General features: G+C 65.2%; 59 protein-coding genes and 1 pseudogene (1 of these 60 only partly in view). 33 read left to right on the forward strand and 27 right to left on the reverse strand.

Going from position 1 to position 54,789, the window contains the following annotated elements:
- The 4 genes from XI04_RS22895 to XI04_RS22910 form a co-directional block, all read right to left on the reverse strand.
- Positions 1-111, reverse strand: the 5' portion of a protein-coding gene (locus XI04_RS22895; RefSeq protein ID WP_018321091.1) for a hypothetical protein. 102 nt of this gene lie to the left of the window's left edge; the window shows 111 of its 213 coding nt (coding positions 1-111); the start codon lies at positions 109-111; its stop codon lies off the left edge, out of view.
- Positions 112-129: 18 nt separating this feature from the next.
- Positions 130-417, reverse strand: a complete 288-nt coding sequence (gatC, locus tag XI04_RS22900) for an Asp-tRNA(Asn)/Glu-tRNA(Gln) amidotransferase subunit GatC (RefSeq protein WP_028143922.1) — start codon at positions 415-417, stop codon at positions 130-132.
- 75 nt (positions 418-492) lie between these two features.
- Positions 493-1,569 carry an NAD(P)H-dependent flavin oxidoreductase gene (locus XI04_RS22905; RefSeq protein WP_038972462.1) on the reverse strand — a complete coding sequence of 359 codons (1,077 nt, stop codon included), beginning with the start codon at positions 1,567-1,569 and terminating at the stop codon, positions 493-495.
- A gap of 17 nt (positions 1,570-1,586) precedes the next feature.
- Positions 1,587-2,564, reverse strand: a complete 978-nt coding sequence (locus XI04_RS22910; RefSeq protein ID WP_271609618.1) for an NAD(P)H-dependent flavin oxidoreductase — start codon at positions 2,562-2,564, stop codon at positions 1,587-1,589.
- A 95-nt stretch (positions 2,565-2,659) separates the two neighbouring features.
- On the opposite strand from XI04_RS22910, the gene XI04_RS22915 reads away from it, so the two are divergent.
- Positions 2,660-3,550, forward strand: a complete 891-nt coding sequence (locus tag XI04_RS22915; RefSeq protein WP_271609617.1) for a LysR family transcriptional regulator — start codon at positions 2,660-2,662, stop codon at positions 3,548-3,550.
- Positions 3,551-3,580: 30 nt separating this feature from the next.
- On the opposite strand, the gene XI04_RS22920 is transcribed toward XI04_RS22915, so the two are convergent.
- Both XI04_RS22920 and XI04_RS22925 read right to left on the reverse strand, forming a co-directional pair.
- Positions 3,581-5,800 carry a DNA/RNA non-specific endonuclease gene (locus tag XI04_RS22920; protein WP_271609616.1) on the reverse strand — a complete coding sequence of 740 codons (2,220 nt, stop codon included), beginning with the start codon at positions 5,798-5,800 and terminating at the stop codon, positions 3,581-3,583.
- Positions 5,801-6,069: 269 nt separating this feature from the next.
- Entirely contained in the window at positions 6,070-6,318 is a 249-nt protein-coding gene (locus XI04_RS22925; RefSeq protein WP_271609615.1) for a hypothetical protein, read from the reverse strand.
- Between the two features lie 46 nt (positions 6,319-6,364).
- Here XI04_RS22925 and ruvX point away from each other — a divergent pair, with 46 nt between their 5' ends.
- The gene (gene ruvX / locus XI04_RS22930) at positions 6,365-6,850 is read left to right on the forward strand and encodes a Holliday junction resolvase RuvX (RefSeq protein WP_028143927.1); all 486 of its coding nucleotides are present in this window, start codon (positions 6,365-6,367) and stop codon (positions 6,848-6,850) included.
- 3 nt (positions 6,851-6,853) lie between these two features.
- Positions 6,854-7,777, forward strand: a complete 924-nt coding sequence (locus XI04_RS22935; protein WP_271609614.1) for an AEC family transporter — start codon at positions 6,854-6,856, stop codon at positions 7,775-7,777.
- On the opposite strand, the gene XI04_RS22940 is transcribed toward XI04_RS22935, so the two are convergent.
- The 3 genes from XI04_RS22940 to XI04_RS22950 are packed head-to-tail and all read right to left on the reverse strand — an operon-like array spanning position 7,774 to position 10,985.
- Positions 7,774-8,538, reverse strand: coding sequence for a CPBP family intramembrane glutamic endopeptidase (locus XI04_RS22940; RefSeq protein ID WP_028143929.1), 765 nt, complete (start codon positions 8,536-8,538; stop codon positions 7,774-7,776). The genes XI04_RS22935 and XI04_RS22940 overlap by 4 nt on opposite strands.
- 23 nt (positions 8,539-8,561) lie before the next feature.
- Positions 8,562-10,205, reverse strand: coding sequence for an acyl-CoA dehydrogenase family protein (locus XI04_RS22945; protein WP_271609613.1), 1,644 nt, complete (start codon positions 10,203-10,205; stop codon positions 8,562-8,564).
- A 21-nt stretch (positions 10,206-10,226) separates the two neighbouring features.
- Positions 10,227-10,985 (reverse strand): M15 family metallopeptidase, encoded by a 759-nt coding sequence (locus XI04_RS22950; RefSeq protein WP_271609612.1) that lies wholly within the window; start codon positions 10,983-10,985, stop codon positions 10,227-10,229.
- Between the two features lie 180 nt (positions 10,986-11,165).
- Between XI04_RS22950 and XI04_RS22955 the strand changes: the two genes are divergently transcribed.
- The 4 genes from XI04_RS22955 (at position 11,166) to XI04_RS22970 (ending at position 15,418) form a co-directional block, all read left to right on the forward strand.
- Positions 11,166-12,113 carry an aspartate carbamoyltransferase catalytic subunit gene (locus XI04_RS22955; protein ID WP_018321103.1) on the forward strand — a complete coding sequence of 316 codons (948 nt, stop codon included), beginning with the start codon at positions 11,166-11,168 and terminating at the stop codon, positions 12,111-12,113.
- A 5-nt stretch (positions 12,114-12,118) separates the two neighbouring features.
- Positions 12,119-13,420: a dihydroorotase gene (locus XI04_RS22960; RefSeq protein ID WP_271609627.1), complete on the forward strand. Its 1,302-nt coding sequence runs from the start codon at positions 12,119-12,121 to the stop codon at positions 13,418-13,420.
- A gap of 29 nt (positions 13,421-13,449) precedes the next feature.
- Positions 13,450-14,046, forward strand: coding sequence for a glycerol-3-phosphate 1-O-acyltransferase PlsY (plsY, locus tag XI04_RS22965; protein WP_028143933.1), 597 nt, complete (start codon positions 13,450-13,452; stop codon positions 14,044-14,046).
- A 172-nt stretch (positions 14,047-14,218) separates the two neighbouring features.
- Positions 14,219-15,418 (forward strand): patatin-like phospholipase family protein, encoded by a 1,200-nt coding sequence (locus XI04_RS22970; RefSeq protein ID WP_271623770.1) that lies wholly within the window; start codon positions 14,219-14,221, stop codon positions 15,416-15,418.
- On the opposite strand, the gene XI04_RS22975 is transcribed toward XI04_RS22970, so the two are convergent.
- Positions 15,410-16,654, reverse strand: a complete 1,245-nt coding sequence (locus tag XI04_RS22975) for an amidase (protein ID WP_095426308.1) — start codon at positions 16,652-16,654, stop codon at positions 15,410-15,412. The genes XI04_RS22970 and XI04_RS22975 overlap by 9 nt on opposite strands.
- Positions 16,655-16,769: 115 nt before the next feature.
- On the opposite strand from XI04_RS22975, the gene dprA reads away from it, so the two are divergent.
- Positions 16,770-17,888 carry a DNA-processing protein DprA gene (gene dprA, locus XI04_RS22980; protein ID WP_095426307.1) on the forward strand — a complete coding sequence of 373 codons (1,119 nt, stop codon included), beginning with the start codon at positions 16,770-16,772 and terminating at the stop codon, positions 17,886-17,888.
- On the opposite strand, the gene XI04_RS22985 is transcribed toward dprA, so the two are convergent.
- Entirely contained in the window at positions 17,885-18,307 is a 423-nt protein-coding gene (locus tag XI04_RS22985; RefSeq protein ID WP_028143937.1) for a winged helix-turn-helix transcriptional regulator, read from the reverse strand. The two genes, dprA and XI04_RS22985, sit on opposite strands and share 4 nt — an antisense overlap.
- Before the next feature lie 83 nt (positions 18,308-18,390).
- Here XI04_RS22985 and XI04_RS22990 point away from each other — a divergent pair, with 83 nt between their 5' ends.
- Positions 18,391-18,999: an FMN-dependent NADH-azoreductase gene (locus tag XI04_RS22990; protein ID WP_271609611.1), complete on the forward strand. Its 609-nt coding sequence runs from the start codon at positions 18,391-18,393 to the stop codon at positions 18,997-18,999.
- Between the two features lie 71 nt (positions 19,000-19,070).
- On the opposite strand, the gene XI04_RS22995 is transcribed toward XI04_RS22990, so the two are convergent.
- Both XI04_RS22995 and XI04_RS23000 read right to left on the reverse strand, forming a co-directional pair.
- Positions 19,071-19,253, reverse strand: coding sequence for a hypothetical protein (locus tag XI04_RS22995; protein ID WP_028143939.1), 183 nt, complete (start codon positions 19,251-19,253; stop codon positions 19,071-19,073).
- A gap of 175 nt (positions 19,254-19,428) precedes the next feature.
- A complete protein-coding gene (locus tag XI04_RS23000; RefSeq protein ID WP_271609610.1) occupies positions 19,429-20,202 on the reverse strand; it encodes an SDR family oxidoreductase in 774 nt (257 codons plus the stop codon).
- A 120-nt stretch (positions 20,203-20,322) separates the two neighbouring features.
- Between XI04_RS23000 and XI04_RS23005 the strand changes: the two genes are divergently transcribed.
- Both XI04_RS23005 and XI04_RS23010 read left to right on the forward strand, forming a co-directional pair.
- Positions 20,323-20,787, forward strand: a complete 465-nt coding sequence (locus tag XI04_RS23005; protein WP_028143940.1) for a winged helix-turn-helix transcriptional regulator — start codon at positions 20,323-20,325, stop codon at positions 20,785-20,787.
- A 166-nt stretch (positions 20,788-20,953) separates the two neighbouring features.
- Positions 20,954-21,508, forward strand: a complete 555-nt coding sequence (locus XI04_RS23010; RefSeq protein ID WP_271609609.1) for a flavodoxin family protein — start codon at positions 20,954-20,956, stop codon at positions 21,506-21,508.
- A gap of 210 nt (positions 21,509-21,718) precedes the next feature.
- On the opposite strand, the gene XI04_RS23015 is transcribed toward XI04_RS23010, so the two are convergent.
- The gene (locus XI04_RS23015; protein ID WP_240536454.1) at positions 21,719-21,874 is read right to left on the reverse strand and encodes a hypothetical protein; all 156 of its coding nucleotides are present in this window, start codon (positions 21,872-21,874) and stop codon (positions 21,719-21,721) included.
- A 311-nt stretch (positions 21,875-22,185) separates the two neighbouring features.
- Here XI04_RS23015 and topA point away from each other — a divergent pair, with 311 nt between their 5' ends.
- The 4 genes from topA to XI04_RS23035 are packed head-to-tail and all read left to right on the forward strand — an operon-like array spanning position 22,186 to position 28,533.
- Complete coding sequence (topA, locus tag XI04_RS23020; RefSeq protein WP_038950308.1) at positions 22,186-24,927, forward strand: type I DNA topoisomerase; 2,742 nt, start codon at positions 22,186-22,188, stop codon at positions 24,925-24,927.
- A 20-nt stretch (positions 24,928-24,947) separates the two neighbouring features.
- Positions 24,948-27,317 carry a ribonuclease R gene (gene rnr / locus XI04_RS23025; protein ID WP_271609608.1) on the forward strand — a complete coding sequence of 790 codons (2,370 nt, stop codon included), beginning with the start codon at positions 24,948-24,950 and terminating at the stop codon, positions 27,315-27,317.
- Positions 27,311-27,751, forward strand: coding sequence for a DUF983 domain-containing protein (locus tag XI04_RS23030; protein ID WP_091967049.1), 441 nt, complete (start codon positions 27,311-27,313; stop codon positions 27,749-27,751). Before rnr ends, XI04_RS23030 begins: the two co-directional genes overlap by 7 nt.
- Before the next feature lie 29 nt (positions 27,752-27,780).
- Positions 27,781-28,533 (forward strand): NUDIX hydrolase, encoded by a 753-nt coding sequence (locus XI04_RS23035; protein ID WP_028143946.1) that lies wholly within the window; start codon positions 27,781-27,783, stop codon positions 28,531-28,533.
- Here XI04_RS23035 and XI04_RS23040 read toward each other — a convergent pair whose 3' ends face one another.
- Complete coding sequence (locus tag XI04_RS23040; protein WP_028143947.1) at positions 28,534-29,076, reverse strand: hypothetical protein; 543 nt, start codon at positions 29,074-29,076, stop codon at positions 28,534-28,536. It abuts the gene before it with no gap.
- A 67-nt stretch (positions 29,077-29,143) separates the two neighbouring features.
- On the opposite strand from XI04_RS23040, the pseudogene XI04_RS23045 reads away from it, so the two are divergent.
- From XI04_RS23045 to rpmG, 4 genes and pseudogenes are all read left to right on the forward strand, one after another.
- Positions 29,144-29,316: pseudogene (locus XI04_RS23045) on the forward strand (NUDIX hydrolase); the annotation flags it as partial.
- A 30-nt stretch (positions 29,317-29,346) separates the two neighbouring features.
- Positions 29,347-30,684, forward strand: coding sequence for an amidohydrolase (locus XI04_RS23050; RefSeq protein ID WP_028143949.1), 1,338 nt, complete (start codon positions 29,347-29,349; stop codon positions 30,682-30,684).
- 202 nt (positions 30,685-30,886) lie between these two features.
- Positions 30,887-32,212: an LLM class flavin-dependent oxidoreductase gene (locus XI04_RS23055; RefSeq protein ID WP_028143950.1), complete on the forward strand. Its 1,326-nt coding sequence runs from the start codon at positions 30,887-30,889 to the stop codon at positions 32,210-32,212.
- Positions 32,213-32,336: 124 nt separating this feature from the next.
- Complete coding sequence (gene rpmG / locus XI04_RS23060) at positions 32,337-32,504, forward strand: 50S ribosomal protein L33 (RefSeq protein WP_008139339.1); 168 nt, start codon at positions 32,337-32,339, stop codon at positions 32,502-32,504.
- A gap of 1,009 nt (positions 32,505-33,513) precedes the next feature.
- Here rpmG and XI04_RS23065 read toward each other — a convergent pair.
- Positions 33,514-34,752, reverse strand: a complete 1,239-nt coding sequence (locus XI04_RS23065; protein ID WP_271609607.1) for an MFS transporter — start codon at positions 34,750-34,752, stop codon at positions 33,514-33,516.
- Between the two features lie 129 nt (positions 34,753-34,881).
- Here XI04_RS23065 and XI04_RS23070 point away from each other — a divergent pair, with 129 nt between their 5' ends.
- Together XI04_RS23070 and XI04_RS23075 are read left to right on the forward strand one after the other, a co-directional pair.
- Complete coding sequence (locus tag XI04_RS23070; RefSeq protein WP_152102840.1) at positions 34,882-35,496, forward strand: TetR/AcrR family transcriptional regulator; 615 nt, start codon at positions 34,882-34,884, stop codon at positions 35,494-35,496.
- 149 nt (positions 35,497-35,645) lie between these two features.
- A complete protein-coding gene (locus XI04_RS23075; protein WP_038972441.1) occupies positions 35,646-35,849 on the forward strand; it encodes a hypothetical protein in 204 nt (67 codons plus the stop codon).
- 1,123 nt (positions 35,850-36,972) lie between these two features.
- Here the strand turns inward: XI04_RS23075 and XI04_RS23080 are convergent.
- Together XI04_RS23080 and XI04_RS23085 are read right to left on the reverse strand one after the other, a co-directional pair.
- Complete coding sequence (locus XI04_RS23080; RefSeq protein WP_028143954.1) at positions 36,973-38,346, reverse strand: PleD family two-component system response regulator; 1,374 nt, start codon at positions 38,344-38,346, stop codon at positions 36,973-36,975.
- Between the two features lie 14 nt (positions 38,347-38,360).
- Complete coding sequence (locus tag XI04_RS23085; protein WP_008130064.1) at positions 38,361-38,726, reverse strand: response regulator; 366 nt, start codon at positions 38,724-38,726, stop codon at positions 38,361-38,363.
- Between the two features lie 241 nt (positions 38,727-38,967).
- Between XI04_RS23085 and XI04_RS23090 the strand changes: the two genes are divergently transcribed.
- Together XI04_RS23090 and XI04_RS23095 are read left to right on the forward strand one after the other, a co-directional pair.
- On the forward strand, positions 38,968-39,279 hold the full coding sequence (locus XI04_RS23090; RefSeq protein ID WP_271609606.1) for a DUF3572 domain-containing protein: 312 nt from the start codon (positions 38,968-38,970) through the stop codon (positions 39,277-39,279).
- Complete coding sequence (locus tag XI04_RS23095) at positions 39,276-40,568, forward strand: DNA polymerase IV (protein ID WP_271609605.1); 1,293 nt, start codon at positions 39,276-39,278, stop codon at positions 40,566-40,568. Before XI04_RS23090 ends, XI04_RS23095 begins: the two co-directional genes overlap by 4 nt.
- A gap of 16 nt (positions 40,569-40,584) precedes the next feature.
- On the opposite strand, the gene XI04_RS23100 is transcribed toward XI04_RS23095, so the two are convergent.
- Positions 40,585-40,740 (reverse strand): hypothetical protein, encoded by a 156-nt coding sequence (locus XI04_RS23100; protein ID WP_162832276.1) that lies wholly within the window; start codon positions 40,738-40,740, stop codon positions 40,585-40,587.
- 192 nt (positions 40,741-40,932) lie between these two features.
- On the opposite strand from XI04_RS23100, the gene XI04_RS23105 reads away from it, so the two are divergent.
- Positions 40,933-41,340 carry an ACT domain-containing protein gene (locus XI04_RS23105; RefSeq protein WP_038972439.1) on the forward strand — a complete coding sequence of 136 codons (408 nt, stop codon included), beginning with the start codon at positions 40,933-40,935 and terminating at the stop codon, positions 41,338-41,340.
- 51 nt (positions 41,341-41,391) lie between these two features.
- Here the strand turns inward: XI04_RS23105 and XI04_RS23110 are convergent, their stop codons facing one another.
- Together XI04_RS23110 and XI04_RS23115 are read right to left on the reverse strand one after the other, a co-directional pair.
- Complete coding sequence (locus XI04_RS23110; protein WP_038950322.1) at positions 41,392-41,793, reverse strand: RidA family protein; 402 nt, start codon at positions 41,791-41,793, stop codon at positions 41,392-41,394.
- 174 nt (positions 41,794-41,967) lie between these two features.
- The gene (locus XI04_RS23115; RefSeq protein ID WP_028143959.1) at positions 41,968-42,813 is read right to left on the reverse strand and encodes a cell envelope integrity EipB family protein; all 846 of its coding nucleotides are present in this window, start codon (positions 42,811-42,813) and stop codon (positions 41,968-41,970) included.
- 244 nt (positions 42,814-43,057) lie between these two features.
- Here XI04_RS23115 and XI04_RS23120 point away from each other — a divergent pair, with 244 nt between their 5' ends.
- The 4 genes from XI04_RS23120 (at position 43,058) to XI04_RS23135 (ending at position 46,223) form a co-directional block, all read left to right on the forward strand.
- A complete protein-coding gene (locus XI04_RS23120; RefSeq protein WP_014494672.1) occupies positions 43,058-43,525 on the forward strand; it encodes a RidA family protein in 468 nt (155 codons plus the stop codon).
- A gap of 6 nt (positions 43,526-43,531) precedes the next feature.
- The gene (locus XI04_RS23125; protein WP_028143960.1) at positions 43,532-44,278 is read left to right on the forward strand and encodes a glycerophosphodiester phosphodiesterase; all 747 of its coding nucleotides are present in this window, start codon (positions 43,532-43,534) and stop codon (positions 44,276-44,278) included.
- Positions 44,279-44,476: 198 nt separating this feature from the next.
- Positions 44,477-45,733, forward strand: coding sequence for a GNAT family N-acetyltransferase (locus tag XI04_RS23130; RefSeq protein WP_028143961.1), 1,257 nt, complete (start codon positions 44,477-44,479; stop codon positions 45,731-45,733).
- A 64-nt stretch (positions 45,734-45,797) separates the two neighbouring features.
- Positions 45,798-46,223, forward strand: coding sequence for an HIT family protein (locus tag XI04_RS23135; RefSeq protein ID WP_028143962.1), 426 nt, complete (start codon positions 45,798-45,800; stop codon positions 46,221-46,223).
- 132 nt (positions 46,224-46,355) lie between these two features.
- Here XI04_RS23135 and tsaA read toward each other — a convergent pair whose 3' ends face one another.
- From tsaA to XI04_RS23155, 4 genes are all read right to left on the reverse strand, one after another.
- On the reverse strand, positions 46,356-46,847 hold the full coding sequence (gene tsaA, locus XI04_RS23140; RefSeq protein ID WP_028143963.1) for a tRNA (N6-threonylcarbamoyladenosine(37)-N6)-methyltransferase TrmO: 492 nt from the start codon (positions 46,845-46,847) through the stop codon (positions 46,356-46,358).
- A 32-nt stretch (positions 46,848-46,879) separates the two neighbouring features.
- Positions 46,880-47,230: an AzlD domain-containing protein gene (locus tag XI04_RS23145; RefSeq protein WP_028143964.1), complete on the reverse strand. Its 351-nt coding sequence runs from the start codon at positions 47,228-47,230 to the stop codon at positions 46,880-46,882.
- Positions 47,227-47,967 carry an AzlC family ABC transporter permease gene (locus XI04_RS23150; RefSeq protein ID WP_152102836.1) on the reverse strand — a complete coding sequence of 247 codons (741 nt, stop codon included), beginning with the start codon at positions 47,965-47,967 and terminating at the stop codon, positions 47,227-47,229. Before XI04_RS23150 ends, XI04_RS23145 begins: the two co-directional genes overlap by 4 nt.
- A 212-nt stretch (positions 47,968-48,179) precedes the next feature.
- Positions 48,180-49,145 (reverse strand): lytic transglycosylase domain-containing protein, encoded by a 966-nt coding sequence (locus XI04_RS23155; RefSeq protein WP_038950331.1) that lies wholly within the window; start codon positions 49,143-49,145, stop codon positions 48,180-48,182.
- A 76-nt stretch (positions 49,146-49,221) separates the two neighbouring features.
- On the opposite strand from XI04_RS23155, the gene XI04_RS23160 reads away from it, so the two are divergent.
- Positions 49,222-49,860, forward strand: coding sequence for an HAD family hydrolase (locus tag XI04_RS23160; RefSeq protein ID WP_038950332.1), 639 nt, complete (start codon positions 49,222-49,224; stop codon positions 49,858-49,860).
- Here XI04_RS23160 and XI04_RS23165 read toward each other — a convergent pair.
- Positions 49,857-50,897 (reverse strand): phenylacetaldoxime dehydratase family protein, encoded by a 1,041-nt coding sequence (locus XI04_RS23165; RefSeq protein WP_038950334.1) that lies wholly within the window; start codon positions 50,895-50,897, stop codon positions 49,857-49,859. The genes XI04_RS23160 and XI04_RS23165 overlap by 4 nt on opposite strands.
- A gap of 28 nt (positions 50,898-50,925) precedes the next feature.
- On the reverse strand, positions 50,926-51,942 hold the full coding sequence (locus XI04_RS23170) for a carbon-nitrogen hydrolase family protein (protein WP_028143968.1): 1,017 nt from the start codon (positions 51,940-51,942) through the stop codon (positions 50,926-50,928).
- A 196-nt stretch (positions 51,943-52,138) separates the two neighbouring features.
- Here XI04_RS23170 and XI04_RS23175 point away from each other — a divergent pair, with 196 nt between their 5' ends.
- The 4 genes from XI04_RS23175 to XI04_RS23190 all read left to right on the forward strand — a co-directional run bounded on the left by XI04_RS23175 (position 52,139) and on the right by XI04_RS23190 (position 54,788).
- Positions 52,139-53,095, forward strand: coding sequence for a helix-turn-helix domain-containing protein (locus XI04_RS23175; protein WP_028143969.1), 957 nt, complete (start codon positions 52,139-52,141; stop codon positions 53,093-53,095).
- 128 nt (positions 53,096-53,223) lie between these two features.
- Positions 53,224-53,424, forward strand: a complete 201-nt coding sequence (locus XI04_RS23180; protein ID WP_244429199.1) for a hypothetical protein — start codon at positions 53,224-53,226, stop codon at positions 53,422-53,424.
- Positions 53,425-53,536: 112 nt separating this feature from the next.
- Entirely contained in the window at positions 53,537-54,562 is a 1,026-nt protein-coding gene (locus tag XI04_RS23185; RefSeq protein ID WP_038950336.1) for an aldo/keto reductase, read from the forward strand.
- 64 nt (positions 54,563-54,626) lie between these two features.
- The gene (locus tag XI04_RS23190) at positions 54,627-54,788 is read left to right on the forward strand and encodes a hypothetical protein (protein WP_167456567.1); all 162 of its coding nucleotides are present in this window, start codon (positions 54,627-54,629) and stop codon (positions 54,786-54,788) included.
- Position 54,789: the final 1 nt, after the last annotated feature.

Here is a 54,789-nt window from a genome sequence, read left to right on the forward strand (position 1 = left end):
CACGGCATTGACGGCGACGTTGGGATCGGCAGCCTTGCCCTGCCGCTCCATCTTGTCGAGATAGTTCATGTAGGCCTGATAGGCCTTCTCATCGTCGCAAAGCAGACACATCGGACCACGTCCTAAAAATTACTCGACGACCTTGGGCACCAGGAAGAAGTGACCTTCGGTCGCGGGCGCATTGGCAACGATATCGTCGGCGATCTCGCCGTCATCGACCACGTCCTGCCGCTTCTTCATCTGCATCGGGGTGACCGAGGTCATGGGCTCCACGCCCTCGACATTGACCTCCGAGAGCTGCTCGACGAAGGCGAGCATGGCGTTAAGCTCGCCCTGCAGATGCGGAACCTCGCCCTCGGAAACCGCGATGCGCGCCAGATGCGCGATGCGGCGGACGGTAGCGGCGTCGACGGACATTATATAAGGCCTCTCACGGCAAAACCTATGTGCCGTATAGCAGAGGCCGGTTTTGCGCCGCAACCGGGGCCGGAGCTACCCAGCCAGCGCTTTCATGCGGGCCAGCGCCGATTTGGCGAGATCCCGGGTCAATTCGGCGGCGGGGAGGTCCCGCCCCATGGCGATCGCCTGCCCCGCCCAAAGATTGGTGAAGTCCGCGCGGCCCTGCTTCTCCGCCGCCGCCTTCAACGGCACCAGCGCCGTTGCCGCATGGGGAAATGGCGGCGCATCCGGGCAGATTGGACCGGCTTCGCGCATCAGCCTGTTCTGGACGCCGCGGGCCGGCCGCCCGGTCATGACGTTGGTGATGACGGTGGAATCATCGCGTCCTTCCGCCAGTGCCGCGCGCCCCGCCGCGGTCACTTTGGATTCAGGACAGCGCAGGTAAGCGCTTCCGATCTGCACACCGGAGGCGCCCAGCGCGAAAGCTGCCGCGATGCCGCGCCCGTCCCCAATGCCGCCGGCCACGATCACCGGCACCTTCACGGCATCGACAATCTGCGGCACCAACGCAAGATTGCCGGGCTGCTCGCTTATCTTCTCGGTCAGGAACATGCCGCGATGGCCGCCGGCCTCCGCGCCTTGCGCGATCACCGCGTCGACACCGCGCTGGTCGAGCCAGACGGCTTCCTTCACGGTGGTCGCCGAGGCGATCACGAGACACCCGGCTGCCCTGATGCGGTCGAGGAAGGCCTGCTCCGGGAGCCCGAAATGGAAGCTCACGACCTCCGGCTTCAGCTCCTCCACGAGCGCGCAGGTCGCCGCATCGAACGGGGCCCGGTTGGCGGCATTGACCGGCGCCGCCGGATCGAGGCCATGTTCCCTGTAATAGCCCGCGAGGCGTTGCTTCCAGCGCGCCTCGGCCTCCGCCGTGAGCTCGACCGGCGTGTGGCAGAAGAAGTTCAGATTGACCGGCGCTGTGACGCCGTTGCGGATGATCCTGACCTGCTCGCGTATCTTGTCCGGCGACAGCATCGCGCACGGCAGCGACCCCAGCGCTCCGCCTTGCGCCGCGGCGATCACCAGCTCCGCATCCATCACACCGGCCATCGGCGCCAGCACGATCGGAAATTCGGTCTTGAAGAGGTCGATCAGTCGACGGTCAGGCCACATGGTTGTTCTCTCTAGGTTCAGGCGACTGACGCAATGGAGTTGCGCCGTCCGGCAAGGAGCTGTTCGGCTTCAATCGCAATCCGCTCGACGAGTTCGGCTGCGGGCGGAATATCATGAATCAGGCCAACCGCCTCGCCGGCAAAGACCGCGGCGACCTCGAAATCGCCCGCGGCCTTCGCCGCAGCATACTCGACGGCGACCTCGCTCGCGCGCTGCATCAGCTCGATCTCGCGGCCGGTCCAGCGCCTGATGTGATCATTGACCAGGGTTCGCGCGGTGAACGGGGCCGGCCAGAACAGGCTGCGCGACCAGTCGGCAATGACGCCGCGCACGGTGTCATTGCCGTCAGCTCTGCGAATACGCTCCTTGGCCTCCTGCGCCCCGTTGGCCTCCGCGCTCGCATAGAAACGGGTGCCGATCAGCACACCGGCTGCGCCCAGCATCATCATTGCGGCAAGGCCCCGGCCGTCGGCGATCCCGCCGGCCGCGACGACCGGCACGCGTCCGGCCGCGAGATCGACGATCGCCGGCACGATATCGACGGTGGTGCGCGATGCGCCATGGCCGCCGGCTTCGGTGCCTTGCGCGATCAGGATATCCGCGCCGGCATCGAGCGCCTGCCTGGCGATGTCCTCGCTCTGCACCTGGCAGATCAGTCGCACGCCGCACGCCTTGATGCGCGGCGCGAATGGCGCGGGATCGCCGAACGACAGCATCACGGCCTGCGGGCGAGCGTCGAGCGCGATGTCGAGCAGCTCGGGCTGTTTCGCCAGGCTCCAGGTGATGAAGCCGATGCCGAACGGCGCAAAGCCCTTCAGCTCTGCGGCCTCCATCTGAAGTCGGACACGGTCACCGTATCCACCACCCAGGATGCCGAATCCGCCGGCCTCGCTGACAGCGCGCGTCAGCCGGCTGCCCGCGATCGTATCCATGGGAGCCGACAAGATCGGATGCCTGATCCCCAGCAACTCCGTCAGCGGCGTGGCAATCGGCATGAGTCCTCCTGCTCTGGACAGGAAGATTAGGCGCGAATATCATTCTTCAAAATTGAATTCTACAGAACGCTGCCATCTCAAAAGAGAAACGGGCCATGGAACTCAGCGATCTCAACACCTTTGCCGCAGTCGCCCGCGCCGGCGGCATCACTCGCGCCGCGGAAGAGCTGAACACCGTGCAATCCAACGTCACCCAGCGCGTGAAGGCGCTGGAGGCGGAGATCGGCACGCCGCTGTTCGAACGCCACAGCCGGGGCATGACGCTGACCGGCGCCGGCAAGCGCCTCCTGCCCTACGCTCAAAAGGTGGCGGCGCTGTCGCGCGAGGCCGTGCTGGCCGCGCGCGACGATGGCGAGCCCAAGGGACCGCTTGCGATCGGCTCAATGGAAACGACCGCGGCGGTGCGGCTGCCGCCGCTGCTCGCCGATTTCCACCGCCGCTTTCCTGCCGTGCGCCTTTCCTTGCGTACCGCGCCGACCGCCGACCTCGTCGCCGGCGTGCTCGAAGGTGCGCTCGATGGTGCCTTCGTCGCAGGTCCGATCGCGCATGACGACCTCGCTGCGACGAGCGCCTTCCGCGAGGAGCTGGTGCTGGTCAGCGCGCGTCGCTGGGCCTCGCTTGCCGAGCTGCGCGCCGGCACGCCGGAGTCCGGCCCGACCGCGCTGGTATTCCGCACCGGCTGTACCTACCGCCAGCGGCTCGAGCAGATCTTCGTCGAGTTCGGCTGGCCTTCCGCCGCACGCTTCGAGCTCGGCACGCTCGACGGCATGATCGGCTGCGTCGCCGCCGACATGGGCGTGACGTTGCTGCCGCGCGCGGTCGTCGAACGTAGCGCAATGAATGGCACCGTCTCGATCCACACCCTGAGCCCGTCGCAAGCGCGGGTCGAGACACTGTTCATCCAGCGTCGCGCCGGCCATCAAACGAGCGCGCTCTGCAGTTTTGCCGCTTGCCTGAAGACTGACGAGGACGTCATCGCGGCCTGACGCGGTGACGCCGCGTCAGGCGGCGCTGTTCTAGAGTCGAATGTCCTCATAGGACTCGATCCGCCGCGGACCGACCGAGGTCGCCTCGTGCGAATCCGCGTCGGCGAGATTGCCGAAGTCGAGCTTGGTCAATTTCGCCAGGTCCGCGATCGAGACCTGGAAGACGCTGACATCCTCCTCCGACATCTTTTCGCGCAGGTCCACCTCCTGGATGCGATCGATTTCCATGACCAGCTTTCGCTGGCTCATCAGGAATGCTGCCGCCTTGAGAGCGTCGTCATCCTCGTTGCGTCGGATCAGGATCTTCCAGAAATATTTCGGGATTTGAACGCCGCCGAAGCTCGGATCCTTGTGCGGCCGGCCGGCCGGATTGGGCAGATCGGATCCGTCGGCGTCCGGCCCGTCGAACACCGGACCGTTCATGACGATGCCCTTCTCCTCCCCTTCGAGCAGGACATCGCGCGTGTAATCCTCGAGGCCCGCCCAGAGCTGCTTGCCCTGGTTGAACGAGAAGAACTGCGGCGAGCAATTGGTGAAGTGGAAGGAATCGTCGCCGTGCTGCTTGGCCGCGGCGACGGTGTCGCCCCAGGTCGCATCGAGGCGGCGCACGAGATGACCGCGATCGAACGGGTTCTTGCTGCGGTCCGCCTCGAAGGTGGCCTGCTTGCGGTAGAACTCGTCGCCGGTCTGGGCATCGTCGTCGATGCGCGGATCGCGCAACCAGGAATCGCCTTCGCGCTTGCCGACGTCCTGTTGCTGTCCGCCGTCGATATTGACACAGCTGAAGAAGGCGAGCCGGCGCTCCTTGTTCATGACGACGCTGTAGTTGAAGTATTTCAGCTCGGACTGCCTGGAGCTTCCCTTCAGCGTCGCGATCCGGGACTTGAGAGCGGCCGGAATCTTCGGCAGGGCCACCGAAAATTTACCGGTGCCGAGAAAATTCGCTTTGTATCCGGGACGCGATTTCAGCGTGCTCTGATCGATATGCACGGCCTCCATGGGCAGGCCGTTCGCACTGATGCGAGGCAGGAGGCCGGCCGGCGGAGCGATCAACGGCTTGCTACCGTTCGGCATACCGCCGTTCTGCGTCCCTCCGTTACCCCCAGCCGGACCCGGCACGGGTGCCAGCGGAGCGAACGGAATGTCCTTCCTGAACATCGGCAGCGGCACCCGGATCGGGACCACCAGCGCGGCGCCGTCGAGCGACTGCTCGACCCAGATGTTGGCGCCGTAAGCGGGCGCGGCGACCGGCGCGCGGACCTTCTCGATCTCCTGCCGGTTCGGCGGCTCCTCCTCGTCCAGCACCGGCTTGATCAGGGGATGGGAGCCGACGGCCACTTTGAGATCGGCGACGATCGCGCTGATCCGGATGCCTTCATTGGCGATCCAGTCGATCGAGGATTCGTCCATCGACGACTTCCACACCTTGCCGTCCTTGGTCAGGGTGCGGCCCTGCGCATCCTTCCGGGGAACGCCGCTGTGATGCAGCGCGACCACTTGCCAGAAGCGATTGAATGCCGGCGAGCCCGACGATCCCGCCGTCGTATCGGTGTTGTACCAGAGGAAGTCGCCGACATATTTGAGCAGCTTGTTCTCGCGGACACAGACCTGCTTCATCTGCCCGCTGGGATGCTGGACGATGGTGAGGTACTCGCCGGGGTCCGCCTTGCCGGGCGCGCCGCTGAGCGGCAGCCATCCCCAATCCTCGAGCTCCTCCCCGCCCGACAGCGAGGTCGGCGCCACCGCGACGATCGAAAAATCCAGCCTGTCATTGGTGTAGAAGAATTTGCCCGGCTCGAAGCCGAACCGCACCGGCACGCGCTCCTGTCCAGAGACGTCGAGCTCGTAGTTGAAATCGGCGATCGAATTGGCGGCCTCGGCCGGCTTGCCGAAGACATGATGGTTGGTCAGCAACAGGCCCGGCCCGATCAGAAAGCCCGAGCCGTAGCCGAGCAGATTCGACTTGAGATCCCTGAGCTGAATGCGGCAGATCGAGCGCGAGGCCGCGGTCCCCTTGGCGAGATAATTGATGCTGTCGAGATCATTGCCCTGGATGATCCGCTCCAGGCCGATCTCGGCCTTCTCCACGTCCTGCGTCTCCGCCAGCAGCTGGCGCTGGCGCAGGCGCATCTTCTCGACGGTCATCTCGATCGGACCGTCGCCCAGTTTCCGGTTCAGGGCTTCGGGTGAGAACTCGGCTTGTTTGAATCGCCTTTCTGAGCCCGCGATCAGGCTTGGCTTGATGAGCATCGTGACCTCTCAAATGATTGGGCGAATATGGGACGTGGTCGGGGCGCATTAAAAATTTGCGCCAAGGTTGCAGCACGGGCGGGACTGCCGGTCGCTGCCGATCGTTCTGGAAATCGGGGCACGTGCCCCACACTACTTTAGATCTACATTTCTACCGCTTCACAACCATAGCGTCAATCGATGCGCGCTGCCGGAGACGCGACATCATGCCATGGCCCGCGACGTCACCCGTGTGAGATTTGCCACAAATGATCGATGCACTTTGTGCATCACGATTTCCCGCGCATGTTGCGGCCGCCGATAATCTGCGGCTTCAGCTGCCACCGCCGCAGCGCCACGACGGCCCAGACCGCTTCGACCAGACCGAACGGCCAGGCGCCCTGGAGAAAGCCGTAAGCCGAGCCGAGCGCGCAGGATGCGGCGAACCACAGCACGAACCAATGGCTGCGATCTTCCAGGGCGTAACTGACCAGCATCGCCGTGACGGCGAACAGACCGAATAATGTCAGCGCATCCATTGTTCCGGGTTCACTCCGCGGCGTAACGCGTGATATGCGCTACGCCATGCCGGCTCTTATCCTGCCTCTCGTCGATGCTGCAACCCACTGGCCCGCCCGCGGCGCGCTGGTCGGGCTCGACCTCGGCACCAAGACCATCGGCGTTGCCGTATCCGACCCGGACCGGCGGCTTGCGACCGGCGTCGAGACGATCCAGCGCAAGCAGTTCAAGCAGGACGCCGCCCGGCTGCTCGCGATTGCGGCCGAGCGCAGGGTGGTCGGCTTCGTGCTCGGCCTGCCCATCAACATGGACGGCAGCGAGGGTCCGCGCGCGCAATCCACCCGCGCCTTCGCCCGCAATCTCGCCGGCCTGACCGCCCTCCCCATCGGCCTGTGGGACGAGCGCCTCTCGACCGCGGCCGTCGAGCGCGAGCTGATCGGCATGGATGTCAGCCGCGCCAAGCGCGCCGAGGTCATCGACGAGCACGCCGCGATCTTCATCCTGCAAGGCGCGCTCGACCGCCTCGCCAATCTCCGTTCAGGGACCACCTGACCGATGGCCGTCGTGATTGCGGCGCTGCTGCCGGTCTTCATCCTCATCGTGCTCGGCATCGTGCTGAAGCGCAGCCTGATGCGGCTGGACACGCAGTGGCACGGGCTGGAGCGGCTGACCTATTTCGTGCTGTTTCCGATGCTGCTGATCCAGACGCTGGTGAAGGCCGACCTCTCCAAGGTGCCGGTCGCGGGTGTCGGCGGCGCGCTGCTGCTGTCGGCGCTGGTGATGTCGCTGCTCTGCCTCGCGCTGCGCCCTGCCCTGGCCCGGCTCGATATCGACGGCCCCGCCTTCACCTCGATCTTCCAGGGCGCGACGCGCTGGCAGACCTTCGTCGGGCTATCGGTCGCCGCCAACATGTTCGGCGATGTCGGGCTGGCGCTCGCCTCCGTGGCGATGGTCGCGATCATTCCCCTCGTCAACGTGTTGAGCGTCGTGGTGCTCGCCCATTACGCCGCGCCGGAGAAGCAGTCAGCGCGGACCATCGTCATGACGGTGATCCGCAATCCCCTGATCTGGGCCTGCGCGATCGGGCTCTTCGTCAACGTCACCCACCTGCCGTTGCCAAAACTCTGGCACGAGGTGGCGGACGCGCTCAGCCGCTCCTCGCTCGCGATCGGCTTGCTCGTCACCGGCGCCGGTCTGCATCTCGAAGGCCTCTTGCGTCCAAGCCTGGCCGCGGCCATCGGCGTCGTCTTCAAGCTCGCGCTGATGCCTGCGCTGGCACTGGCGCTGGCCGTCTGGTTCGGACTGTCGGGCGACAGCCGCGCGATCGTAGCGATCTGTGCGGCGGTGCCGACCTCGTCCAGCGCCTATGTGATGGCGCGCCAGATGGGCGGCGATGCCCCGCTGCTGGCGCAGATCATCACGCTGCAGACGATTTTGGCGGCGATCACGATGCCGATCGCGATCGCGCTGGCGGCCTAGCTTCCTAGCCACATCGTCAGCACCACCGCGGTGAGATTGTTCAGCGCGTGCAGCACGATGGTGAGCCAGAGCGAATTCGCGCGATAGCGCATGTAGCCGAACCACAGGCCGATGGTGAAGACCTCGGCGAGGAAGTACATGTCGTATTGCAGGTGCACGACCGTCCAGACCAGCGACGACAGCAGGATCGCGCCCGGCACGCGCAAGAAACTCGCCGACCAGCCGCGATAGAGGAAGCCGCGCGCCAGGATCTCCTCCGACATCGGCGCAGCCACGCTGAAGGCGAACAGCAGCAACAGCGCCGCGCCCTTGTCGCGGCCCGATTTCAACAGATCGGTCATGAAGCCCGGCGTCGCCTCGCGGCCGAGCGCGCGCGACATCGTCTCCCAGACCAGCACCAGCAGGATGAGGCCGACCGCACCGAACAGCAGTTGCTTCCAGGACGGCCAGTGCAGCGCGAGATAGTCGACGAAGGAGGCTTTCTTGATGGCAATGGCGAGCCACACCGCCAGGAGCGTCGCCGGCAGGCCCATGATGACCGACAGCGCGAGCGCCTGCGGATCCTGGCCGACCGCCTGGAGCGAGGCGAAGTCCATGGGAAGACCACGCTGCACCACCAGCAGGACAACGGCGCCGATCTGCCCGACGAACATCGCCACGAAGACGAAGAGGCCCCACAGCGCGGTGCCCCAGAACATCCAGAGGCGCGGCGTCGCTGGCGTCACGGTCAACGGCGGATGGTCGGGATTGAGGGAATCCATCAGGAGGCTTTCGTTGGGAAGACTCACGGCAGCGCCCGCTCCAGCAGCGCGCGCATCTCGCCGCTCTCCAGCTCGACCGCGCCATACATGCTGGCGTGGGTCGCTGCGAGGCGCGTGGCGGCAAACAGTTCGGCGTGGCGCGGCGACACGCCGTTGAGCGCCGCAGCGGCGGCAAGCAGTGCCAGCTTCTCGACCGCAAGCCGCGCGACGCGCTCGCCATCGGCGCGGCGGAAGGTCTGACCGATGAACGCAATCGCTTCGCCTGCTCCGGGCAAGCCCTTCGTCTTGGCCGCAAGCGATTGCAGCACAGCCGTCGCCGCCTCCGGCTCGCGCGAGAGCGCCCGGAGCACGTCGAGGCACATCACGTTGCCGGAGCCCTCCCAGATCGCGTTGACCGGCGATTCCCGGTAGTGCCGCGCCAGAATGCCGTCCTCGACATAGCCGTTGCCGCCGAGGCATTCCATGGCCTCATAGAGGAACGGCGACGCACTCTTGCAGGTCCAGTATTTGATTGCGGGGGTCAGCAGCCGCATATAGGCGGCCTCCGCCGCATCGTGCGGCGTGCGGTCGAAGGCGCGGCAGAGCCGCATGACCAGGGCTGTGCTCGCCTCGACATGCAGCGCCATGTCCGACAGCACGGCCTGCATCAGCGGCTGATCGGCCAGATGTTTCTGGAACACGCTGCGGTGACGGGCGTGATGCAGCGCATGCGCAAGTCCCGAGCGCATCAGGCCGACGGAGGCGATCGCGCAATCCTGCCGCGTCAGCTGCACCATCTGGATGATGGTGCGGATGCCCTTGCCCTCCTCGCCGACCCGTTCGGCGTAGGCACCGACGAACTCGACTTCGGACGAGGCATTGGAGCGATTGCCGAGCTTGTCCTTCAGCCGCTGGAACTGGATCGCATTCACCGAACCATCCGGCGCAAAGCGCGGCATGAAGAAACAGGTCAGACCCTGCTCGGCCTGCGCCAGCACCAGGAACGCATCGCACATCGGCGCCGACATGAACCATTTGTGGCCGGTGATGCGATAGGCCTCGCCGTCGCGCACCGCACGCGTCATGTTGGCGCGCACGTCGGTGCCGCCCTGCTTCTCGGTCATGCCCATGCCGAGCGTCATGCCGCGCTTCTGCCACCACGGCGCAAAGCTCGGGTCGTAGCTCCGGGTCGACAGCACCGGCATCACCCTGCCGAGCAGGTCCGGCTGCATCGCCAGCGCACCGACCGAGGCGCGCGTCATCGTAACAGGACAGAGGTGGCCGGTCTCGACTTGCGCGGCCATGTAGAATTTTGCGGCGCGGATGACTTCGGCGGAATCGCCCGCAGGTTTGCCGTTCGCGGTCCACGTCGAATTGTGGACGCCGGCATGAGCGCTGTGCGCCATCAGCTCATGATAGGCCGGGTGAAACTCCACCTGGTCGCGGCGATTGCCTTTTGCGTCGAAGGTGCGCAGCTTCGGCGTGCTCTCGTTCGCGACGCGCCCGCGATCGGCCATCGCGGCCGAGCCCCACTGCCTGCCGAACTCCGACAGCTCGCGTTCCGCCGCCGCGCCGCCATTGGCCTTCACCGCATCGACCAGCGGCCGATCCACGGCGAACAGGTCGATATCCTCGAACGGCGGCGACTGGTTGAAGACCTCGTGGGTCGCGAAGCTCGGCTGGGTCATCAGGTTTCCTCGGCGCGGACTTTAGTTCCGGCGCGGCTGAATCGGGAAATCATAGGCTGCCCCGCCGGCCCCCGGCAGGGAAAAATGCCACCACTCCTTCGAATAGTTCACAAAGCCTTGCCTGGCCATCGCAGCCACCAGCCGCTTGCGCCAGGCGCGCTGCTCCGGTGTGATCGACGGTGCCGCAGTATGGCCCCTCGTGTCGGTGCAGTCGTAGCCGGTGCCCATGTCGACGCTGCCTTCCGGCGCGCGCGCTTCGACCGGCGCCGTGCAGTCGGCATAGGTCTTTGCCGCATCATATTTGGCGGCGTTGTCGGCTTTGAGATCGACCAAGGTGAGATCGAGCGCGGCGCCCGTCGAATGCTGCGACCGGCTCGCGATGTAGCCGAGGCGGAACAGCTCGGTCTTGGGGATCTTGGGATTGTAGCGCCGCTCGGCGGCCGTCTCATGGCCGTTCTGCGACCACTTGACCATGTCGAGCGAGGCCCGCGCCGGCCGGTAGCAGTCGAACATCTTCAGCGAGAGGTTTTGCGCCGCGAGCTCCTGCTGCACCGCCTTCAGCCGCAGCCCGACCTCGCGCTTCACGACACATTCACCGACATTGTAGCCGGCAAGCGGGCGGCCGACGAAATTGTTCGAGGTGGCGTAGCGGATGTCCTGGATGATGCCGGGATCGATCTCGCGCAGATAGACGAAGCCGCCGGGGAGCGATTGGGCCAACGCGGATGAGATGGAGGCGATTGTTAAAAGTACGATCAAAATCGATTTGATGGAGCGCATCTAAACTTCCCTGTCATTCCGGGGCGATGCGAAGCATCGAACCCGGAATCTCGAGATTCCGGGTCTGGCGCTTGCGCGCCATCCCGGAATGACCGTGTACCAGACTCCTCAGGGGATAACTCCCCGCCCCGGCATTGGCCCTTGCCCCCTCATGCATCCGCGCCTATAGCTCTCGTTTTAATGACATCGAAATCGACCTTCGTCCTCGGCCACCGGCATTTGCTGGGCATCGAGGGCCTTTCCGCGGCCGACATCACCGGCCTCCTCGACCTGTCCGAAGAATATGTCGAGCTCAACCGCCAGGTTGACAAGAAGCGCACCGTCCTGCGGGGACGGACGCAGGTGAACCTCTTCTTCGAGGCTTCCACCCGGACCCAATCCTCGTTCGAGCTCGCCGGCAAGCGCCTGGGCGCCGACGTCATGAACATGTCGGTGTCCTCCTCGTCCATGAAGAAGGGCGAGACGCTGATCGACACCGCGATGACGCTGAACGCGATGCACCCGGACATCCTGGTGATGCGCCATCACGCCTCCGGCGCAGTGGAACTGCTGGCGCGCAAGGTTGACGGTTCCGTGATCAATGCCGGCGACGGCGCCCATGAGCATCCGACCCAGGCCCTGCTCGACGCGCTCACGATCCGCCGCAACAAGGGCCGGATCGAAGGGCTCGTGGTCGCGATCTGCGGCGACGTGCTGCATTCGCGTGTCGCCCGCTCGAACATCATCCTGCTCAACACGATGGGCGCCCGCGTCCGCGTGGTCGGTCCCACCACGCTGCTGCCGCCGGGCATCGAGCGGATGGGCGTCGAGGTCGCGCGCGACATGCGCGAGGGGCTCAACGGCGCCGACATCGTCATGATGCTCCGGCTCCAGCGCGAGCGTATGAACGGCTCCTTCGTGCCGTCATCCAGCGAGTACTTCAACTATTTCGGGCTCGACCAGAAGAAGCTCGCCTACGCCAAGCCCGACGCACTGGTGATGCATCCGGGCCCCATGAACCGCGGCGTCGAGATCGACTCGATCGTGGCCGACGGCGCGCAATCCCTGATCCGCGAACAGGTGGAGATGGGTGTCGCCGTGCGCATGGCGGTGCTGGAAGCGCTCGCCCGCAACCTGCCGAACGCGTGATGCCGATGCTGACCGATCGCCGCCCCATCCTGCTCGCCAACGCCCGCGTCGTCGACCCCTCCCGGGATTTCGACGGTGTCGGCGACGTTCTCATCGCCGACGGCGCCATCCGCGAGACCCGCCGCGGCATCGGCGCGGCCGGCGTCCCCGAAGGCACCGACATCGTCAACTGCACCGGCAAGATCGTGGCGCCCGGCCTGATCGACATGCGCGCCTTCGTCGGCGAGCCCGGCTTCAGCCATCGCGAGACCTTTGCCACGGCGAGCCAGGCGGCCGCGACCGGCGGCATCACCACCATCATCTGCCAGCCCGACACCTCTCCGGTGATCGATAATTCGGCGACCGTCGACTTCGTGATGCGCCGCGCCCGCGACACCGCGATCGTCAACATCCAGCCGATGGCAGCGCTCACCAAGGGCATGCACGGCGATGAGATGACCGAGTTCGGTCTGCTCAAGGCCGCGGGCGCCGTCGCCTTCAGCGACGGCGTCAGAAGCGTGACCAATGCGCAGGTGATGCGCCGCGCGCTGACCTACGCGCGCGATTTCGACGCGCTGATCGTCCACTACACCGAGGACCCCGATCTCGTCGGCGAAGGCGTGATGAACGAGGGCGAGTTCGCCTCGCGGCTCGGCCTGATGGGCATCCCGAATGCCGCCGAGGCCGTGATCCTGGAACGCGACATGCGCCTCGTGGCGTTGACCGGCGGCCGCTATCACGCGGCCTCGCTGACCTGCATCGACTCGCTCGAGATCCTCCAGCGCGCCCGCGACGACGGGCTCGCCGTCAGCGCCTCGGTCTCGATCAACCATCTTGCGCTGAACGAGAACGACATCGGCCCCTACCGTTCCTTCCTGAAACTGTCGCCGCCGCTGCGAACCGAGGACGACCGCCGCGCGCTGGTGGCCGCAATCGCCTCCGGCCTGCTCGACGTCATCATGTCCGACCACAATCCGCAGGACGTCGAGGTCAAGCGCCTGCCGTTCGCCGAAGCCGCTCCCGGCGCCGTTGGTCTCGAAACCATGCTGCCCGCTGGCCTCCGCCTCGTGCACAATGGCGAGCTGGAACTGAAGACGCTGATCCGGGCGATGTCGACCCGGCCGGCCGAAATCCTGGGGCTACCGGGCGGAACCCTGCGCGCAGGCAGCCCGGCCGACGTCATCGTGATCGACCCCGATGTGCCCTGGGTGGTCGATCCCGCCGATCTCAAATCGCCCTGCAAGAACACCCCGTTCGACGAGGCCCGTTTTACAGGCCGCGTGGTGCGCACCATTGTCGGCGGACGCACGGTCTACGAGCATGTCTGACGTGAAATACAGCCTTTGGAGCTGCCGCCATGGGGCTTGAAGCATTTCTGCCGGTGGCCTTCGTCATCGGCTACCTCCTCGGCTCGATCCCGTTCGGGCTGGTCCTGACCAGGCTCGCCGGCACCCAGGATATCCGCTCGATCGGCTCCGGCAGCATCGGCGCCACCAATGTGCTGCGCACGGGACGCAAAAGCCTCGCCGCGGGCACCCTCCTGTTCGACGCGCTCAAGGGCACCGTGGCCGTGGTGATCGCCGGCTACATCGCAGGACCCAATGCCGCCATGGTGGCCGGGCTCGGTGCCTTCCTCGGCCACCTCTTCCCGGTCTGGCTCAAGTTTAAGGGCGGCAAGGGCGTGGCCGTCTATATCGGCATCCTGCTCGGACTGTTCTGGCCCGGCGCCGTCGTGTTCTGCCTGATCTGGCTGGCGACCGCCTTCACCACCCGCTACTCCTCGCTCTCCGCGCTGGTGGCGGCGTTCGTCACGCCGATGTTCCTGTGGTGGTTCGGGCACCTTGCGCTCGCAGCCTTGTTCGCGGTGCTGACGCTGCTCTTGTTCTACGCGCATCGCGAGAACATCAAGCGATTGCAAGCTGGCAAAGAAAGCCGGATCGGCGAGAAGGCGTAGTCGCTTCGAGGTCCGCGTCTAAAGCCGGGGCATCTACGGATACCGAAGCCCCCTCTCTGCGTTATATGTCAAATCCTGTTCGCAACTGCCGGCGCTTTCGCGGCAGGCAGTAGCGAATGTGTTCCATGCCTGTCATCCTGACAGTCGAGATGGCGTTACGCGGTTGCTCAGAATGAGCGAGAAGATGGTCGGCGCGCATGACGGGGTTGGTTCGCGAGGTGCGTTGCGCACCGCGGCAAGCCGGCTGCTCTCGACCACCGACATTTGGTCCGATGCGCCCTCGCCGCCTCCCGCGCCTCCTCCCGTCTTGCCGCCAGCGCCGCAGCCTGATCCGATCGCGCAAGCGCCAGTGACGGCCGAGGTAGTGACCGCGACCGCGCCCGTTGCGCCCGCGCAGCTACCCGCCGGCCAATGGCCGCCGAGAAAGCTCTCGCTGGCGCTGCAGGGCGGTGGTGCCGCCTTCACCTGGGGCGTGCTGGAGCGGCTGCTGGAAGAGCCGATCGAGATCGACACCATCAGCGGCGCCAGTGCCGGCGCTATCAATGCGCTCCTGCTCGCCTCCGGCCTTGCCGAGGGCGGCCGCGAAGCTGCACGTAGCCGGCTGAGCCGGTTCTGGATCCGCCTGATGCACGAGGCCTCGTTCCGCTCGCTGATGCTGGTCGGCGGCTTTTCGCCGGCGGGAAGCTCGGTCGCGTTCGGTCCGACGCTGCGCTCCGGCCAGTTTGATCCTTTCGATCTCGATCCGCTGCGGCAGGCGCTATCGCGCGACATCGATTTCGCCGCGCTACTCAATCCGGACTGCCCGAAGCTCCTGATCGCGGCGACACGGATCCGCGACGGGCAGCAGCAGATCTTCCGCAACGATGCCATCACCGCCGACGTCGCGCTGGCCTCGACTTGTCCGCCCTTGGTTCACTGCGCCGTCGAGATCGAGGGCGAAGCCTATTGGGACGGCGGCTTAGGCGGCAATCCACCCTTGCTGCGGCTGACGCAGGACACGACGACGTCCGACGTCCTGCTCGTCCAGGTCACGCCGGCGCGCGACAGCTACGTGCCGATCACGCTCGCCGCGATCGATCGCCGGCTGGACCAGATCGCGGCCAACGCCGCCCTCAATGCCGAGATCGCGGCGATCGAATGGGCGCAGGCTCATGCCGCGCCGTCGCTGCGCCTCACCAGGATCGCGGCGGAAGATTCCGTTGACGGTCTGGCCCAACGTTCGTCCACCGATCTCGGCCGCGGCTTCATTCGCCTGCTGCACCGGAACGGTCGCGCAGCCGCCGAGCGCTGGCTCGGGCAAGGCACCGCCGTCAGTGCAGCTTCACCTGCATCCGATCAGCACATCGCGAGCAACGAGCCCGCGCTAGCCTGATTTCGCCAGCGCATCCTCGAGGAACCACGCCGTTGCCAGCGCGCGCGCGTCGTTGCCAAAGCGTGCGATCACCTGCACGCCGATCGGCAGGCCATCCGCCTTCAGCACGGGCACGTTGACGCAAGGATTGCCCATCAGCGTCCAGAGCCGGTTGTAGCGGGGGTCGCCTGTCGTCGCGAGCGCCTTGGCCGGCGCCGTGCCGGGCGCCGAATAGGTCAGGAGCACGTCGACGCCCTCGAACAATTCGCCGAGCTCGCGGCGGCCGCGACGGCTGATCCGGCGCGCCTCGTCATAGTCCTTCGGCGTCAGATGGGCGGTGGCATCGAGGCTTGCCCGCAGCATCGGCGCGATCTCGTCGTGGCGCTCGGAAAACTCCCAGGCCAGCGCGCGATGCGCCTCGAAATCCTGGACGATGGGATGGATGCGCCAGGCCTCCTGCACCGCCTCGGGCAGATCGATCGTCTGCACGCTGGCACCGGCGCGCGCCGCCGCCTTCACCGCGGCCAACAGGCCCTCTTCGGCCGCCGGCTCCACGGCGCCGGCGAACTCCTGCCTGACCACGCCGATGCGCGGCGACTTCGCCGGGACGATGCCGGAAAATTCGCTGCGGCCGGTCATCGCGAGCAATCCGCACGCGAGATCCTCGGCGCGGGCGCCGAACAGGCCGACCGTGTCGAGCGCCCACGAATAGCATTTCACGCCGACCGTCGGCAGCATCCGGAACGAGGGCTTGATCGCAGCAGTCCCGCAATAGGCCGCGGGCCGGATCACCGAGCCGCCGGTCTGGGTGCCGAGCGCAAGCGGGATCATGCCGGCGCCGACGGCCGCCGCCGAACCCGCGGACGAGCCGCCCGGCGAGTGGCCGAAATTATGCGGATTGAGCGTCGGGGTCGGATCGCGCGAGGCGAACGCGGTCGTGGTGGTCTTGCCGATGATGGTGGCGCCTGCCCGCTTCAGCATCATGACAACAGGCGCATCGGCGCGCGGCTGCCAGCCGCGATAGATTTCCGAGCCCATCTCGGTCGGCATGTTGGCGGTGTCGATGATGTCCTTGATGCCGACCGCGATGCCGCGCAGCGGACCGGAGGCTTGCGCCTTCGCGGATTTGTCGTGGCGGACGAAGGCGCGAACGTCCTTCTCCCTGGCCTCTATCGCCGCATGCGACTGGGCGATGGCGGCCTCGGGCGAAAGCTCCCCCGCTTCGATGCGGCGCTGGAGGTCGGCGAGTGAAATCATGGCAAAACCCTTCTTATTGGCATCGCTTTTAGCATCGGGGCGGGACCAGGCAAGCGCAGGTCGCTGTTGCGCAACGCCCTCAGGTTGTTCCATGCTGTGACTACAAGGAGACGCCGTGGACGCCATCAATCCGAGCGTGGAGCTGACCGAGGCTGACAGGATCGACCGCCTGCGGCTGATCCGCTCCGACAATGTCGGGCCGCGCACTTTTCGTTCGCTGGTGGATCATTTCGGCAGCCCGCGTGCTGCGCTGGAGCGGCTGCCTGATCTGGCGCGCCGCGGCGGCGCCCAGCGATCGGGGCGCATCTGCAGCGCCGACGAGGCCAAGGCCGAGCTCGCCGCGAGCCGCAAATTCGGCATCGCCTGGCGCGCACCCGGCGAGGACGGCTATCCGGCCCGGCTGGCGATGATCGACGATGCGCCGCCGCTGCTCGCGGTGCGCGGCGATACCCAAACCCTGATGCGGCCGATGATCGCCATCGTCGGCTCGCGCAACGCATCCGGCGCCGGGCTGAAATTCGCAGGCCTGCTGGCGCGCGAGCTTGGCGAAGCCGGTTTTATCGTCATCTCCGGGCTCGCCCGCGGCGTCGATCAGGCCGCGCATCGCGCCAGTGTCGCAAGCGGGACGATCGCGGTGCTCGCCGGCGGACATGATTGCATCTATCCGCCCGAGCATGGCGACCTGCTCGCAGGGATCCTCGACCACGCGGGGGCTGCGATCTCCGAGATGCCGCTCGGCCACGAGCCGCGCGCCCGCGACTTTCCTCGCCGCAACCGGCTGATCTCGGGCGCCTCGCTCGGCGTCGTCGTGGTGGAAGCGGCGCACCGCTCGGGCTCCCTGATCACCGCGCGGATGGCGGCCGAACAGGGCCGCGAGGTGTTCGCGGTCCCGGGCTCGCCGCTCGATCCGCGTGCCGCCGGCGCCAATGATCTGATCAAGCAGGGCGCGACCCTCGTCACCGAAGCTGCCGACATCATCAATGCTGTCGCACCAATCATGGAGCGGCCGCTGATGATTCCTGCGAGCGAGCCCGACAGCGAGCCGTTCGAGAGCGATCCGCAAGGGCACGACCGCGACCAGATCACCGGCCTGCTCGGCCCCACTCCCATCTCGATCGACGATCTCGTGCGGATGTCCGGCGCCTCGCCCGCGATCGTCCGCACCGTGCTGCTGGAGCTCGAGCTTGCCGGAAAGCTCGAACGTCACGGCGGCGGGTTGGTGTCGCTGCTTTAGCCGTCGTTGCGCTGGTCGAACTGCGTGCGCGCCGCCTCGATCTGCATCAGATGGTCGATCGCCCACTGCCCGAGCGCTTTCACCGGCTGTTGCAGCCCGCGGCCGAGATCGGTCAGCTCGTAATCGACGCGTGGCGGAATGGTCGGAAAGATCGTGCGCGTGACGAGGCCGTCGCGCTCCAGCCCGCGCAGCGTCAAGGTCAGCATGCGCTGCGAGATGCCGTTGATCATGCGCTTCAGCTCGTTGAAGCGCTTAGGCCCGTCGCTCAGCATCATGATGACGAACACGCTCCATTTGTCACCGACGCGAGACAGCACGGAGGCGACCCCACGGCAGTCCGCATGGTCGGGATGCGGCATTGGATCGGGCCTCGGCGTCGCAGGAAAACCAGTGTTCTCAAGTTTCAAAGATGTGCCCATGGCTCAAAAAAGTGCGTTCTTGCGGGGTTTTCGATAGTCACTCATGTAGCTCTGGTTACAAACTTATACCAGGGTGACTCCAAATGAAACTCCTCCATCTCGACTCCAGCGTGCTCGGCCCCCACTCCGTGTCCAGGCAGGTCTCCACCGCCATCGTCGACCGGCTCCGGCAGGCGACGCCCTCACTGGACATCACTTATCGCGACCTGACCCAGACCCCGCTGGCCCACCTCTCCGGCTCGCACCTTGCCGCCGCGCAAGGCGCGCCCGCACCGGCGGAACTCGGACCCGACCTTGCCGCAAGCGCAGCCGCGCTGGACGAGTTCCTGGCCGCCGACATCGTCGTAATCGGCGCGCCCATGTACAACTTCACGATTCCGAGCCAGCTCAAGGCCTGGATCGATCGCATCCTGGTGGTGGGGAAGACTTTCAAATACGGCGCAGCCGGGCCCGAGGGGCTCGCCGGCGGCAAGCGCGTGATCGTGGCGATCTCACGCGGCGGCTATTACGGCGTCGAAACGCCCTACGCAGCCGGCGAGCATCTCGAAACCTATCTGCGCTGGGTGTTCGGGTTCATCGGTATCACGAACGTCGAGTTCATCCCCGCCGACGGCATCCAGGTCGGACCGGATCACCGCGAGAAGGCGCTGGCGGGTGCGCTTCAGGCGGCAACAAGTCTTCGCGCGGCCTGAGATCATGCCGACATCATCAGTCGCCGGGGCCTTGCCTGCGGCGGCTGATGGACGGCGGCCGGTCTGCGAGGCTAAAACCAGGCGCCCTGCATGCCCAGGATGACGGCGACGAGCGAGACGAACAGGCCGATGCCGGCGAACAGAACCACTCCGATGAGTTCGGACGTATTGGAGCGTTTGGCCGGAACGGCGGAATTCTCGGTATAAATGCGTGGTGCTGAAATCGATGAAAAAATGCGGGCTGCTTTTGGCATATCGGACTCCCTTGAAATGAGTCTTGTGCCCCCTGCCCGTAAAAATGTCTTGGCAGCTGGCGCGAAGGTTCAACGCCTCACGCAAGGTTCAGGAAAATACAGCTCGGCTGGTGCAGGAATCTGCCGGCGCAATCGCAATGATCGCGCCGACTGATTCAATTTTCACTTCACTTGATCAACCGCGATAGATCGGCGCGCCGCTCGGCGAGGCCACCGCGCCGCCGTCGACGAAGATCTCCTGGCCCTGCACATGCGCGGAATCATCGGAGGCAAAGAATAGCACCGTCTTCGCAACGTGATCGGTTTCGCCGATGCGCCCCAGAGGCGTCGACAGCGCGATCCGCTTCTCGAACGCCTTCTCGGCTTCCGGTGTTGCCGTTGCAGGTCCCCAGATCGGCGTGCGGGTCGCGCCGGGCGCGACCACGTTGACGCGGATGCCGCGCGGCGACAGCTCCGAGGCCATGATCCGCGCCATCGCGCGCACGCCGGCTTTCGCCGCGCCATAGGCCGAGTAGCCGGGAATGCCGAGCACGGAGATCACCGAGCCGTTGAGGATGATCGAGGCATTGTCGCTGAGATAAGGCAGTGCCGCCTGCACCGTGAAGAATACACTTGTCAGGTTCGTGCTGATGACCTTCTCGAAGACCTCGAGCGTGGCAGAGCCGAGCGGCGTGCCGCCGGCGATGCCGGCGTTGGCGAACACGATGTCGAACTTGCCGAACTTTTCGGCGCCCTGCTTGATCGCAGCTTCCGTCGCCGCGATGTCGGTGGCGTCGGCAGCGAGCGCGAGCGCGTTCGGCCCGAGCTCCTTGGCCGCCGCCTCCAGAGTCTGTTTGTTGCGTCCGGTGATCACCACCTTGGCGCCTTCGGCCACGAACAGCTTGGCCGTTGCCAGCCCGATGCCGCTGTTGCCGCCGGTGATCAGGGCCGTCTTGTTCTTCAGTCTCACGTTCGCCTCCAGTGGTTGCATCATAAAACTATGTTGCCATCTAGGGCATATGGTTTTATGATGCAACCACACAAGCGCGTGATCGGCCCGACGATCGTGCGAACGCGACAGGACGGAACGATGGTGAAACGAACCAGCTTCGAGGGCGATGCCTGCCCGATCGCGAGGTCGCTGGACGCGCTTGGCGATTGGTGGTCGCTGCTGATCATCCGCGAGGCGCTGTTTGGCCTGCGCCGCTTCGGCGAATTCCAGAGCAAGCTTGGCATGGCCAAGAACATCTTGTCGGTCCGGCTGCGCTCGCTGGTCGACCACGGCATCCTGGCAACCGCCCCCGCCTCCGACGGCAGCGCCTATCAGGAATATGTGCTGACCCCGAAGGGCCGCGGCACCTTCCCGATCCTGGTGGCGCTCAGACAATGGAGCGAGGAGTTCGACGATCACCCTAAGGAGATCGCGACCGTGTTGGTGGATCGCGCCAAGCACCGCCCGGTGAAGAAGCTCGAAATGCGTGCGGAGGACGGACGGCTGCTTACGCCCGCCGACACCATGTTGAAGCCGCGGCCGCCGCGGCGGCGGTCGGCGTGATGACGCACGGTTGCCACCACAGCGTCATTGAGCGCAGCGAAACAATCCAGATTGCCACTGCGGAAAGGCTCTGGATTGCTTCGCTGCGCTCGCAATGACGGCTTGAAAGGACTTGTACAAAATACAGACGGCGTCGAAGATGCTCAAATAGCCGAAAGTGGCACCCATGCCCCTGCTCGCCATCGTCTATTTTTCCATCTCCGGCACCACCGAGTCGCTGGCGCATGCAGTGGCGCGCGGAGCGGATGGCATTGCGCACGTCGCGCTGTGTCGCATCACGGGCGACGATATCGTGTCGGGCCGCTTCCAGAATGAGAGCTTATTGAAAACGATCGACCGCGCCAGCGCCGTCGCATTTGGCAGCCCGACCTACATGGGCGGAGCAGCGGCGCAATTCAAAGCCTTCGCAGACGCCTCAAGCGACCGGTGGACCCAGCAGCGATGGGCCAACAAGTTCGCAGCCGGATTCACCGCGGGCGCTCTCGCGGGGGGCGATCAACTCCACACCTTGACCTACTTCTCCATTCTGGCTGCGCAGCACGGCATGCTCTGGTGCGGGCTGGATATTCCGGGCGGGGAGGATCCGAGCGGCCGGAATCGGTTGGGCAGCCAACTTGGCTTGGCTACCCACTTGGTTGGCGGCTTGTTACCTCAAAGCGACGTCAGCACGGCCGAATATCTCGGCCAGCGATTGGCGGCAACGGCCAGCCGCAACGGCTAACGTCATCGTCATTAAGCGCAGCGACTTGTCCGCCGAAGCCTTGGCGAAGGCGGAAGCAATGCAGAATCTCTCCGCGGAGACAGTCTGGATTGCTTCGCTGCGCTCGCAATGACGGGGATGGAGCAGCGCTCTCAACTCTTTGACCGTCGACCTGAGGCGCTCGTCCTGCAAAGCAGGGCGAGCCTCAGGACGACGGGTTGGGTAGTGCCCTCACGACAGCTTGCGCTTGCTCCGCAGCCTCACATGCTCGTCGGCCTCGAGCTTGGTCATGCCTAGGAGATAATGCAGCACGTCGAGCTTGTGGCGCTCGGCGAGCTTGCGCAATGCCCCGACCTGCTCGGCGATGAAGGCGACGGCTTCGTCCACGCCGCCCTCCCCCGGTTCCTCGTGACGCGAGCCTCCCGGCGCGCCTGATGCGGCGCGCGCCCGTTTCTTTCCTGGCTTAGTCACCAGACCCCACCCGAATCCATGCCCCGCAGAAACATTACGCCGATAGCGATCGCAACTCCAAGGTGGTATTTTGCAACTTTCTCGATATGAAACTTTTCCCTTCCGGGCGACCTTCAACAGCCCTCGATTTGACAGGACCCGCCTCACCACCCATGTTCGGGGCGAAACGGCCGACCCGAGTCCTTTCGTTTTCGGCCTCAGATTTTCCCGTAAGTTACTGGAACTACATGAATATCGTCATTGTGGAGTCGCCGGCGAAAGCCAAGACGATCAACAAATATTTGGGCTCGTCCTATGAGGTTCTGGCCTCGTTCGGCCATGTCCGCGACCTGCCCGCGAAGAACGGCTCCGTCGATCCCGACGCCAATTTCAAGATGATCTGGGAGGTCGACCCCAAGGCGGCCGGCCGGCTCAACGACATCGCCAAGTCCCTGAAGAACGCCGACCGCCTGATTCTCGCCACCGACCCTGATCGCGAGGGCGAGGCCATCTCCTGGCACGTGCTGGAGGTGCTGAAGGAAAAGCGCGCGCTGAAGGACCAGAAGATCGAGCGGGTGGTGTTCAACGCCATCACAAAGCAGGCGGTCTCGGACGCCATGAAGCATCCGCGCCAGATCGACGGCGCGCTGGTCGACGCCTATATGGCGCGCCGCGCGCTGGACTATCTGGTCGGCTTCACCCTCTCCCCCGTGCTGTGGCGCAAGCTGCCGGGCGCCCGCTCCGCCGGCCGCGTGCAGTCGGTGGCGCTGCGCCTCGTCTGCGACCGCGAGCTCGAGATCGAGAAATTCGTCGCGCGTGAATATTGGTCGCTGATCGCGACCCTGCTCACCCCGCGCGGCGATGCGTTCGAGGCCCGTCTCGTGGGCGCGGACGGCAAGAAGATCCAGCGCCTCGACATCGGAACCGGCGCGGAAGCCGAAGACTTCAAGAAGGCGCTGGAGACGGCCGCCTACGCCGTGACCTCGGTAGACGCGAAGCCCGCCCGGCGCAATCCGCAGGCGCCCTTCACCACCTCGACGCTGCAGCAGGAAGCCAGCCGCAAATACGGCTTTGCGCCGGCGCACACGATGCGCATCGCCCAGCGCCTCTATGAAGGCATCGACATCGGCGGCGAGACCACCGGACTCATTACTTACATGCGTACCGACGGCGTGCAGATCGCCCCCGAGGCGATCACCCAGGCGCGCAAGGTGATCGGTGAGGATTACGGCAACGCCTATGTGCCGGACGCTCCGCGCCAGTACCAGGCCAAGGCCAAGAACGCCCAGGAAGCGCACGAAGCGATCCGTCCGACCGACATGTCCCGCCGCCCCGACAGCATGAGCCGCAAGCTCGACGCCGATCAGGCGCGACTTTATGAGCTGATCTGGAAGCGCACCATCGCGAGCCAGATGGAATCGGCCGAGCTCGAGCGCACCACCGTCGACATCACGGCGAAGGCAGGCTCCCGCACGCTGGAGCTGCGCGCCACCGGCCAGGTGGTCAAGTTCGACGGCTTCCTCGCGCTCTACCAGGAAGGCCGCGACGACGAGGAGGACGAGGACTCCCGCCGCCTGCCCGCGATGAGCCCGAACGACGCGCTCAAGCGGCAGTCGCTGTCCGTCACCCAGCATTTCACCGAGCCGCCGCCGCGTTTCTCCGAGGCCTCGCTGGTCAAGCGCATGGAAGAGCTCGGCATCGGCCGGCCCTCGACCTATGCCTCGATCCTCCAGGTCCTGAAGGACCGCGGCTACGTCAAGCTGGAGAAGAAGCGCCTGCACGGCGAGGACAAGGGCCGCGTCGTGATCGCGTTCCTGGAAAGCTTCTTCAGCCGCTACGTCGAATACGATTTTACGGCGGGTCTCGAGGAGCAGCTCGACCGCATCTCCAACAACGAGATCTCCTGGCAGCAGGTACTGAAGGATTTCTGGACCGGCTTCATCGGCGCCGTCGACGACATCAAGGATCTGCGCGTCGCGCAGGTGCTCGACGTGCTCGACGAGATGCTCGGGCCGCACATCTATCCGCCCCGTGCCGACGGCGGCGACGTCAGGCAGTGCCCGAACTGCGGCACCGGCCGGCTCAACCTGAAGGCCGGCAAGTTCGGCGCCTTCGTCGGCTGCTCGAATTATCCGGAGTGCCGCTACACCCGCCAGCTCGCCGCCGATGGCGAGGCCAGCGCCGACCGTTCGCTCGGCCAGGATCCCGACACCGGCTTCGATGTCTGGGTCAAGGCCGGCCGGTTTGGTCCCTATATCCAGCTCGGCGAGCAGAAGGATTATGCTGAAGGCGAGAAGCCGAAGCGCGCCGGCATTCCGAAGGGCACGTCGCCCGGCGATGTCGAGCTCGAGCTTGCGCTGAAGCTGCTTTCGCTGCCGCGCGAGATCGGAAAACATCCGGAAACCGGCCAGCCGATCACCGCAGGCCTCGGCCGCTTCGGGCCGTTCGTCAAGCATGAGAAGACCTACGCCAGCCTGGAGGCCGGCGACGAAGTGTTCGACATCGGCCTCAACCGGGCGGTGACGCTGATCGCGGAAAAGGTCGCCAAAGGCCCGAGCCGCCGCTTCGGCGCCGATCCCGGCAAGGCGATCGGCGATCATCCCTCGCTCGGCACCGTCACCGTGAAGAGCGGCCGCTACGGCGCCTATGTCACCGCCGGCGGTGTCAACGCGACGATCCCCGCCGAGTTCGAAAAGGACACCGTCACGCTGGCACAGGCGATCGCGCTGATCGACGAGCGGGCTGCCAAGGGCGGCGGCAAGAAGCCGAAGAAGGCAGCGAAACCGGCCAAGGCCAAGAAGACTGCAGAGAAGGCTGCGGACGGCGATGACGCCGCGCCGAAGAAGAAACCGGCCGCGAAGAAGGCGGCCAAATCGAAAACTGAATCCACCAGCAAGGCGCGCGCAGCCGTGTCGTCGACCGCAAAGACGTCGCCGACCAAGGCAGCCGCCCCCAAGGCCCCGGCCAAGAAGAGTGCCGGCAAGACTTGAGATCAAGAATTAGAGGTTAAGTGAAACGCAAGAATGACCGTGGCTTTCCCGACAGGCAAGCCATCGTCGCCTTCATCAAGGCAAATCAAGGAAACGTCGGCACCCGCGAAATTGCGCGCGAGTTCGGCCTGAAGAACGCCGATCGCGTCGAGCTCAAGCGCATATTGCGCGAGCTCGCCGACGACGGAACCGTCAAGAAGAAGCGCCACAAGGTGTCCGAGCCGGACGCGCTGCCGCCGACGCTGGTCGCCGACATTACCGGCCGCGACCAGGACGGCGAATTGATCGCCTCCCCCACCGAATGGGACGAGGTCGAAAGCGGCGAGCCCCCCAAAATCCGCATCCAGATGCCGCGCCGGCCAAAGCCAGGCACCGTCGCCGGCGTCCGCGATCGCGTGCTGCTACGCGTCGAGCCGACGTCCGAGACCGAAGGCCCCGCCTATCGCGGCCACATCATCAAGGTCTTCGACAAGGCCAAGAGCCGCATCCTCGGCGTGTTTCGCAGCCTGCCCGAAGGCGGCGGACGGCTCGTGCCCGTCGACAAGAAGTCCGCGGACCGCGAGCTGAACATCGCCGCGGCCGACACACACGGCGCGCAGGACGGCGATCTCGTCAGCGTCGACATCGTCCGCACGCGCAGCTTTGGGCTGGCGTCCGGCCGGGTGAAAGAGAAGCTCGGCTCGGTCAAGTCGGAGAAGGCGATCAGCCTGATCGCGATCTACGCCCACGACATCCCGCTGCAATTCTCGCCCGCCGCGATGCGCGATGCGGAAGCGGCGGAGCCGGCCAATTTGAAGGGCCGCGAGGATTGGCGCGACGTGCCGCTTCTCACCATCGATCCGCCCGACGCCAAGGATCACGACGACGCGGTGCACGCGCAGCCCGATGAAGATCCCAACAACAAGGGCGGCTTCATCGTCAACGTCGCCATTGCCGATGTCAGCTTCTACGTCCAGCCGGGCAGCGCGCTCGACCGCGACGCGCTCGACCGCGGCAATTCGGTCTATTTCCCCGACCGCGTCGTGCCGATGCTGCCCGAGCGCATCTCGAACGATCTCTGCTCGCTGGTGCCGGGCGAGCCGCGTGGCGCGCTCGCGGTGCGCATGGTGCTCGGCCCCGACGGCCGCAAGCGCTCGCACAGCTTCCACCGCATCCTGATGCGCTCGGCGGCCAAGCTGAGCTACGCGCAGGCGCAGGCCGCGATCGACGGCCGGCCTGATGACACCACCGGCCCCCTGCTCGATCCGATATTGAGGCCGCTCTATGCCGCCTATGCCTGCGCCAAGCGCGCCCGCGACGAGCGCGATCCGCTCAATCTCGATCTGCCCGAGCGCAAGATCCTCCTGAAGAGCGACGGCACGGTCGACCGGGTCGTCGTGCCCGAGCGCCTCGACGCGCACAAGCTGATCGAGGAGTTCATGATCCTCGCCAACGTCGCAGCCGCCGAGATGCTGGAGAAGAAGTCGCTCCCGCTGATCTACCGCGTGCATGACGAGCCAACCTTGGAAAAGGTCCACGCACTCGCGGAATTTCTGGAGACGCTCGACGTTCCCTTCGCCAAATCAGGCGCTCTGCGTCCCACCACATTCAACCGCGTGCTGGCCCAGCTCGAAGGCCATGATTATTACCCGCTGGTGAGCGAGGTCGTGCTGCGCGCCCAGGCGCAGGCCGAATACTCTTCGGAGAATTACGGGCACTTCGGCCTGAATTTGCGCCGCTACGCGCATTTCACTTCGCCGATCCGCCGCTATGCCGACCTCGTCGTGCACCGCGCGCTGGTCCGAGCGCTCGGTCTCGGCGAAGGCGCCCTGCCCGACAGCGAGACGCCGGAAAGCCTCGGCGAGGTCGCAGCCCACATCTCGGTGACCGAGCGCCGCGCGATGAAGGCGGAGCGCGAGACCGTCGACCGGCTGATTGCCCATCACCTGGCTGATCGCATCGGCGCGAGTTTCCAGGGCCGGGTCTCCGGCGTCACCCGCGCCGGCCTGTTCGTCAAGCTCGCCGAGACCGGCGCCGACGGCCTGATCCCGATCCGATCCCTCGGCACGGAATATTTCAACTATGACGAGAGCCGACACGCCCTCGTCGGCACGCGCAGCCGCACCATGTATCAGCTGGGGGACGTGGTCGACGTCCGCCTGATCGAGGCAGCGCCGATCGCGGGCGCGCTGCGCTTCGAGCTGCTGTCGTCCTCCAGTGAGACCGCGCCGCGCGAACGCAGACCATCCGGTCCGCAGCGCCGCCCCTCGTTCAAGGCGCAGCCCGGACGCAGCCCGGATAGAAAACGCAAGCCGGGAAAGCCAAAATCCGGCAAGGGGAAGAAGGGCCAGGGAAAGAATAAAGGAAAGAACAAGGGCAAAGGCGGCGGTAAAAAGGGCAAAGCATGGTGACGATGAGCACGGCCCCAAAAATCTGGACGCGCGAGACGGGTCTCGTCGAGAAGCGCGATCTCTGGACGGCGATGAAGCGCGGCTTTCGCGGCCGCTGCCCGCGCTGTGGCGAGGGCAAACTGTTCCGCGCCTTCCTGAAGACCGCAGACGATTGCGCCAAATGCGGCCTCGATTTCACGCCGCACCGCGCCGACGATCTGCCCGCCTATCTCGTGATCGTCATCGTCGGTCACATCGTGGTGCCCACGATCCTCTGGATCGAGACCAATTACACGACGCCGGTCTGGCTCAGCTTCGCGGCCTATCTGCCCTTCACCTTCGTCGCCTCGCTCGCGCTGCTACAGCCGGTGAAGGGAGCTGTGGTCGGCCTGCAATGGGCTCTGCGCATGCACGGGTTTGACGAGAACCCTCCGGATGGTATTCCGCCGGTGTAAGCAAGAAGTAAAAAGCGTTGGGTGAGGACATGACGGATATTGCGCAAGTCGCGGAGAAGGCCAAGGTCCACGAGGAGAAGGAAGCCGATCATCATCCCTATTTCCGTCCGAGGGATGCGGCAACGCTGATCCTGGTCGACCGCAGCGGTGCCATTCCGAAAGTGCTGGTCGGCAAGCGCCACGACAAGGTGGTGTTCATGCCCGGCAAGTTCGTCTTCCCCGGCGGACGCGTCGACAAGGCCGACTATCGCGTGCCCTGTGCTGCGCCCATCACCGCCGAACTGGAGGCCAATCTCGCCAAGGGCAGCCCAAAGACGCCGGCCTCGCGCGCGAAGTCGCTCGCCATTGCCGCGATCCGCGAGGCCTGCGAAGAAACCGGCCTCTGCCTCGGGCGGACGGCCGAGGGCAAAGTGTCAAAACTCGACGGCCCCTGGAAGCCGTTTGCCGATGCGGGCCTGCTGCCCGATCCCTCCAGCCTGTTCCTGATCGCGCGCGCGATCACCCCGCCCGGCCGCGTCAAGCGGTTCGACACGCGCTTCTTCACCGCGGACGCCTCCGCGATCGCCCACCGCGTCGACGGCGTGATCCATGCCGATGCCGAACTGGTCGAACTGGTCTGGGTCGAGCTCGGCTCCAAGCCGCTGGCCGATTTGCATCCGATGACGCGCAACGTGCTCAACGAGCTCCACACCCGCCTTGCCACCGGCCCGCTGCGCCACGATGCGCCGGTGCCGTTCTTCCATTTCTACGGCGGCAAGATGCAGAAGGATATTTTGGGCTAGTCAGTCCGCGTCCGGCTCGGTGCCGACATAATCGCGCGTCGGCAGCTTGAGGACGCGGCCGATCTCGCTTGCGAGCTGATCCGCCTCCTCTCGACGCGTGAAGCTCTGAAGTGTGATCGGCTCGATGCCCTTGTTGCCGCAGAGATTGACGTCGTACGTCCTCAGATCCGTATCGTAGTCGTCGATGACGCTGATGAAGTGATAGTCGGCGAGATTGCGCGACGAGCGAATGTTCAGCGGGCCGAACTGCCTGGTGATCACGATCTGGCGCAGCGTCTCGTTGAGCACGACGAAGTAGCGGAACGTCAGCAGGATGATGCCGGGGATGCCGACGAGCAGCCCGAACCCCGTGAACACCAGCACCGGCACGAGATCGTCGGCGAGCCTTCCGAAGCCGAAGAAATCCTGGCGCAGGCCGAGCGCGACATTCCACAGCAGATAGCCGCTTGCCGCCAGCAGCGGCAGCGACAGCAGCCGGCCGACCCATGGCATGGGCCGGTCGATGCGGACGATGCCGCCGTCCAAGGTCATTGCGCCGGCCATGAAGGGTCTCCTCGCGGGGTCATGGCTTGGTCGGCGCAAGCAGCGGATTGGTTCGAAGAGACGCCTCGATGCGGGGCTGGACAAGCCGCTCTGGGTCGGGCTCGGCTCAAAACCGCTCGCCAATCTGCATCCGATGACGCGCAACCTGCTCAACGCGACAGCCCGCTCCGCCGCGATGCGCCGGTGCCGTTCTTCCATTTCTATGGCGGAAAGATGCGACGAGATGTGCTAGGTGAATAAAAGAGCGCTTAAAAACAACCGGAGGATCGGATGATGCGCTTCGTAAGGCCTCTACTCGCTTCCGTGGCGTTGTATAGCCTGCTCTCGCCGTCCGCCCATGCGGAGCTCGACGTCGCCAGGTTGAAGCAAACCATCGAGACCGCCTTCGAGAGCGAATATCCGAAGCTCGACGCGCTCTATAAGGACATCCACGCCCATCCCGAGATTGCCTTCCAGGAGGAGAAGACTGCGGCGAAACTCGCCGGCGAGATGCGTGCGATTGGTTTTGAAGTCACCGAGCACGTCGGCAAGACGGGCCTTGTTGCCATCTACAGGAACGGTGACGGTCCCACCATCATGGTTCGCACCGAGCTTGATGCGCTACCCATGGAGGAGAAGACCGGCCTGCCCTATGCCAGCCGCGACAAGCAGATCTGGCAGGGCCGCGAGACATTCGTCGCCCATAGCTGCGGCCATGACATCCACATGGCGAGCTGGGTCGGCACGGCGAAGACCCTGGTCGGCATCAAGGACCAGTGGCACGGTACGCTGATGTTCATCGCGCAGCCCGCCGAGGAAGAGGTCGCGGGCGCAAGGGCGATGATCGCCGATGGCCTGTTCACCCGCTTTCCGAAGCCCGATGCGGGATTTGCCCTGCACGACGGCAGTGGGGCCTACGGCTCCGTGACCTACAGGGTCGGGGTCGGATCGTCGAATGTCGACGGTCTCTTCATCAGATTCGTCGGCCGCGGCGGTCATGGCGCGATACCGCAGGCGACCATCGATCCCGTGATGATGGCATCGCGCTTTGTCGTCGATGTCCAGAGCGTGATCAGCCGCGAGAAGGACCCGACCGAATTCGGCCTTGTCACCATCGGCGCGATCCACGCCGGCACCGCCGGCAATGTCATCCCCGACGAGGCCAGGGTGATCGGCACGATCCGCAGCTTCAAGCCGCAGGTGCGCGCGAGGATGCTGGCCGGGATCGAGCGAACGGCGAAAGCGGTGGCGGCGATGGCGGATGCGCCTGCGCCCGAAATCCACCTCGACGAAGGCACCAAGGCGGTAGTGAACGATGCCGCGGTGGTCGGCCAGGCCGAGCGGGTGCTGAAAGCGGCCTTCGGCGACAAGCTCAACGTCAGCCCTGCGAACACGACCAGCGAAGACTATTCGGAATATGTCAACGCCGGCGTGCCGTCGATGTTCTTCAACATCGGCGTTTATGAGCCCGACCGCGTCGCCGCCGCGCGCAACGGCAGCGGCCCGCCGCTTCCCGGCAATCACTCGCCGCAATTCGCCCCGGTGCCGAAACCGACCATCCAGACCGGCGTCACCGCGATGACGCTCGCCGTGCTGAGCGCCTTCGATCAAAGGGCCCGGGGGCAGTAGCCCTCCTCGGTGTGCGCGGCTTGATGGATTCTCAGATGCGCAATTGCGCATCGTGGCTCGCGCGAAGGGGCGCGCCCCGGAATGACGCGATTGTGCTGAGCGGACATCGAAAAACGAAAAAATCTTCCCGCCTCCCCCAATGGCGCAGCTCCCCGGCGTCCCTATGTCTTTCCTCAGCGTCACCAAGAACGGACACCGGGCGATGGCACAACGGCAACTCAAGCTTGGCGCGTTCATGCGCCCGATCAGCATCCACACCGGCGCCTGGCGCTATCCCGGGGCCTGGCCTGACGCCAATTTCAACTTCTCGCACATCAAGCAGCTGATCCAGAAGCTCGAGGCCGGCAAGTTCGACGCCTTCTTCATGGCCGATCACCTCGCCGTGCTGAACATGCCGGTCAATGCGCTCAAGCGCAGCCACACCGTCACCTCCTTCGAGCCGTTCACGCTGCTGTCGGCGCTCTCGGCGGTCACCGACCGGATCGGCCTGATCGCCACCGGCTCGACCACCTTCGACGAGCCCTATCACGTCGCGCGGCGCTTCGCCTCGCTCGACCATCTCAGCGGCGGCCGCGCCGGCTGGAATATCGTCACGACATCGAACCCGGACGCGGCCCTGAATTTCGGCCTCGACGATCACATGGAGCATGCCGAGCGCTACAAGCGCGCCCGCGAGTTCTACGATGTCGTCACGGGCCTGTGGGATTCCTTCGCCGACGATGCCTTCGTGCGCGATGTCGAGAGCGGGCTATTCTTCGATCCTTCGAAAATGCATACGCTCGATCACAACGGCAAATATCTGAAGGTACGTGGCCCCCTCAACATCGCGCGTCCCGTGCAGGGCTGGCCGGTGATCGTGCAGGCCGGCGCCTCCGAGGACGGCAAGCAGCTCGCCGCCGAAACGGCGGAAGCCGTGTTCACCGGCGGCGGCAGCCTCGCCGACGGACAGAAGCTCTATGCCGACATCAAGGGCCGCATGGAGACCATCGGCCGCGATCCCGAGCATCTGAAGATCCTCCCCGGCGCCTTCGTCGTGGTCGGCGACAGCGTCGATGAGGCCAAGGAGAAACGCGCGCTGCTCGACAGCCGCGTGCATTACGATAGCGCCATCGCCTCGCTCTCGGTCATCCTCGGCACCGATGCCTCGGGCTTCGATCCGGACGGCCAATTGCCTGACATCCCCGAGACCAACGCCAGCAAGAGCGGCCGGCAGCGCATGGTCGACCTCGCCAAGCGCGACAAGCTGACGGTGCGCCAGCTCGCCCAGCGCGTCGGCGGCTATGGCGGGCTGTCCTTCGTCGGCACCGCCAAAACCATCGCCGACCAGATGGAGGAATGGCTGGTCGGGCGCGGCTCCGACGGCTTCAACATCATGTTCCCGTTCCTGCCCGCCGGGCTCGACGATTTCGTCGACAAGGTGGTCCCGGAGCTGCAGCGGCGCGGGATTTTCCGCAAAGAGTATGAAGGGCCCACTTTGAGGGAGAATCTGGGCCTGCCGCGCCCCAAAAATCGGTTCTTCGAGGGATAATCGGGCCGTTTTGGGTGGTTTCCGCCCCCTAAAACCTTGACATCAGTCGGTTTCTGGCTAGGTTGCCGGCCAACGCGGGCCGTTTGGCCGGCTCCAGATTCCCCAATTTTCTGAGGTTCAGAACATGGCCAAAGCGGTCACCATCAAGGTCAAGCTCGTGTCCTCGGCCGACACCGGCTTCTACTACACCGCCAAGAAGAATTCGCGCACCATGACCGACAAGCTGGTCAAGAAGAAGTACGACCCGGTCGCGCGCAAGCACGTCGAATTCCGCGAAGCCAAGATCAAGTAAAAGATCAAGTCAGATCGCGGACAAGCATTGAAGCGTTTTGCGGGGCCCTTTCGGGCCCCGTTTCATTTTGGCCCTCTCGTGTCCCGGACGCGCTGCAGCGCGCCTTTGCGCTGCTGCGCAGAGCCGGGACCCAGAACGCGATACGCGACGCTGCGGCCGCATGGGCCCCGGCTCTGCAGCGCACAATGAATTGACGTGCTCCACTTTCTCCTGACCACCATGGCCCATCATTACGCAAACGGCTCTTCAACCTTCAGTTGCTCGACCCGTAATGTCTGTTACCGTGCACTTCCCGGCACGGAATTTCCGCCCGGATTTGGGAAGGACATGGTCATGAGATTGTCATCGAGCCTTGTCGTGCCTTCAACGATCGCTGTCTTGTCAACCGCCTTGCTGTGCGCCCCGGCAGCGTCGCAAATCCCGACAGGCCCCGCCGCCACGCTTCCCCCCGTCACTATCGATGCGCCGAAGCAGGTGGCAAAGCCGCACGTGTCGGAGCGGGGAGCGAACACAACGGCGCCGCGTCGGACTGCGTCAACCACTCGAACGGCAACCGCGCGCACGCCTTCCTATGCACCAGGTTCTGTGATGGGGAGGATAGCCAGCCTGGAGAAAGTCGCCAGCAGCTGCAACGGTGGCTGTGCATCAAGCTTCCGGCACGGCAAGGAGCCCTGGATTGGATGCAGCGAGTCGGGCGGCAATGTGAACTATGGACCTTTCTCGCCGACGTGCCGAGACACCATCACCCACACATCCTACGAAAATTGCGTCGAGACGAAGGTGTTCCTGGGCGAGTTTCGAAACAGAGCCCACTGGTTTTGCAGCAGCCTGCAGGCCGGCAACAGGTTCAAGGTCGCCGATCTCAAGCGGTCGGGACATCGCTAGTCCATACCGCTCGCCGGTTGCTGCAAGCGCTTATCCCAATCCGTCATCCCGGCGCGACGGCGAAGCCGTCGTCGCCTGAGGTGCGAGTGGCGCGATGCACAGCATCGCGCGGGGACCGAACGCCTCACGCCGCCTCCAACACCGGCGACGGAGGTTGCGACGGCCGGAGCAGCGCGAACGCGACCTGCACGATGCCGCCGGCCAAGCCCAGCGCCACGCCGATGCGCCAGGCCATGGTGTAGGAGCCGAGCGCGTCGTAGAGCACTCCGCCGCCATAGGCGCCGAGGAAGCTGCCGATCTGGTGGCTCATGAAGGCGAGGCCCTGGATCATCGCCTGCCAGCGCAGGCCGAACATCTCGGCGACCGCGCCCGCGACCAGCGGCCCTACGCCCATCCAGAGGAAGCCCATGATGGCGCCGAACAGCAACGTCGAGAACGGCGTTGCCGGCAGCATGAAGTACCAGGCTAGCGCCAGCGAGCGCAGGATGTAGATCGCACCCAGCAGCGCCAGCTTGTTCCAGCGCTCGCCGGCCCAGCCGAAGAACAGCGAGCCGAGCACGTTGAAGCCGCCGATCATGCCGAGCGTCTGCGCGCTCAGCATCGGATCGAGGCCGCAGATCGCAAGGTATGACGGCAGATGCGTGGTGAGGAAGACCAGCTGCATGCCGCAGACGAGATAGGCGCAGGTCATCACCACGAAGGAGGCATTGCCGAACGCGGTCCTCGCCGCGGTCGCAGCCGTGGCATCGTCGATCTCGTCGGCAGCCGGCTTCGGCAGCGGGATCTGGTCGACGCGCCCCGCGTACCACGCGGCCGGAATCATCAGCACCGACATGACGACGAAGCCGGCGAGCCCGACGCGCCAGCCAAACCCCTCATTGAGCATCTGCCCGATCGGCGCCGACAGCAGCGCGCCCAGCGAGCCCGCGCCGGAGACGATGCCGAGCACGGTGGAGCGCACCGTTGCGGGCACCGCGCGTGCCGCCACCGACATCGCGATCGCGGCCGCGGTGCAGGCGAGCGATGTGCCGATCAACACGCCGGCGCCGATCATGATGCTGACGAGGCCGTTCGCGGTCGCCATCAGAAGGAGGCCTGCGATGTACATCAGCGCGCCGACGATCATGATCGGGCGGAAGCCGTAGCGCACCGTCATCGCGCCGGCGAGCGGCTGGAGAAAGCCCCAGGCGAGGTTCTGCACTGCCAGCGCCAGCGTGAAATCCGAGATCGAAATGTGGATGTCGTGCGTCAGCGGCTGCATGAAGATGCCGAGGCTCTGCCGCAGCCCCATGCTGAGCGTCAGCATGATCGAGGCGCCGATCAGGATGGGCAATGTCGGACGCAGGACCTGCAACAGGGGCATATTCTTCTCCCTCGCGGACACGGCGCAAATGCCGTCGTCTGAAATATCGGTTGATTTTGGTTACACAGACCTGTGTACTTAGGCTATGATCGACCTGTGCTGTCAAGCGAACAGGACGCATTCCACTGCATGGCTCCCCCGCCCGCCCCACAGACGATGAAAGAGCGGATCCTCGAGACCGCCGACAAGCTGTTCTATCTGCAGGGCATTCGTGCCATCGGCGTCGACACCATCGCGGCCGAGATCGGCATCAGCAAACGCACGCTGTACAACCACTTCCCCTCCAAGGACGCGCTGATTGCGGCTTATCTCGAGCGCCGCTTCGTGAGCGCGCGCCCCTCCGACAAGCCGCCGGCCGAGCAGATCCTCGCCACCTTCGATTCGCTGGAGCGGCGGTTTGCGGCCAAGGACTTTCGCGGCTGCCCGTTCGTCAACGCGGTCGCCGAGCTCGGCCCGGCCGACCGTGCCGTGAAGAAGATCGCGATCGCCTTCAAGGAAAGCCGCCGCCTCTGGTTTCGCGACCGCCTGAACGAGCTCGGCGTGGCGGAGGCGGATGCGCTCGCAACGCAGCTGGTGCTGCTGGTCGACGGCTCGATCGCGCAGGACCTCGTCCGCGACGATCCGGCGATGGCGCGTGCGGCGAAGGAAGCGGCGAAGGTGCTGCTGCGGAATGCGGGGGTGGATGTGGGCGGGGAAGCGAAGCCGGCGATGAAACGGGGCAAGAGAGTGGTCCAGCATCCCTGAGGGAGTGGAATGGCACTCCTCAGGGACGAATTGAACCTTGCCTATCATCGCGCATTGAAGACGCATCACCGATCAATGGCTCGTCCTGCAGACGTCGGTGGCTGAGAGACCGCTTTTGCGCTCCCCTGCCAGCCATGAGAGGGGCAAAGATGGCCCACCCGTTCGGCGTCGAACACTTCCCGATCGCACCCGCCTCGATCCCGCCGATGGCACCTCTCAAGGCCGCGAGCGGGAGATTGGCTGATTTAGTCCTCGGCTCACTCTTCTTTGCCACCATAACCATCGCGATGTCCGGCTGGCTGTACGTGCTCTTTTTGCTTGTCCACGCTGTCGCAGCCTGGCTGCTGGCGTAGTAGCCGCTCCCTTGAGGGCTGGACCTTAGGAACCTTGAGGCCATGGGCTGATTGAACGCCCATGCCAATTTACCCCTTCGATATCCACCATGACGGCGGCGTTTTTATCGGTGACGAAGGGGCCGAAGTTACCGATCTGAGCGCTGCCGAGACGCGAGCTCTTGAGCTCTAGGCCAAGCTATTCTCGATCACGCCCGTCACCGCAGGACAGGCTTCACCAAGATCGAGGTCAGAGACGGCGGAGGCCGGGTCGTGGCATCAACCTCCGCCACAGTCTCTCTGGAACGCTTGATCCCCTGAAGGGATGCGGTCACCGCTCAATGTGAGCAAAATTGACCACCCTGCAAAGACCGCATATGCGACATTTTTCCGCTTATCGCATATCAGCAGAAGGCGGAGATCGAAATGCTCCCGCCTTCTTGGATCGGAGACGGTAATGGGAAACAAGCCAGGGCCTTTGTCAGAAACCGGGCCGACGATTTTGGAGCACTATATGCGCGCCGCGCGTGAGGACATGGACGGTCCCGCACTCCTCAAGTTGCTGAAAAAGCTTGAGGACGAGATAGCAAGGCGGGGGCGGCTTGCTTGAAAGGAGCGGAGATAAACACCGCCGTGGAATGTCGAGAGGCACGCGATCACAGAGGAAGAGCGATCAGCCGAGGCTAACACACTAGCGAGCGCAGGACTTTTCGGTTTTATTCTCGCCCTTTGCATGTTCGGAGGAGGCTTCACGTTAGTGGCTGCAGGATTTTGCTATCTGGCCCAGTTTGGCGCGACTAATCCCGCGATGCAGACGCAATTCATCGGCTAGCGCCCCAAGCGCTCCTGAGAGGAGTGGACTGCACAGGTCAGTCCCGTAACCCCACGCGCCCCGTCACTCCGGAGCTGTTTTGCCCGGGCCGCCGAGGCCCGGAAGCAATGTCTGGCGATTTCTCTCTGGCCGGACTCTTGCTGCCGCATCGGGACAGACCGTGATGCTTCGTTACACTCCTGTATTGCCCGGACGCGTCGAACGGCGCGCTCCTCCGCACGAGCGATTTCGCTGCCCTCGCCTAACCTATTGATCGAGCTAACGCCGGCTACTGTGCATGGGGTTGTTTTCGCGATTTTGCGCAGCCGGACCTTACGCCGCCTGCGATACCACCCGATTACGCCCGTCGTGCTTGGCGCGGTAGAGCGCGGTGTCGGCGCGCTTGAGCACGTCGGCGACCGCCTCGCCCTTCTGCTCCAGCGTGGTCAGGCCGATCGAGATCGTGACCTCGATGCGCTTCGCCCCTTTGTGAATCGCGAACGGCTCGCCCGCGATCGAGCGGCGCAGGCGCTCGGCGACCATGCCGGCGACGTGGAGATCGGTCTCCGGCATGACGATGACGAACTCCTCGCCGCCGTAGCGGCAGGCCAGATCAATGCCGCGGATCGACTTGCGCACCCGCACCGCGAACTCGCGCAGCACGTCGTCGCCGGCGTCGTGGCCGTAATTGTCGTTGATGGACTTGAAGAAGTCGATGTCCAGGATCATCAGCGCCAGCGGCTTGCCGCGGGTCGCGGCCTGCTCGGCGAGCGTCGCCAGATGGCTCTCCATGTAGCGGCGATTGTGCAGGCCGGTGAGCGCGTCCGTGATCGCCATCTCGATCGAGTTCTGCACGTTGTCGCGCAGATGATCGGTATAGCGGCGGCGGCGGATCTGGGTGCGGGCCCGCGCCAAGAGCTCGATCTTGTCGATGGGACGCAGCAGATAGTCGTTGACCCCGATCTCGAGGCCGCGGAGCAGCCGCGTCGAGTTCTCGGGGTCCGCGATCGCCAGGATCGGCACATGGCGCGTGCGCTCCAGCGAGCGCGCCTGGCTGCAGAGGCGGAGGCCGTCGAAATTGTTGAGGTCGAGCGAGACGATCAGCAAATCGTAATTGCCCTCGGCGGCGTGGAACAGCGCTTCCGTCGGGTTCGGTTCGACGTCGATGGTGTGCTCGGCGGCGAGGATCGTCGCCAGCCGCTCGTAGGAGGACGGACGGTCGTCCACCAGCAGGATGCGGCCACCCTTGCCGGTGTCGGCCACGGCGCTGCGCTCGGGCGCCTGCATGCCGATCTCGAGCGAGGTGATGGCGCGCATGCGCAGCTCATCGGTCATCATCTTCAGCCGCGTCAGCGAGCGCACCCGCGCGATCAGCACGACGTCGGAGACGGGTTTGGTCAGGAAGTCGTCGGCGCCCGCTTCCAGCCCGCGGTTGCGGTCCGAGGGACTGTCGAGCGCCGTCACCATGACGACAGGAATGTGGTGCGTGGCCGGATCGGTCTTGAGGCGGCGGCAGACTTCAAAGCCGTCGATGTCGGGCATCATCACGTCGAGCAGGATGATGTCGCATTCGGCGCGTTGACAGATCGCCAGCGCCTCGGTGCCGTTCGAGGCGGTCATCACGTCGAAATATTCGGCAGAGAGGCGGGCCTCGAGCAGCTTGACGTTGGCAGGGACGTCATCGACGACCAGGATACGCGCGGACACTGTGAACTCACTTCCTATCCGATGAAACGCCGGACCGTCTCAATGAATTTGCCGACCGAGATCGGCTTGGACAAATAGGCCTCGCAGCCGCCCTCGCGGATGCGCTCTTCGTCGCCCTTCATCGCGAACGCCGTGACCGCGACGACGGGAATGGAACGCAGCTCCGGATCGTCCTTGATCCAGCGCGTCACCTCGAGCCCGGAGACCTGCGGCAATTGGATATCCATCAGCACGAGGTCGGGCCGCATCTTGCGAACGAGGTCGAGCGCCTCGTAGCCGTTGCTGGTGCCGGAGGTCTGGTAGCCGTGCGCCTCCAACAGGTCGCGGAAGAGCTTCATGTTGAGCTCGTTGTCTTCCACGATCAGGACGGTCTTAGCCATCCCGCCCTCCTGATTGGTCCGCAGACCCATACATGTAACGCCTCAGGCGCCGCTCGCCGGCGCTTCGAAAACTGGATTCAAACTAGCCTCAGATTCGCTTGAGTTTCGTTAAACCCGAGGGTCGACTTTCTGCGATGTGGTTTCCAGTTGCTTGCCTGGGGTCGGAAGACTCAGGGCCGAGACTCGGGCATGATGATTCCAAATTAGAGACCGAAAGTTAACGGAAAGGCAAACCGTCCCCTTGAAAAAGCCTGTTCACAACCCCCGCGAAGTCGCTGAAATCGTTGCGATTCAGGCGCTCTCTTTCGTTGCGAGCGATCCCGAGCGGCTGGGCCTGTTTCTCGCCGAGACGGGGGTCGGTCCGGAGACCCTGCGCAATGCCGCCGCGGACCCGAATTTCCTGCTCAGCGTGCTCGATTTCGTGATGCGCGATGACGCCACCGTGAAGGCCTTTGCCTCGACCGCGGAACTGCATCCGACCAACGTCGCAGCGGCGCGGCAGGTCCTCGGCGACGCGCTCGGCGACCCCTCCTGGGAGCGCGACGTGCCGTGACCGCCCCTGATACGGCCGGGCCCCGCTGCTTCTGCCGGGACTGTCTGGCCGATCTGGACATGGGCGTGAGGCGCTGTTCCGCCTGCGGTTCCCCTCGCCTCGTCCGTCACCGCGCGCTCGCAGGCCTGACCATCGCCCACATCGACTGCGACGCCTTCTATGCGACGGTCGAGAAGCGCGACAATCCTGACATTGCCGACAAGCCGGTCATCATTGGCGGAGGAAAACGCGGCGTGGTGTCGGCCGCCTGCTACATCGCTCGCACCTACGGCGTGCGCTCCGCCATGCCGATGTTCAAGGCGTTGGAGGCCTGCCCGCACGCGACCGTGATCCCGCCGGATATGGCCAAATATGTCCGCGTCGGCCGCGAGGTGCGCCAGGCCACGCAGGCGCTGACGCCGCTGGTCGAGCCGCTCTCGATCGACGAGGCGTTCCTCGATCTCTCCGGCACCGAACGGGTGCACGGCATGATCCCGGCAAAAGTGCTGGCGCGCTTTGCCCGCAACGTCGAGCGGGACATCGGCATCTCCGTCTCGGTCGGCCTGTCCTGCAACAAGTTTTTGGCCAAGATCGCCTCCGACCTCGACAAGCCCCGGGGCTTCGCCGCGCTCGACCAGGAGGAAGCGCGATCGATGCTTGCCGACAAGCCCGTCGGCTTCATCTTCGGCGTCGGACCGGCCACTCAGGAGCGGCTGGTGCAGCGCGGTTTCCGCATCATCGCCGATCTGCAAAAGGCCGACGAGATCGAGATGATGCGGCAGTTTCCGAGCGACGGCCGCAGGCTATGGCGGCTCGCGCGCGGCATCGACGACCGCCGCGTCGAGCCTGATCGGGGCGCCAAGACGATTTCAAGCGAAACCACCTTCGAGACCGACATCCGCGATTTCGCGACGCTGGAGAAGATCCTGTGGCGGCTGTGCGAGAAGACATCGTCACGGCTCAAGAGCAGCGAACTCGCCGGCTCGACCGTCACGCTGAAGCTGAAGACCGCCGATTTCCGCCAGCGCACGCGCTCGCAATCGATCGCGGCCCCGACCCAGCTCGCCGCAAAGATCTTCTCGATCTGCCGCGAGATGCTGGCCAAGGAGACCGACGGCACCGCCTTCCGCCTGATGGGCGCCGGCGTCAGCGCACTGCGCGAGGGCTCGCCCGCCGACGACACCGACATGCTCGACCGCCGCGCCGCCCACGCCGAGCGCGCCGTGGACAGCCTGCGCAAGAAATTCGGCAGCGCGGCGGTGATCCGCGGGATCGCGTATGAGGGCCCCGAAACAGGACAGCCCGAGTGATCGAGACCTGCTCAACTCAATCGCGTTCGAATATCCGCGCACCCGGATAGACGCGCCGGGCATATTGAACGACCAGCTGCCGATCCTGCGTTTCCAGGAACGGAGTTCGGATCTGACAAGACCCGACAATGAGGTGCCACAAACCGTTGAGCTTGCGAATGACGACATTCATTGAGCTTCCTCGTAGTGACCCGAGTGGACTCAAATTGTAAGAATCCGCCGCCGTCACTCAATTGTACGAGCGTAAGATCGGGGCATGAGAAGGATTCGGGGAGATATACGAACGTATGCCCGTCATGGCTTCAACAGCCGCCGGCGCCGATAGCTGCGCAAGGGCTCAAACGATCCTGCAGGAGCTGGCACCATGACGGGCGAGCACAATCTCGGCGCGCTGCTGAGACACATGAGGCCGAAGATGCTGGACGGCACCTTCGTATTTTGCACGATCCCGACCAGCGAGGCCATTCCCGAAGCACTCAAACCGCAGCTGACGTTCCGCGAACAGGAAGGCACGACGCTGGTGATCTCTCGCGAAGAGGCCGAAGCGGCGGGGCTGCGCTACGCGTTCCCCTCGCGCCTGATCACCCTGACGGTTCACTCGGCACTCGACGCGGTGGGCTTCCTGGCCGCGATCACGGCCCGTCTCGCTGAAGCCGGCATCAGCGTGAACGCGGTGTCGGCCTTCCACCACGACCATCTGCTTGTACCCGACGACAGGGCCGACGAAGCGATGGCTGTTCTTCACGGGATTTCGAGCGAGAGGCACTTGTAGCCCGGCGGCAGGCTTCCCGGATTGCGCTGCACTTCATCCGGGCTACGAAAATCAATCCGCGACGGCGATCGCCTCGATCTCGATCAGCCATTCCGGCGCGGCGAGCGCGGAGACGCCGACCAAGGTCGAGGCCGGCGGCTCCATGCCTTCGAAGAAGGCCGAGCGGGCCTTGCCGATGATGGGGCGCAGCTCCGGCTTGTAGTTCACGACGAAGGTCGTGATCTTCACGATGTTGGAATAGCTCGCGCCGGCTGCCTCCAGCGCGTGTCCGAGATTCTGCATCACCTGCGTGGTCTGCGCGGCGATATCGCCCTCGCCGACGATCCGCCCCTCCTCGTCGGTCGAGACCTGTCCCGAAATGTAGATGGTGCGCGCGCCGGTCGCGGTGACGACGTGGGAATAGGCGGGATTGTGATGCAGGCCGCTGGGACGGAGATGATCGAGCTTGGGCATGGGTTGCCTCCCTGGGGTTTTTGGTTGGGAGGGAGCGTAGCTGGTGAGGGACGGGAGAGCCAGCCCCGTCATTGCGAGGAGCTCTTGCGACGAAGCAATCCAGACTGCCAGCCGCAGAGGGATTCTGGATTGCTTCGCTACACTCGCAATGACGGAGGAGAGAGCATGACCCCCTCAATTACAGGGCTTGCTGTCCTTGACGTCGAACTTGCCCATCGCGCCGGAAATGACAAAGTCGTTGTAATCGAGCACGAGCTGGCGCGAGACGCCGTTTTCGTAGAGCTCGAACGCCATCGCGTAGACCGGCGTCTGCTCGCCCTCTTTCTGCTGGGCCTCGCGGTCGAAATAGCTGACCGTGACGGGCCAGCGCTTGAGCGATTTCATGTGCTCGTCGGAGGTCGACGGATCCGGCGCGGCGGCGCGGTCGGCGGGGATCGGCTGGCCGATCACGGTCAGCGTGTTGTAGACCTTCTGGCCGTCGTCGGAGCCGTCATAGACGGAGAGCTCGAGCAGCGGCTTGCCGTCCTTGGCGGCGGCGATGATGCGCTGGATCTGCTCGGTCGGGAATACGATCTTGCCGTCGAGGGTGAAATTCTTCGGCGCCGGCAGCTTCAGCTTGACGTTGATGTGGTCCCCGTCGCGCTCGGCCGAGCCATCGACGCGGCCGGCATCGGCCTCGTTCATGCGAGTCTCGATCTTGAAGCGATAGCTTTTGCCCGCGGCGTCTTCCCAGGAGTTGGAGCGGAGGTCGCTCAGCGTGACCTTGCCCTCCCCGCTGTCGAGCTCGGACACCTGGCGGAATTCAGACGTGTAGCCCTCGCACGAGCTTCCGGTGAAGTTGTAGAGGATGCGCCCGCGCGCGCTATTGACCGAATTGGAGCGCGATTTCACCAGGCTGAGATCGTAAAGCGCCTGGTGCGCAAGGAACGGACCGTTGGCGGCCTGCGCGCCGTCGGCGAGGCCTAAACCGGCCGCCGCGAGCGCCATTACACCGAGCGAAGTCCGGAAAAGGTGCACCATGTCTGTTCCTTGGGGACGCGTCTTGGGATGCGCAGATTCGACATTTTAATGACCGTTCCATTGCGTCGCAACTGAGGCCGTTTCACGTAAAGTTGCGGCCCCACCGTTGAACCTGCGGCCTCGCCTCGGCAAAAGGCAGCCTGCTGCGGGTTGCTTGCATGTGGCGGCACGATGGGCGAAACAGGGCGCGGCCGGCCTCCCACGGATGCCGGGGGGATGGAATTTCTGGACAACGAGGTCGAACATGGCGGGCACGGTCGAGCAAAAGCTGGCGGAACAGGGCATCAAGCTGCATGAGGCCCCCACGCCCGTGGCCAATTACGTCCCGTTCGTGCGCACCGGTAATTTGCTGTTCGTCTCCGGCCAGGTCTGCTTCGACCCCGCCGGCAAGCTGATCGCCAAGGGCAAGCTGGGCGCCGGCGTCTCGATCGAAGACGGCGCGGCGGCGGCCCGCGGCTGCGCGGTCAATTTGCTGGCCCAGGTCAAGGCGGCGCTCGGCGACCTCGACAAGGTCGTGCGCGTGGTGCGCCTTGGCGGCTTCATCAACTCGGCCCCCGATTTCCTGGATGGGCCGAAGGTCCTGAACGGCGCCTCCGACCTGATGGTCGCCGCCTTCGGTGACAAGGGCCGCCATGCCCGCACCACCGTCGGCGTCGCCTCGTTGCCGGCAGACGCGGCGGTCGAGGTCGAAGGCGTGTTCGAGGTCGCCTGACGGACAATGCGCGCTCCTGATTGGCTGACAGCCCGGCCGGTCGCCCATCGCGGCCTGCATGACATTTCCCGTGGCATCGTCGAGAACATGCCGGGCGCGGTGCAGGCTGCGATCGCAGGCAATTTTTCGATCGAGGTCGACATCCAACTCTCGGCCGACGGCGAGGCCATGGTGCATCACGACCATGCGCTGGGCCGCCTCACCGAGGCCACCGGCGAGGTCGTGTCGAAGACCGCCGCGGAGCTGAAGGCCGTCAAATTCAAGGACACCGACGAGCGGATGATGTCGCTGTCCGACCTCTGCGCCATGGTCGCCGGCCGCGTGCCCCTTGTGATCGAGGTGAAGAGCCATTTTGGCGGCGACCGCAAGCTGGTGAAGCGGATGGCCGAGGTGCTGGCGTCCTATGACGGCCCCGCCGTCGGCATGTCGTTCGATCCCGACCAGGTGCTGGCACTGCGCGAGCTGCTGCCCTCCCGCCCGCGCGGCATCGTCGCGCAGCGGACCTATGAGGACGACTATTGGGCCAAGCTCACGCAGCCGCAGCGCGATAGCATGCTGTACCTGCGCCACGGCTTTCAGACCCAGCCCCATTTCGTCGCCTTCAGGGTCGACGACCTCCCGGCCCCCGCCCCCTGGATCGCCCGCAATCTATTCGGCTGCGCCCTGCTCGGCTGGACGGTCCGCACCCCGGAGCAGCGGACGCGGGTCGGGCAATATGCCGACCAGATGATCTTTGAGGGGTTCGTGCCGTAGGGCACGCTCGTGTCTCGGACAAGCTGCAACGCTTCGGCGTTGCGGCGCAGAGCCGGAACCAATCTGTCCGCGAGCGCGCTGCCACATGGGCCCCGGCTCAGCAGCGCCCCACTGCGTGCTGCGCTGCGTCCGGGGCACGAGAGCCGTGCTCCCGCACCCTCTTGAAGTCACTGCTGCAATGCACGATCTTGGGCAACGATGGCATCATCCGAAATCACGCTCGAGGCCGTACCTTCGATTGGCGAGGTATCCCGGGAGGACTGGGACGCCTGTGCCAATCCCGGCAAGGTTCTTAACGAAAAGGCCTGCAACGGGCTTGGCGCGGGAACCTCATCTGGACTTCCAGGCGATTCCCTCGGCCTCTCAAAACCTGCCTATAACCCGTTCGTCTCACACGCCTTTCTCTCGGCCGTTGAGAAATCGGGTTCGGCGACAATCCGCACGGGCTGGGGACCGCGGCATCTCGTGGCCAAGGTCGACGGCCGCGTCGCCGGTGTCGTGCCCTGCTATCTGAAATCGCATTCGCAAGGCGAGTACGTCTTTGATCGCGGTTGGGCGGACGCCTATGAGCGCGCCGGCGGACGCTACTATCCGAAGCTCCAGGTCTCGGTTCCCTTCACGCCGGCCACAGGCCCGCGCCTGCTGGTCCGTGACGGCGTCGATCACGAGCGCATCATGGACGCACTGGCGAGCGGGCTGGTAGCGCTCTGCGGCGTCAGCAAGGCCTCCTCCGTCCACGTCACCTTCGCGCGCGAGGCCGAGTGGAAGCTGCTCGCCGAGCACGGCTTCCTGCAGCGTACCGACCAGCAGTTCCACTGGCACAATGAGGGCTTTGCGAGCTTCGACGACTTCCTCAGCACCCTGAACTCGCGTCACCGCAAATCGATCAAGCGCGAGCGGCGCGATGCGCTCCCCGCCGGGATCACCATCCACTGGCTGACGGGAAAAGACATCACCGAGGATGCCTGGGACGCCTTCTTCGCATTCTACATGGAGACCGGCTCGCGCAAATGGGGCCGTCCCTATCTGACGCGGGAGTTCTTCTCGCTGATCGGCGAGACCATGGCAGAGGACGTGCTGCTGGTGATGGTCCGCCGCAACAATCGCTGGATCGCGGGCGCGATCAACTTCATCGGCTCGGACACGCTGTTCGGCCGCAACTGGGGCGCGGTCGAGCATCATCCGTTCCTGCATTTCGAGGTCTGCTATTACCAGGCGATCGACTTTGCCATCAAACGCGGCCTCACCCATGTCGAGGCCGGCGCGCAAGGCGAGCACAAGATCGCGCGCGGCTACCTGCCGCGCACAACCCATTCCGCGCATTTCATCGCCGATCCCGGCCTGCGCCGCGCGATTGATGATTACCTCAAGCGCGAGCGCGCTTATGTCGCCGAAGCCGGACGCGAGCTCGCCGAGCTCGGCCCGTTCCGCAAAGGCGCCGACGAGGCGCCTTGACGCCTCGCCGTCGCTGGTGACAGTAAGCGCAAAATTCCAAGCGCAAGTTTCTCGGGGAGCCGCCATGACCGCCTACGACACCAACAACATCTTCGCGAAGATCCTACGCGGCGAGCTGCCCTGCTCCAAGGTCTATGAGGACGAGCACGTCTTCGCGTTCCTCGACATCATGCCGCGCGTCCCTGGCCACACGCTGGTGATCCCGAAGGCCCCTGCCCGCAACATCCTCGACATCAAGCCGGACGACTACGCCCATGTCGCCCGCGGCGCGCACAGGATCGCCGCAGCCGCGATGCAGGCATTCAAGGCCGACGGCATCACCATCCAGCAGTTCAACGAGCCCGCCGGTGGACAAGTCGTGTTTCACCTGCACATGCACGTGATGCCGCGGCACGACGGCGTGGCGATGCTGCCGCCCGCCAGCCGCAAGGAAGATGCCAAGGTGCTGGAAGAGCACGCGGCGAAGCTGATCGCGGCGTTAAAGGGTTGATGTCATTCCGGGGCGCGCCCCCTTGGCGCGAGCTATGGTGCGCAATTGCGCACCTGAGAATCCATTTCACCACCGACTCTGACGCCTGATGGATTCCGGGCTCGCGCCTTCGGCGCGCCCCGGAATGACAGATCACTCCGTCTCGAAATCCCCTGGCTGGGGCGCCGCCAATGGCGTGAACTCGCACCGATCTGGCTTGATGTCGATCAGCGGCGTGTTGTCGAGGCAATCGAGCCCGCGCACCAGGATCGCATTGCCCTCGATGCCGACCAGCTTCACGATCGACGTGCCGATCGGATTTGGCCGCACCGGCGAGCGCAGCGAAAAGGTGCCGCGGGTTTTCTCGTTGTTCTTGGGGCTCTGCAGGATGATGTCGCGGCGCGACTGGTCGAGCCAATAGAGCACTTCGAGATTGCTGTAGAAATCGACGCCCTTGATGGCCGGCACGAACGGCTCGAAGATCTCGAGGCGGCAGATCGGGCCGTCCTGACGTCCCTGCCGCGGCGTCTCCAGCCGCGAGGTCCAGGGCGTGCGGATGCGGCCGATGAAAACGAGACCGGCGTCCTGTGTCGGTGGCAGCTCGATGGCGACCTCGCCCTCGCGGAGCTCCTGTTCGCGAACCATATTTCCTGTTCCTTGGCTGTTCGCCGGCGGTTTTAGCCCAACCACCACTTGCCGGCCAGCATGAAGACTTCGCCGGTCACGACGCCCGCAAAGATCGAGCGGCGGGTCAGCAGGAACACGACGAGGCCGGCGGCCACCGCGCCATAACGCAAGGTATCAGGCACGCTCGCCAGCGCACCCGGCGGCTCGACCACGATCTGGGCGATGACGCCGGCGAGGATGGCGGTGGCGACCGCCCTCACCCAAACCAGCAGTTCGGAGCCTTCGTCGATGCCGCCGCCAAACCACAGGCCCAGCATGCGCCAGATCTGGTTGGGAACGACCCCGGCGACGAACAGCACCGCCAGCGCATGCCAGTCGCCGATCGCTTGCGCAAAACTCACGCGCGCACCTCCCGCGACCAATGCACGCCATAGGCGATCGTGCCGGCCACCACCCCGCTGACCAGGATATCGACACCGGAGTTCATCTTCGCGGCCAGCGGATAAAGCAAGATGCCCAGCACGAGCGCGACGACATCGGCGACCTCGCGGCTGTTGCGCGCAGTCGAGAACAGGAACGACAGCGGCGTCAGCAGCAGGATCGCCGCTCCAAGCGTCTGCGTCAGGTTGGCGGCGAGGAAATAGCCGAAGGTGTTGGCGACGAGGCACACCGAGACGAGGCCACAGCCGAGCCCGTGAACGAAGGCGATGCGCCGTTCACGCGGCACCTGCGGCAGGAAACGGTGACACTCGACCCACAGCGTCACCGCGGTGAGATGCGCGGCAAAGACCAGCTCGCGCCGTTTGGTCGTCGGCGTGCGCATCAAGGGCAGCACCGAGACCACCATCGGGAACAGCCTGATGGCGCTGACGGTGACTGCAATCGCCGACTGGATGACGGTGGCGCCGGAGCCGAGCGTGGTGATCAGGATGATCTGCGCCGGCCCCGCCCAGACGAACAGCGTCGAGGCGAGCGCCCAGGCCAGACTGAAATGGGTGTCATGGGCCAGCGCGCCGATGCCGAGATAGGTCACGAACAGCACGATGGTGAGGATCGTCTGCGTGATCGAGCGCAGGCCCCAGCCGAAGGCAAGCCACCGGCTATTCCATTGTGGTGAATCGAGCGGAGGAAGCGCCACGGGAGTCTTGGCCGGGTTGCGGAATCGTGCCCGCATAACGGGCAATGCGGCGCCTCGCGTCAAGGAAGCGCGCGGCGGGGCTGGCATGCGTGACGCACCCAGCGCCGTCATTCCGGGGCGCGCCAAGCGCGAGCCCGGAATCCATCGGGCCGCAGAGACAGCCTCGCGATGGATTCCGGGTTCGCGACTTCGTCGCGCCCCGGAATGACAGCCTACCCCGCGACACCCTTGTTCTTCAGTACGAAGCACGCCCCGCCGGCCTTGCGGATGCGGTTGCACAGATCATCCGCCTCGCCGCGCGTGTCGGCGCCGATGCGCACCTGGTAGAACGCACGGGTGCCGCGGCTGCGCATCACCGAACTCAGCAGGCTCGGATCACGCTCGCCGATCGCGGCACCGAGCCGCGTGACCGCGCGGGAGTACATCGCCAGCGCCCTGTTACGGTCGAAGCCGGCGGCGAGCTGCACGCCCCAGGCCTTTGCGGCCGCAAGCTCCACATGCTGCTCGAGCTCGGCGACGAAAGCATTCGGCGCGCGCTTGAGCAGCGCCATCAGGTCGCGACAGCTCGTCGGCGGCGCGCTCGGCGGGCCCTTGCCGGTCGCGCCTGCCTTGGCCCAGGCATCGACGCTGGTGCCGGTGATGGCCAAGACATAGTTGCGGGTCTGCTCCGGCATGCCGCCGGTGCCGGCGAGCCATTCCTGCACGCGCCGCGGACCTGCGTTGTAGGCAGCGGCCGCGAGGCCGAGATTGCCGAACTGGTTGCGTAGCTCGTTCAAGAATTCTGCCGACTTCGGCAATGCCTGCACCGGATTGAACGGATTGAGCAGCCCGCGCTCGCTCGCGGTGCCCGGCATGAACTGCGCGATCCCCTGTGCGTGCTCGCCGCTGCGTGTCGTGGGACCTACCGCATCGGCCTGGAAGCGGCTTTCCTGCCAGATCACCCGGGCGAAGAATTCCAGCGGGAGATTGGCATCGCGCGCGGCGGCCTCGATGATCAGGCAGATCGACTCCCGCGTGTCGCTCTCGCGCGCCGACTCGGGCGATGGCGACGGTTTTGCGGGGGCTTCGGGGCCGAGCTGCGTGGGAGGAACCGGTGCGTCCTCGGCCAGCGCCGACGTGCAGACGAACGCTGCCACGAGCAGCTGCCAGATCAGCCTCTGGACCCCACCAAGCTGCATTTCGCTCCAAGCCCTTGAACTCGGGCCCCAAGGCAACTAGCAACGGCCGGAATAATCAACGCTGAGCTCGGCCAAAATGCGGACAATCTATTTTGATCTCGACGGCACACTCACCGATCCAAAGCCCGGGATCACCGGTTCGATCCAGTATGCCCTGAAAAAACTCGACCAGCCGGTCCCGAGCCAGGACGAGCTGACCTGGTGCATTGGGCCGCCGCTGCATGCCAGCCTGAAGAGGCTCGTCGGAACCGACGAACTTGCTGACCGGGCGCTGCTACTCTACCGCGAGCGGTTTTCCGAGGTCGGCCTGTTCGAGAATGCGCTCTATCAGGGCATCCACGACACGCTCGCCGCGGTGGCCGCGACGACGCCGCGCATGTTCGTGGCGACCAGCAAGCCCGCGGTCTACGCTACCCGCATCGTCAATCATTTCGGCCTGAAGCCGTATTTCGAGCGCGTGTTCGGGTCCGAGCTCGACGGCACCCGCGTCGACAAGCGCGATCTGCTGCGCTACGCGCTCGACGAGACCAAGGTCGACGCGAGCAGCGCCATCATGATCGGCGACCGCAGCCACGATGTGATCGGCGCCCGCACCAACGGCATGACCGCGATCGGCGTGCTCTATGGCTATGGCAGCGAGACCGAGCTCAGGGACGCCGGCGCGCATCACATCTGCGCCGCACATCCCGAGCTGCTCGGTCATTGCGTGGGCTAGGCGCTGACGGTCTCCACCGCCGTCAACATGCCGGTCTTGGCGTGGCAGTTCAGATATTCGAAGAACTGCTCGTCCGCAGCTGCCACCGTGACCTCGTGATAAAGTCGCAGCTTGGCTGACGGGCCGAGCGTGGACAGATACTTCATCGCGGCACCAAAAATCCTGACATGGGTTGGATGCGACTCCGCCCAGCGTTCGAGCGCCGCCAGGCTCTTCCACCAGCTCTGGCCGTAGGACTTTTCGCTCACGCTGCCGTCGGCCTGGAGCACCTCCATGTAGCGGTTGGCATAGCAGCCGATCGCAAGCCCCTCGTCGCGCAGGAAATCCATGCCCTCGCGCAGCACCGGCTCGACATCATCGAGATAGAGCTTTCGCTCGGATGCCTCGGTATCGCTCCAATCCTGCCCGGACCTGATCAGGCAGAGATTGTCGTGCGCCGTCACGCGCAGCCGCGCACCGTCCCGGATCAGCTCCGGCGCGCCACCGGGCGCCATCGCGTCGGTTTGCGACAGCGGAATACGGTCGCGCATGCCGCCCCAGTAAGCGTGCTCCTGCACCTCGCCGCTCATGCCGCCGGCGATCGAGGCGACGCCCTCAGTCCGGTCGGGCGAGGAGAACAGTGTCTCGTGCCGCGCTACAATGGGACGCAGCACTTCGACGAAGGTGCCGATGCCTTCGCGCTGCCGTCCGGTCCAGGCCTCGCGCGCCGCTTCGAACCAGGCGTCGAAGCGTGCGATGTCGTCCCAATAGCCCACCGAGACGACGGTCTCGTATCCGGCTTGATCGACATAGTGCGCGCGATCCCAATGCGAAGGCCCGCCTGCCGCAGCGAAATAGCGCGCGATGTCGGCGAGCGCCTCCGTCGCGGCCACCGGCGCCGTGCCGCGATGCTGCACGCCGAAATAGGCCATCACGACACGGCTCACGCCGGGCCTGTAGCGCGCCACAAAGGACGGATATGGCGGCTGGTAATCATCAGGCACGCGCTTGTGGCGCGTGCGCGGGTTTTCGAGATGCCGAGGAATTGCAGATTCCACGATCGTACCCTCCCCTCGATCTCGGTGATCAGCTCGCCGCCGCGGCGATGTCCGTGGGCTCGACGGTATCCACCGGCAAGGCAAATTGCTCGACGCGTTGGTACCGCTTCTTGTTCAGGAGCAACCGCGTCACGTCGGGCCGTGAATAATGCCCGGCCGGATCTGCCGCGTTCTTGGCAACACCGATGGCGCCGAGGTCGATCTCGGCGATCAATAACCCCTCCTGATCCGGCGCCAGCTTCTCGCCGATCTGGCTGCCGTCGGGACCGTAGATCGCGGCAAAGCCGCCGCCGGCATGCAGCAGCGCGTGCTTGTCCGGCCGGTCGCAAAGTTCGTCGATCATCGCTTGCGAGACCGTCGCGCAAGGCGCGAGCACGAAGCAAGAGCCCTCCACCGCATAGACGCGCGAAGCGGCGTTGTTGACCTCGGCGCCGAGCGCCGGCGCGAAGGGATCATAAAGCGAGAAGCTCGGCCAGGCCGCGACATGCACCTGCTCGTTCTGGGCGTACATCGCGTATTTGGACAGCGGCTGGAGATGCTCCCAGCAGCACAGCGCGCCGAGACGGCCGATGTCGGCCCTCGCATGCACGGCGAGATCGCTGCCGTCGCCCTCGCCGTAGACGGTACGCTCGGCATGGGTCGGCCGCAGCTTGCGGCGTTTGGCGATGGTCTCGCCATCGGGCCCGATCAGCCATTGCGCCAGATAGAGGCTGCCGCCGTCGCGTTCGGACAGGCCGATCACGGCGGTGAGCCTGGCCTTGCGTACGGCATCGCGCAAGCGCTCGGCCTGCGGGCTGTCATAGGACAGCGAGTTGTCGAAATAGCGCTGCACGAAGCCGCGGCCGATCGCCCAGGCCGGCGAGTCCATCCAGATATGCCAGGGGTAACCGGGGATGAAGGCCTCGGGAAAGGCGATCAGCCTGGCGCCCTTCTCCGCGGCCTCCCTGATCAGCGCGATCGACTTGTCGATGGAGGCGTCGAGATCGAGCCAAGCCGGCGCCGCCTGCACCACCGCCACCTTGTATTTCGGATGTTCGATGCCCATTGCCGCCTCCATTGCCGGTTGATCGGAAGCCATCTCCGATGCAGTCTATTGGGCCAAAGCGGGCAACCAGCCGCTCGACCGCGGCGGAACAAAAACTCGACCGGCCGGGATTTCGGCCCGGTACGGGATTTGCCTCGGATCGGGCTGGATCTGCGCCAACATGCGATTTCGCTGGATGTGAAAGGGAGGCCTGCCGATGCCAATCCAGTTCACGACGGACGGCAGCCCGGGCTACCGGCGGCTCGCCCTCTGGCAGGACATCGTCTGCGACGTCTTCGTCGGGCTCGACTGCAAATCCGATCTCGGCAGCGCCTTTCGCGGCTCGGTCACGCAAATCCCGCTCGGCAAGGCCGTATGCTCCGAGGTCTGCTCCGATCGCCAGCACGTATTCCGTACGCCCTCCCGCATCGCGCGCTCGGATCAGGATTTCGTCCTGGTCGCGCTCGGCCATCGCGGCGACGGCGGCGTGGTGCAGGACGGCCGCGAGACTGTAGTTCATCCCGGCGAGTTCGCGCTCTACGACACCACGCGCCCCTATGAGCTGAAGTTCAACGACGCCTTCACGCAGACCATCTTCAAGGTGCCGCGCGAGATGTTGCAGCGCCGGCTCGGCGGCACGGAGACGCTGACCGCGATGTCGTTTGGCACTGAGGCACCGCTCGAGCGGCTCGCCTATGATTTCATCTTCCGGCTTTGCCAGAGTGCCGACCGGCTCGCCCCTGGCAACGCCGCTGTTCTGTCCGAACAGGCCGTCGATCTGCTCGCGATGGCGCTGAGCGAGCGGCTCGGCAAGACGTCGCTGCCATCCTCGACCCACCGCTCTGCGCTGATCTACCGGCTCAAGGCGCATGTCCGCGCCCATCTCGCCGACCCCGACCTTTCATTGCCGGAGACCGCGGCTGCGCTCGGCATTTCGCCGCGCTACGTGAACGACCTTCTCGCCGACGAGGAGACCTCGTTCCAACGTTACGTCCTCGCCGAACGCCTTGCGCGGTGCCGTCGCGACCTCGCCTCGCCCATGCTCGTCCATCGCCACATCAGCGAGATCGCCTTTGCCTGGGGTTTCAACGACCTCTCGCATTTCGGCCGCGTCTTCCGCGAGCATTTTGGCATGTCGCCGCGCGATTTCAGGCAGAGCCAGCTGCGGCACTGAGCAGCCATCTTCGCAAGCCTTCGTCCTGGACGAAGGCAACGCTCGCCAATTCCAGATTGTCTTGCGTTGCGGCGTGGATCAGGCTGCCACGCATGAGGACTCAGACGACGATAAGCGGAAGCGAGCTGTTGCTGAGCGTCATCGCGATCCGTCTCGCCGTGCTGGTCGTGGTGGGATGGGGTTTGACTCTGCTGCCGCAGCAGACGCGCAATCGAGAGCTCGGCTGCGCTCCCCCATCCCAGGCAAGGGACGAGCCGAAACTTTCGGCGAAGCTTGTCGGCCCGCGCATCGTTGACGCCGCGTTCGACGATATGCTTCGGCACGATTAGGGCGTCCGAGCAAGGCCGGTATGTGAGCGCGTGATAGGACAAGGCACCCGCTTGCGCTAACCTCGATGCCGAGGCCGCAACGATCAATCAGCGGCAGCCGAGGAGCATTTCGATGGAATACCGACGCTTGGGCCGGTCAGGCCTCATGGTGCCCGCCTTGAGCCTTGGCACCGGCACCTTCGGCGGCGTCGGCCGCCTTGCCGCGTGGGGCACGACGGACGCGACCGAGGCGCGGCGCCTGCTGGACGTCTGCCTCGAGGCCGGCGTGTCGATGTTCGACACCGCGGACGTCTATTCGCTCGGCGAGTCCGAACGCGTTCTCGGCGAGGCCATCAAGGGCCGCCGCGACAAGGTGCTGGTCTCGACCAAGGCCACGTTTCGCTTCGGCGACGGCCCGAACGACATCGGCTCGTCACGGCAGCATCTGCTCGCAGCCATCGACGGTTCGCTGAGCCGGCTCGGCACCGACTACATCGACTTGTTCCAGCTCCACGGCTTCGACGCCTTCACCCCGCCCGAGGAGGTGCTCGCGACCCTCGATACGCTCGTCCGCGCCGGCAAGATCCGCTATGTCGGCGTTTCGAATTTTTCCGGCTGGCACCTGATGAAGTCGCTCTCTGTTGCCGACAAGCACGGTTTTCCGCGCTACGTCGCCAACCAGACCTATTATTCGCTGATCGGGCGCGATTACGAATGGGAGTTGATGCCGCTCGGCCTCGACCAGGGGTTAGGTGCCGTGGTCTGGTCGCCGCTCGGATGGGGACGCCTCACGGGCAAGCTTCGCCGAGGTCAGCCGAAGCCCGAGGTGAGCCGCCTGCCCAAGACCGCCGAGTTCGGCCCGCCGGTGCCGGACGAGCATGTCTATCGTGTCGTCGATGCCATCGACGAGGTCGCGAAGGAAACCGGCAAGAGCGTGTCGCAGATCGCGCTGAACTGGCTGCTGCAGCGCCCGACCGTATCGACGCTGATCATCGGCGCGCGCAACGAGACGCAGCTGCGCGAAAATCTCGGCGCGGTCGGCTGGTCCTTGACCAAGGACCAGGTCGCAAAACTCGACGCGGCGAGCAAGGTGACGCTACCCTATCCCTACTGGCACCAGCGCACGACCTTCACCGACCGGAACCCGCCGGCGGTCTAGGCCTCGTTGAGCTGCATCAAGCCCGCTCGCGCCGGCCGTGGCACAATGCGGCCGCGAGGCCGCGATGCGCCGATTTGCCATGAAGGCTCTGTTCACGGTCCTCAATCTCACCCGCACCGAGCGGACGCGGATCGACCGGGACCGCGCCGTCCTGGTCGTCTCGACGGTGGTGACGCTCGGCCTCATTGCGCTCTACGTGTTCGGGAAATCGACAGCACGCTGGTAGG

It is taken from the genome of Bradyrhizobium sp. CCBAU 11430, from assembly GCF_028128855.1.
Classification (GTDB): domain Bacteria; phylum Pseudomonadota; class Alphaproteobacteria; order Rhizobiales; family Xanthobacteraceae; genus Bradyrhizobium; species Bradyrhizobium ottawaense.

Bases quoted from the DNA above. Each gene is read 5' to 3' on its own strand.
- ruvX (WP_028143927.1), top strand. From the start codon at position 6,365: ATGCCGGCTCTTATCCTGCCTCTCGTCGATGCTGCAACCCACTGGCCC.
- XI04_RS23170 (WP_028143968.1), bottom strand. From the start codon at position 51,942: ATGGGCATCGAACATCCGAAATACAAGGTGGCGGTGGTGCAGGCGGCG.
- rpmG (WP_008139339.1), top strand. From the start codon at position 32,337: ATGGCCAAAGCGGTCACCATCAAGGTCAAGCTCGTGTCCTCGGCCGAC.
- XI04_RS23050 (WP_028143949.1), top strand. From the start codon at position 29,347: ATGATGCGCTTCGTAAGGCCTCTACTCGCTTCCGTGGCGTTGTATAGC.
- XI04_RS22990 (WP_271609611.1), top strand. From the start codon at position 18,391: ATGAAACTCCTCCATCTCGACTCCAGCGTGCTCGGCCCCCACTCCGTG.
- XI04_RS23185 (WP_038950336.1), top strand. From the start codon at position 53,537: ATGGAATACCGACGCTTGGGCCGGTCAGGCCTCATGGTGCCCGCCTTG.
- XI04_RS23065 (WP_271609607.1), bottom strand. From the start codon at position 34,752: ATGCCCCTGTTGCAGGTCCTGCGTCCGACATTGCCCATCCTGATCGGC.
- tsaA (WP_028143963.1), bottom strand. From the start codon at position 46,847: ATGGTTCGCGAACAGGAGCTCCGCGAGGGCGAGGTCGCCATCGAGCTG.
- XI04_RS23070 (WP_152102840.1), top strand. From the start codon at position 34,882: ATGGCTCCCCCGCCCGCCCCACAGACGATGAAAGAGCGGATCCTCGAG.
- XI04_RS22940 (WP_028143929.1), bottom strand. From the start codon at position 8,538: ATGGATTCCCTCAATCCCGACCATCCGCCGTTGACCGTGACGCCAGCG.
- XI04_RS23160 (WP_038950332.1), top strand. From the start codon at position 49,222: ATGCGGACAATCTATTTTGATCTCGACGGCACACTCACCGATCCAAAG.
- XI04_RS23040 (WP_028143947.1), bottom strand. From the start codon at position 29,076: ATGGCCGGCGCAATGACCTTGGACGGCGGCATCGTCCGCATCGACCGG.
- XI04_RS22970 (WP_271623770.1), top strand. From the start codon at position 14,219: ATGAGCGAGAAGATGGTCGGCGCGCATGACGGGGTTGGTTCGCGAGGT.
- XI04_RS23005 (WP_028143940.1), top strand. From the start codon at position 20,323: ATGGTGAAACGAACCAGCTTCGAGGGCGATGCCTGCCCGATCGCGAGG.
- XI04_RS23075 (WP_038972441.1), top strand. From the start codon at position 35,646: ATGGCCCACCCGTTCGGCGTCGAACACTTCCCGATCGCACCCGCCTCG.
- XI04_RS23125 (WP_028143960.1), top strand. From the start codon at position 43,532: ATGCGCGCTCCTGATTGGCTGACAGCCCGGCCGGTCGCCCATCGCGGC.
- XI04_RS22960 (WP_271609627.1), top strand. From the start codon at position 12,119: ATGCTGACCGATCGCCGCCCCATCCTGCTCGCCAACGCCCGCGTCGTC.
- topA (WP_038950308.1), top strand. From the start codon at position 22,186: ATGAATATCGTCATTGTGGAGTCGCCGGCGAAAGCCAAGACGATCAAC.
- XI04_RS23115 (WP_028143959.1), bottom strand. From the start codon at position 42,813: ATGGTGCACCTTTTCCGGACTTCGCTCGGTGTAATGGCGCTCGCGGCG.
- XI04_RS23175 (WP_028143969.1), top strand. From the start codon at position 52,139: ATGCCAATCCAGTTCACGACGGACGGCAGCCCGGGCTACCGGCGGCTC.
- XI04_RS22955 (WP_018321103.1), top strand. From the start codon at position 11,166: ATGACATCGAAATCGACCTTCGTCCTCGGCCACCGGCATTTGCTGGGC.
- XI04_RS23100 (WP_162832276.1), bottom strand. From the start codon at position 40,740: ATGAATGTCGTCATTCGCAAGCTCAACGGTTTGTGGCACCTCATTGTC.
- XI04_RS22935 (WP_271609614.1), top strand. From the start codon at position 6,854: ATGGCCGTCGTGATTGCGGCGCTGCTGCCGGTCTTCATCCTCATCGTG.
- XI04_RS23135 (WP_028143962.1), top strand. From the start codon at position 45,798: ATGACCGCCTACGACACCAACAACATCTTCGCGAAGATCCTACGCGGC.
- XI04_RS23035 (WP_028143946.1), top strand. From the start codon at position 27,781: ATGACGGATATTGCGCAAGTCGCGGAGAAGGCCAAGGTCCACGAGGAG.
- XI04_RS23155 (WP_038950331.1), bottom strand. From the start codon at position 49,145: ATGCAGCTTGGTGGGGTCCAGAGGCTGATCTGGCAGCTGCTCGTGGCA.
- XI04_RS23190 (WP_167456567.1), top strand. From the start codon at position 54,627: ATGCGCCGATTTGCCATGAAGGCTCTGTTCACGGTCCTCAATCTCACC.
- XI04_RS23010 (WP_271609609.1), top strand. From the start codon at position 20,954: ATGCCCCTGCTCGCCATCGTCTATTTTTCCATCTCCGGCACCACCGAG.
- XI04_RS22920 (WP_271609616.1), bottom strand. From the start codon at position 5,800: ATGCTCATCAAGCCAAGCCTGATCGCGGGCTCAGAAAGGCGATTCAAA.
- XI04_RS23055 (WP_028143950.1), top strand. From the start codon at position 30,887: ATGGCACAACGGCAACTCAAGCTTGGCGCGTTCATGCGCCCGATCAGC.
- XI04_RS23030 (WP_091967049.1), top strand. From the start codon at position 27,311: ATGGTGACGATGAGCACGGCCCCAAAAATCTGGACGCGCGAGACGGGT.
- XI04_RS22910 (WP_271609618.1), bottom strand. From the start codon at position 2,564: ATGCCGATTGCCACGCCGCTGACGGAGTTGCTGGGGATCAGGCATCCG.
- XI04_RS22995 (WP_028143939.1), bottom strand. From the start codon at position 19,253: ATGCCAAAAGCAGCCCGCATTTTTTCATCGATTTCAGCACCACGCATT.
- plsY (WP_028143933.1), top strand. From the start codon at position 13,450: ATGGGGCTTGAAGCATTTCTGCCGGTGGCCTTCGTCATCGGCTACCTC.
- XI04_RS23120 (WP_014494672.1), top strand. From the start codon at position 43,058: ATGGCGGGCACGGTCGAGCAAAAGCTGGCGGAACAGGGCATCAAGCTG.
- XI04_RS22945 (WP_271609613.1), bottom strand. From the start codon at position 10,205: ATGACCCAGCCGAGCTTCGCGACCCACGAGGTCTTCAACCAGTCGCCG.
- XI04_RS23105 (WP_038972439.1), top strand. From the start codon at position 40,933: ATGACGGGCGAGCACAATCTCGGCGCGCTGCTGAGACACATGAGGCCG.
- XI04_RS23130 (WP_028143961.1), top strand. From the start codon at position 44,477: ATGGCATCATCCGAAATCACGCTCGAGGCCGTACCTTCGATTGGCGAG.
- XI04_RS23110 (WP_038950322.1), bottom strand. From the start codon at position 41,793: ATGCCCAAGCTCGATCATCTCCGTCCCAGCGGCCTGCATCACAATCCC.
- gatC (WP_028143922.1), bottom strand. From the start codon at position 417: ATGTCCGTCGACGCCGCTACCGTCCGCCGCATCGCGCATCTGGCGCGC.
- XI04_RS22905 (WP_038972462.1), bottom strand. From the start codon at position 1,569: ATGTGGCCTGACCGTCGACTGATCGACCTCTTCAAGACCGAATTTCCG.
- XI04_RS23085 (WP_008130064.1), bottom strand. From the start codon at position 38,726: ATGGCTAAGACCGTCCTGATCGTGGAAGACAACGAGCTCAACATGAAG.
- XI04_RS22915 (WP_271609617.1), top strand. From the start codon at position 2,660: ATGGAACTCAGCGATCTCAACACCTTTGCCGCAGTCGCCCGCGCCGGC.
- XI04_RS22975 (WP_095426308.1), bottom strand. From the start codon at position 16,654: ATGATTTCACTCGCCGACCTCCAGCGCCGCATCGAAGCGGGGGAGCTT.
- XI04_RS22985 (WP_028143937.1), bottom strand. From the start codon at position 18,307: ATGGGCACATCTTTGAAACTTGAGAACACTGGTTTTCCTGCGACGCCG.
- XI04_RS22925 (WP_271609615.1), bottom strand. From the start codon at position 6,318: ATGGATGCGCTGACATTATTCGGTCTGTTCGCCGTCACGGCGATGCTG.
- XI04_RS22950 (WP_271609612.1), bottom strand. From the start codon at position 10,985: ATGCGCTCCATCAAATCGATTTTGATCGTACTTTTAACAATCGCCTCC.